Below are 57,671 nucleotides of genomic sequence, written 5' to 3'. Positions count from 1 at the left end.
TGATTGGCTGGAACATTGCACCGGGTTTACGCCGTACGTTCAACAGCGAGGGCTGGCCGCTCGTTCCTATGGAGCTTTGGGATAGAGCTCGCGAAGAGGCGTTTGATCTAGTTAAGGATGATATTCCACTGCAAATCACCGGATCTGATATTGATCCGAATGCGATTGAGATTGCAGAAGCTGCTGTGAAAAAAGCTGGTTTTGGCAAAGACATTAAACTACTCGTTCAGCCCGTTGCAAAAGTAAAGCCTGTAGGTGATTACGGGGTAATGATTACGAATCCACCTTATGGTGAGCGACTCGGAGATGATGCAGAGGCGGAAGCTGCGCTGCGTCAGTTTGGCTTGACTGCCCTTCATTACCCGACTTGGTCGTATTTTGCAATTACGCCTTCCACTACAATCGAGCATTATTTCGGCAAACCTGCCGATAAGAAGCGGAAGCTGTTTAATGGTCGAATCGAATGTAATTACTTCCAGTTCTTTGGAGCATTGCCGCCGCGCAATAAATAAAGTCCTTTCTGGGAAACTCTTTAAGAAAAAGTTAAAAGATTCTTCAGAAATTTAGTTTTCCATTATTAAATTGTTTATTTAATAATGAAATGGAAATGTTAGGTTATCTATAAAATGATTTCAAGTATTTCCAGGCATGTATTCAAGCTCTATCCGAGAAAGGAGTGACTATACAAGCGGCTTCTTAAGCAGAAGAGCAGCTAAGCCGCGATCAAAGGATCGTCTTCGATGATCTTATCTTTCATTCCACAGAATATACGGCTAAGTCAACCAATAGAGATAAAGTTGACGCCACTCCACGCGAATTCGCAATTCTAGATTAGAAAAGGATGTTATATTCATGATACCTGTCCAGCAAAATGTTTTAAGGCGCTGCTTGAGCTTCGTGTTAATTTGGCTTGAGCGGCTAAAGGCTGTCGACTTCCTGCTATTTACTTTCGCTATGATGCTCAAGCTTTATTTATTTAATAGACTTCTATCCGTTAAATATATGGACATGACCAAAATAGATGCAACGATCGAGCTCGGAGCGGTCCTGCTGGTTGCTTTCTGGACCGTTTGGTTCGCGGCACGCGGGAGAATCATTGCTCTTGTCATTCTAAATATGTTCCTATCCTTTGTTTTGTACGCAGATGTGATCTATTATCGCTATTTCCAAGATCTCATCTCTGTCCCCGTCCTGATGCAATTAAGCCAGGTGGGTGCATTAGGCGGAAGTATCGGCACCTTGATCAATGTTAAAGATTTCCTATTGTTTATCGATTGGATCATTATTGTTCCTTTTGCTGTATATGTAGCTTGGCGTGGGCGCGGAGATTTACGTCACGCTAACGCTCATCGCAAACCTGCGCCGTTATGGCGCAAAGCACTCATTCGCATCGTTGTCAGCGCTGCAATATTCATCCTAGGTTCGACGCTCGTTTTCTCTAATGTAAATGAGGCAAAACGCACTTGGGCAGCAAGCGTCTTTACCGGAAGCTGGTGGAATTTATCGATTTATAATGTTACTGGGGCACTTGGCTTTCATGGCTACGACATTTCTCGTTATGTTAAGCGTCACTGGCTCGATGCGGAGACGGTCTCCGCACAGGAGAAATCAGAAGCTAATGATTGGATGAAAGCGCGCGGCCAAGTACGAGGTCAGCTAGAGAAAGAAGATCCTCTATTTGGCGCTTACGCAGGCAGCAACGTTCTGATGGTTCAAACGGAAGCGTTGAACAACTTTATGATTGACAAATCGATTGGCGGCCAAGAAATTACGCCTAACTTAAACAAACTGATTAAAGAGAGCGCCTATTTCAGCCAGTTCTATCACCAGACCAATCAAGGAAGAACATCCGACGCCGATTCTAGCGCAAATTGCTCGGTGCATCCACTGACGAACGGCTCGCTATTCATCCAATATGCTTCAAATGAATTCGATTGTTTACCGACAACTTTGAAAACGCATGACTATTCAGCTACTGTATTCCATGCGTACGAAGGCGGCTTTTGGAATCGAAATTCGATGTATCATAATATGAAATACGATAAATTTTACAATCTAAAGGATTTTAAACTCGATGAAAAGGTTGGCTGGTCAGTTGGGGACAAGTCTTTCTTCAGACAGTCAATGGATGTTATCTCCAAAGAGAAGAAGCCTTTTTACTCCTTCCTCATTACATTAACGAGCCATCATCCATTTACTATGCCTGAGGCGGAGAAAAAGCTCAATGTAGGCGATTTAAACGGAACTATAATGGGAGATTATTTGCAATCCGTTCATTATGTCGATGCCGCGCTAGGCGAGCTAGTCGAGCGAATGAAAGCTGAAGGCCTATGGGACAATACAATATTCTTACTATATGGTGACCACGACAATTCGATAAAAGAATGGGAGTTATACGAAAAATTTCTAGGCAAGCCTCTTAACGCATTGGAACAGCAAATGATTCTGAAGCAGGTGCCGTTTATTGTTCACTTGCCGAATGATGATCAAGCGGGTACGTACACAAATGTTGGTGGTCAGCTTGATATAACACCGACTATCCTTCATTTGCTCGGTATCTCCTCTGCTGATCAGTATTTGTTCGGGACGCCTCTAGTGATGGAGAAGCCGCTCGAGGGGAAAATAGTTGCCCATAGGAATGGTTCATGGACGGACGGAACCGTCTTCTACATGCCTTCTGGTGATGGTATCGCCGAGAACGGAAAATGCTGGAATATTGCCGCTAACGAAATTGGCGATATTAATGCATGTAGTGGAAAAGTTGAAGAGGTGCGCAAGGAGTTGTTCATCTCCGATCAGATCGTGATGAATGATTTGATCAAAGACTTTAAAGAGCAAGCAGCTACCGAAGCTCGCGCGAACGTCCAAGACGGGGATGACAAGGAAGTAGCACTGAGTAGTAAGTAATAAGCATAACCGGCTTTTACCGTTCTTTAGCGGCGTAAGCTCGTCTCACGGAGATGTAAAAGGGGCTGTCCCTAAGGTCTAATTAGACCTTAGCGGACAGCCCCTTTTCGCTCTATAGTGTGATCACCGAACACTTACTGCTTTGCTAACCAACTCAAAATATCATCAATCGTATGCACAGGTACAATATTCAAATCAGGCGCGGCTCCCTGAGCAGCTTCCTCCAGCTCCGCTGGAACGAAGAACACATCGGCATCCGTACGGCTTATCGCATAAGCCTTCTGCTGAATTCCTCCGATGAGACCTACTGAGCCGTCTTCTTCGATAGTTCCCGTCCCTGCCACCTTTAAACCGTGAGTAACGCCACCTGGTGTTAATTGATCGATTAACGCTAATGTCAGCATCGCCCCATGTGATGGTCCGCCTATATGCGCCATATATCGGTTATAATCGATGCCGCGAGGAATATCTAGGTGTTGTGCCGTTTCTACTGAAATACCGAATACAGCCCGTTCTGGAGCCTCCTGAGACGCCCTTGTTGGCACTTCTACTCGAATACTCTCAGTCTGTCTCCGCAGCGTAACGTCGACTGACTCGCCAGGTGCTACTGATTTGTCCATATAGCCGATCATATCATCAATCGTTCTAACATTCTGGTCATTTAATTTTACAATGATATCTCCCGCTTGTAGAAGCTGTTCGGCTGGACTATCCTTCACGATTGCTATGACACGTATCCCCTCCGCTGTTATCCCGCTTCCGACACCAGCCTTCTTCATCGCAACGGCAGCCGCTACACTATTCGCATCTCTCTTCATCATGACGACCTGCGTGTATGATTCTGTGAGCGGAGGCTCATCCTCCGGAATTTTCTCGAATGTATAGAGCGGAAATATTTTTGCATAAAGCCAGTCAGCAGCTACAGCTGGTCTATCAAATACAAGTACGCCGTTCACTTCGCCGCTGCTGCCTCCTCCTTCGACATGCGCATAGCGATTCATATTCAGTGTCATTCCTGGATATGTAACGCGATAGCCTGTCGGATAAAGCAGTCCCAGCAGCAGTGCTGCAGTAACGAGCAGAATGCCTCCACTTCGTATAGGTAGGTGAAGCAGCCGTTTATGCCTCGCACCAGATCCAATCCTATGACCGATTAACTTCTGCTCTTCCTCTTTTCCCCTTTTGACCACTTCAATATCTCTCTGCTTTGTTGGATGTACCTTTCTCATTCGGTTACTAACCTCACGAGGCCAATTGAGAGCTTCGCTAAGCAGCATATCTGCAAGCATGAGCACAGCAGCAGCCCCAATTAATACGAGCAGTAGAAACAATCGCTCGGGAGCAAACAACACCAATGATGCCCCTGCAACGCTGAGCACAATAATGCCCAGACGTATCAGCTGCATCAACCCCAGCAGCAGCTTTGCCCCACGTGAATTCCACACCTTATCAACTTCGATTGCTCTCTCTCTTTCTTTTGGCATTGACTCGTTCAGCCGCTCGCTCTGCTGCTGGAGTGACCGACAGACTTGTTGTCCCCTCCATTGCTTCCAAAGCCCAAGCCCTGCGCCTAACGCCCAACATAACGGTACAAGTGCCAGCAGATAAAATAATCGATCAATCATCTCAATCCATTGCATGCCACTGCTTGTTCGAAGCGGAGCAGGCAGCCATATGAGTTCTGCAGCAATTATAAAGAAAAGAGCAATAGCTAAACCGATTGTATAATAGCGGATAGACAGGTTATATGATTGATAATGCTTGTCCAACTGAAGCTCCTCCGTTCCTATTTTGTTTTCTAGCAAGCAGCTAGTGTTTAAAATATTGCCTAACTGACCCTTTGCCGTCTGCTATTTCTATTTCAGCATATGCCCCATTTATAAATGTCATTTGTGGAGGCACATGGCCGCAATCTATATTGTAAGCAATGGGAATCTGAAGCTCCACAGAAAGCTCACTATACACATCTTCAATCGTGTAATTGTCAAATGGCTCATTAACTGCACTTCTTCCAAACATAATGCCTGAGCAATTGTTAAACCATCCCGCATATTTCATTTGAATCAATGACCTGCGAATATCCGCCGTATTCAGCTCACAATTTTCTAAATACCATACGATAGGCTCATTATTAATACATTGCTTTTGAAAATGCTCGAGATCACCATAAGGTGTTCCGATCAAATGTCTAATGACATCTATACATCCACCTAGCAATCGACCATTTAGTTCCATATCCTTTTTTGATACCGTATTCCAATATGTTGGCTCCGTTAAATGGAAAACGCTTGATGAGGAGTCATCGCGCTTCCATTCTTTTTGATAATTTAATGAGGATTGTTGAAGGATAGCGCCCCCTGCTGGAGTGGACAAGACAGATTGCCACATCGCGGTTGTCTCATCCACGAATTGTCCTCTTAAATCAATGAAACACATACCATGAGCAGTAGCCAGTCCTGTTTTTAAAGTAATTGCCAGCAGCAACACGCTGATATCCGAATAGCCGAGTACCCATTTACTCTTTATTTGATTAAAATCAATATACTCAACCATTTCAATCAACAATTCCCCGCCCCAAGGAGGAATGATTAGATCGACCTTATCATCACCCATCATCTTATTAAACTCCTCAGCGCGAGCTTTTGCAGAGGCAGACTTTGCTTTATCTTGTGTCCATACCGTATTACCGCAAATAACTTGAAACCCTCTTTCCTCCAAACGGCTGCATGCGAGCTGAACCAGGTCATGCCGGTCCGCCTTCACTCCGGATGATGGTGCTGTCACGCCTATTGTTGCTCCTACTTTTAATAACGGATATATAATCATTGATTACCCCCGATATATATTTGGTTTGCTTGCGATCTCTTTCAAAATAAACAAAAAATGACATCTCAAACCCTATCAGTTTGAATGTCATTTTTATCTTCGTTCATTACTTCGTTTGCAAATATTCACGTTCTTCTTCACCAATACCGCTATCTCTCAGTTCGCCTCGCTCGATAGTACGGATATGTTCCAGCCATTGAGATGGCGTAAACTCCTTGCGATTTGCCCGATCGAGAAGCTGGGCGTAATGAACACTATTGTCATAGCCGCCAAGCTTTCGCACGACCTCTATATACGATACAACCAGTTGCCTAGCCTCACCTGCTGTATAGCTATATTCAGCGGTGAGAGCCTCTACGATGCCCCGTTCATACAAGCTGAGTCTGACCTGCGTCTTGACTGTCATGATACATCCACCTGCCTCCCATATAGATATGATATCCTACAAGCCTGAGATGTGATTCCCATTGTTCTGAGCAAAAGACAACCTGATTGCCTAAGCGCAGCGGGTCAAGCTTTCTGCCCTTGCGAGATATCGTGATCTGTTCATAAAACCAACGTTCATCTTTATTTAATTGTACTGCTTTATGTACGATTTTTCCAGTATCATTGTCTGCCATCGGGCCTATTATAATATCCGGATGCACAGCGCACGGGTCTTCCCCCTTCACGCTCGCTTTGCGGTGACCATAAATAAATGTAGCCCACGCCTGAGAGTCGGAGAGAAATAATAAGGGCTCTACATAAGACGGTACAGATGCAAGCTCAACAACGAGTACACAAGGACGACCGCCATCCCATGACTCCTTCGCTGATTTGTGCGACCATTTACGCGCTTGAGCAATTGAGATTGTTGTATAGAAACCTTCTCCAAAGTCTTTGCCTGGTCGCCAATATGGCGCGTTCAGCAGCTTTTGCTGAAACGAATGTACCGTATTGCTAGTCGTGCCATGATACAGCAATTGCGGTGTCGTTATATCCATCCTACGCTCCTTCCAGGCCGTATACAAAAACCCAACGATTATTATAGTCGTTGGGTCATGCTGCGTCTGAATCTAATTATGCTGAAATGTATGTTTGCTTATTTCTTCACAAAAGGAAGAATTTTCTCGATTGCCTCGTCCTCGGATGTCGCCTTCACATAACGACCGTTAATAAATATAAATGCGTAACGGGCACAAGGACCGCAATAAGATTTGCATCCTACTTTCACATCAGTGTCAGGTGCCAGCTGCTGCAGCTTAGGCACTATCGTCTTCATCTTCATATGTTTGCATTTATCACAAACTCGAATATCGTTAGCCATTATTCATCTTCCTATTCAACAGGTTGCTAGTAGAGGTTAGTGGTCTCCGTGGTTGCCCCTGGATGGATTCGTTATTGCAAAGCCTTCTTCAGGCACATAAAAATAATCAATGCGAATGCCGTCCAAAAACTCATTTCCTTGCTCCAAAATAACATCGATTTCCTTATCTGTCGTTACAACGATGTCTTTCTCTGTAGCCTCGTCGATACCCATGCCGTAATGAGCATGATCACCATGTGAATGCGTCACGTATACACGCAGCTTCTTGCCTTCGTTTTCAGGCTTGTCCAGTTCTACTTTTAACATCTTAGCCGCGTTTTTGGAAATTTTGCAATTCATCATTTATCCAACTCCTCTTATCCATATGCCGTTTGGCAATTGTCATTATTTTATATTATACTTACTCTCCATTCTTCGAGCAAACCAAGTTGAAATGAACATCGTAACCGCAATATCATCTACCGGCAAAAAAGGCATCACATCGGGCAGAACCCAGTATAGAAAGACTGGCAGCGTAAACAGCAGCTTGTCCGCCAATGCTACATCCTTCGACCTCAACAAGCGAAACACACGGACAAACACTTGCTGCCAATAGCGCAACGACAGTAATTTACGCATGAGAAAGCTCCTCCTTTGCTGACCTTTGGCAGCATTATACCATAAGAAAACGTCAATCGCCTACTGTTGGCGATTGACGTTTGATCCTCAGAGACTCCAATAATAAGGGCTGCAGCTCCATATAAATCGCATCAAATTGACTCATTGGCAGTGGATTTTCACCATATCCCGCCTCTATTGTAAATCCCGGCCTCCTAAATTGCTTAATGAACCAATCCTTGTATCCGGCATCACTTCCCGTAAGCTTCACTGGTTTATAGCCGCTCAATTGCCCGAGCCTACCCGCCAGCCGCTCCGCTTCTGCCGGCTCATAATCACGGTAGTTCCAATAGATTTCCCTCCCTTGCGTATGCAGTGCTACGATGGCATCGAAGCCTATCGTCTCAGTGAGATGAGCCATTGCAAATGCTTCTGGCTCACTGAGTGGATAAGGTCCAGGATAGTCGCGCGGACCAGGCCCCTCTACGCCTCTGCGCTTACATTCCTCTTCCCAGTAAGCAGGAAACTGATCGTTCAAATCTACGCCTCTTATATTCGCCTTCCATCCGCTGAACTGCTCTGAAGCTCCATTCCATAGTTGCAATAAACTGTAGCACGGATGTCCTTGCTCCAATCCCCGCTGCACAAGCTCAACCCCATCGGGGTTGACCATTGGGACAGCCCACAGCGTTACCTCACTGCAAAGCTCATCCACCGATTGACCAGCCAATTGTTCACCGTTACTATAGGCAGCTGATAAATCCGCAACAAAGCGCATGAGTAAAGCGGAAGTGATCCACTCATTCGCGTGAAAGGACGCATTCATATGAATTTTACGCGAACCGGTGCCGCAGCGCAGCGCAAGTAATGGCTTACCCATTACACTCTCGCCAATAATATGTACGGCTACAAATGGATATCTGTCTGCTAGCTGTCTGCAGCCCTCCACCATATCATAGTAGCTGTATGTTTGTACCGAATACATGACGATCGCCTCCAACTGTCTGAGTTTGTTTCTAACATGCTATGCGGTACTTCGCTTGTACTATGAAGTAAAAAAAGAAGCCGATAACCTTGCGGTCGTCGTCTTCTTCTTCATAATGGATTAATGAATATTAGGCACTTGCCATACAACAGGAGTCAGATCAATCTGCTCATTCAGCCAACTTTGGGCAATAGACTTGAACATATGAGACTCACCGCTGCAGAAAAACTGATGCACGGGTACCTCATCACCCTTCGAGAGGTCTCGTTTATCTTGCAATATCGTACTGATCTCACGAGCTGTTTCATCCGCCGAGCTTATCAGTGTAACATTTAGCCCCATTACCTCTGAGATTGTATCCGCAAGAAATGGATAATGCGTGCATCCGAGTATTAATGTATCAATCGGATAGCTGCGCAGATGACCAATTGAATCTCTTACCGTGTTATACGTTTCCGTTGATTGGAAATTGCCACTCTCAACAAGCGGTACGAATTGCGGACACGCTTGACTAACAACCTGAACATGAGGGGTTAACTCTCGCAGCGCATTGGCATAAGCGCCGCTCTTAATCGTGCCCTCCGTACCAATTACACCAATACAGCCTGTCACCGTTCTACCAATCGCTGCACGAGCGCCGGGATTGATAACGCCGACAACCGGTACTGAAACTCTGGAACGAATATCATCAAGAGCAACGGCAGTCGCCGTGTTACATGCTATAACAATCATTTTCGGCCGAAACTGAATTAAATAATCTACAATTTCTCTTGTAAATCGCATCACTTCTTCAGATGAGCGCGGGCCATATGGCGTTCGAGCGGTATCTCCAAAGTAAATAATTTTCTCTCGCGGCAGTTGGCGCATGATTTCCTTGGCAACGGTAAGGCCACCCACGCCGGAGTCTAGTATCGCAATCGGTTGCTGCACAAACACACCGCTTTCTTAAACAAAGTATAGTAAATCAAGTCAGAATAGCATATGAATTTTCACATCCAAATGTACCTAATACATCTTAACGCAAATTTATGTATGCTTCAATATTGGGACTAGATGAAAAAGCCGCTGGTAATCACTAAATAATACCTCAAACTAAACCGGTTGATTAACCAATATAAGATATCGCAAAGTGGAATAATCGTTGTGTGGTGATAGGGTGTGTGGTAAGTTGCTGTGTGGTAAATGGCTTTACGGTAAATGGGTGTGTGGTAATTAGAAATGAGTGTACGCGAATATCCCTTACAGTGTGCACGAGTGTCCCTTTATTTGTTAATCTGAAATCTTCATAAATGACATCTAAATCTGGCGACTTGGAGGCAATATTAAATTAGTTCCAAATTGTGAAACTAGTGAGCGCCATTATCGAATTAGATATGCATTAGTTTCAGAATATTAAGTTAAATCACCGAAAAGGGGGGGGCGGACGGAGCTAACCCAGCAATTAAGTGCATCTCCTGAAACTAAATCGCAGCTCACCCTTTTACGTTCTCATTTAGTTGCAAAATTTGAACCTACGCGGGCATAGATAGCATATATGGCAGCGGATGATCATCTATGTTGAACGCTGAACACGTAAAAGAGCCGAGCGGCTTCAATAGCAGCACTCGGCTCTTTTTATTTTGAATACGCGCTTTTTTTATAGTGAATACTTGCTTTTTTATTGTTAATACTTGCTATTTTATAGTTAATACTTGCTATTTTATAGTGAATACGTGCTTTTTTTATAATGAATACGTGCTTTTTCTACAGTTCTTTCGTTGCTGCCGCTTCCGTTTCCCCAGCTTCAACTGCTTCTAGAGCATTGGCTTCCAGCTCACCATCAATGGTTGCTTCAGCAATTAACTCAGTTGATTCTGAAGTAACTTCTGCCGATTTATTCGCTTTACTGCCAAGGCTTCTAACACTGCTAACGACCGTTCCGGCTGCCTGCCTTGTTTTACCTGCAATTTGCACCGCTTGACCGCCAATTTGCTTGGCTATACGTCCTGTTGTGTCAGCCACCTGATCGGCAACTTTGACTGTCGACTCGCTAATCTTATGTGCTCCGACCGATATATCCTGACGCAGCTCCTTGCCTGCCTTCGGCGCTAAGAGCAACGCTGTTATCGAGCCGACGATACCTCCGGCTAATGCTCCGAGCAAAAATCCTTTTGTTTGCTTACCTTTTGACATGATAGTAGCTCCCTTCGTTCTTAGAGTGCCCTTCGTCTCTGCTCTTTGATTCGGATTGCGCTAGCGAAGAGAATTGCTTGCTACGCTTCCCCGCCATCCGGCTCCGCCTGTTTGCGACTGGACTGCCAAAGCTCCCAAGCAGCCATTCCAAGCTCAGCCCATTCCAGCGCATCTGTGGCTTGGCGCTTCGTGGCAGCGCGCTTCGCGTGATGCGCTGCGGATTCGGACAGTACAGATGTAATTTGCACGGCCGCAGACGTTGTATGCGCAATCGCATCCCCGATCTGCTCCGCCGCTTCAAACAATCGATTAGCCGATTGCAGCTGGCGATGGACAGTACGAATGGTCTCTTCTGTCGGCTGCACAAGTCCACCCAGCTCCAAAGCAAGCTTATGGATATCCTGCTGGATTTCCTCTGCTGATGATTGCACACGCTCTAGTTTGCTTAAAGCTGTTCGCAAGGCAATCAACATGCCCGCTGCCAATACGACAAAAGCAGCAGCGGCAACCGCAACGCTCCATATTACAACCATGTCCTAGTCCCTCCTCCGAATCAAATGCAGGGCAGCCAATATGCTCATCTAGACGAATGCCCACTTGCGTAATGACAGTATAAGCAACATGGGCTTGTCATGACACAAAAAAACACAAAAAGAGACTGCCGCAGGTTATATTCCAACCCTACAAGGCAGTCTCGCTTTTGATTTTATTTATTTATCCAATACGGTAGCTGCATTTGCCTCCGCCCTTGGCCAAGCACTCTGTACGCTCGACTGACACGTTAAGCAACTCCTGAAATAGTAACAGCTCACATTTGCAAGCTTGCTGATACCTTCCAGCCACTTGAGCAATAGGACAATTGTATTCATAAAGCATAAAGTTCCCATCGCTTTGACGCTCTACATCAACCATATAGCCGCCAGCATTCTGAATTGATGCAAGCTCGTTTATTTTCTGCTCTAAGCTTTTGCCAGCCATTCTTGGTTCATAGCGTTCGAGAAGCTTTTGTTTGCGCCCCTCAAACATCCGATCGATTAACGCAGCAGTAAGTGGGTCATCCGCAAGCTCATCAAGCAAATCGAGCGTAAGCGAATGATAGTTTTTAGGAAACAGCTCGTCCGCCTCAGCCGTAAGCTCGTAAGCATGTAGCGGTCTTCCCATCGCTTGGCGAACGGATACGATTTTAACGCTTCCTTCGCTCTCCAACGCATACATATGCCGTCTTATCGCCATCTCTGTCAATCCAAGCTCGTCCGACAGATCACTAGCATTCATTCTGCCGCCTGTCTTAAGCAGCATCAAAATACGCTCGCGTGTTGATATATCGCCCTGCGTTCCCGCATTAAACCCAGTAACGCGCAACGTTCCGCTTCGCTTCAACCCTTCACCACCTCTGCAGGCTTGATAGCGCCATTGTAACGTATTATGACGAATTCGTAAATCAACAAGCGCAAACAGCTGAAGTACGCTTCTCTTAATTTACACAAAAATACATACACTAATCTTTTATTTCAGCTCGCGCTCTATGTAAAGCTCAACCGCCTCTTTAAACGCAGGCAGCAGCTCTGACAGCACGGTAGAAAGCGGGTGAAGTTCACCTCTTGGCCAATCAAAATAATCCTGTACAATAGGCTTCCGCAGCCTTACGAGTTCCGTTAACGGCTCCAGCATATACGCTGGAAATGCGCCTTCTGCTCCTGTAATTTCAATGATATCCTCATAGCTGCTGGCATCCCGCATCAGAAAGCCGTCAATTAAAAAGCTGCCTACATCCGTTACTGTCTCAATAGCAAGATGAAGAGCTCTCTCTTGCGCCAAGCCTTCCATCATACTGCCCTGCCAATTGTCAGCGAGTTTTTTTAGTGCGAGCGCGATGTCAGGCATCGCTCCTAAACGCACAGCAATTTGTTCGCGATTCACATAATACATGGGTTAGTCGCCTGCTTTCAGCCTTGCTTCTTTTTTTTTGCCTTACGTTTAAGCCATGCCACCATAATAATGCTGCTGAATATAATGACCAGCAAATAAGTAAAAATTTCATAAACGTCTCTCATGAACCTTTACCGTTCCTCTCAGCTTACAAAATCGACGCTGATTGAAGCTTCGCGAACTTGCAGCATATGCTCGATTACTTTTTTATGAACAGGATGTACTTGGTATTCATCTAACGCTTCCATCGATTCGAATTTCGTAATGAGCGCAATATCGTAAGAACGTTCCGAATGTAGAACATCAACGCCAACCTCGATCGATTTCAGTACTTCAATTTTACCTTCCATATCTTTTAGCACCTGGGCTGTTTGTGCCACATTCTCCGCGCTTCCATCCTTCAGCTTAAAACAAACGATATGAGTAATCATTAAAATTTCCTCCTCTGATTTTATCGCATGACTTTTATCCTATTGTCACATAATAACCTAAGCAATCTCCATACAGCAACCCTCGATGATGAGGGAAACTACTGCGTTACACCATCGTATTACGTTAGTAATTTCAACAAAAAGGAGCCTCTCGGCTCCTTTCTCATTTCACAAAGCTTAGCATTATTACTAAGTTACGCCGCTTCAACAACTAGCTTTGCTTTCATTGTAGTATGTCCTTGACCACATGGAACCGAGCAATAGATCTCATACTCGCCAGGCTTGTCGAATTCTAAATTCGTTTCAGGATTGTCGTTAGTAAGTGCAACTTGAAGCTCATCAATATTAGCTCCATGAATGCCCAGCTTATTCTCAAGCTTCATTATTACTTTCTCTCCAACCTTAACTTTGTACACATCTTCATTAAACTTAAAGTCAGTTGAAGATGCAACGAGCTTAACCATTACAGTGCCTTCTGGCAACGCGGCAGACTCGTCAACTGGCTTAGGAGGCAGGCCGAATGTGAGCAGATATACGCCCAGAAGCGAAGCCGCTGTAAATAAAACAAACATAATCCATTTGTGCATTGCTACATGCTCCCCTTTACGATCATAATGTCTACCTCTTATATTACCTAAGATCGTCCGAAGTTCTCAACCTTAAACTTCAGAAAAAGGAAAAATTTTTTTGTTAATTTGACAAAACCATGAACAATTATGCTTTTAGCTGGACAAATACTTTTTAAGCACTCGTTCAGACTCAGCTTTCACAAACCCCCACAGCATAAAAAAACGATGATGGTAGCCGCGGCATACATATTGTGCGTGCAAACCATCCGGCTCCCGCTTCTCTTCATACACTTTAATGCCGGTCTCACGAAACTGTCGTCTAATGGCTGCCAGATCCAACAGTACGCGATCCTGAATACCGCGAAGCATCGATTCATATAAACGCGGAAGCTTAATTGATGTCGTACCTATAACACGTATATCATGATCCAAAATACGCATCACAATACCTAGAAGCACATAACGTTTTACAAGCTCCAGCTCATCCTCTGTCTGAATCGGCGGATGCTTAGCCGTCCTTACTCCTCCGCGAACTTCTTCCTCCTTAGCGGCCATAGCCACCCCTCCAATAAGAACATCTGTTCTTATTATAGCCAGAAGCCGTACTTTCATGCAAGTAAAATAACAACTATCTGTTGTTAACCCTTTATTTTTTGTCCTTGAGCACCTCAATTATTTTACGAATCCCTTTCCTTCCTTTAGAGAAGCAGTGATTCCTGAAATATAATCAATGTCCAACCCAAAATAATGACAATGCTCGCCACATCGCATATTTCTATTAAACGGGCTGCGAAGAAGTCTATAATTTAAAAATTTAAGACGAACAAAAAAAATGGTCTTATCACAATCAAATCAGGCTTGTATTCCCTGTTTGAATGAGATAAGACCATAAATCTTAACCTTCTATAACCATGCGCATATCTAATCCCTAATGCCGATATGTTTAAAGCTTATGCGACTGAATTCGCCTCGTCAGAAAACTGACTATTATACAGATCCGCATAAAAACCGCCTTTAGCGAGCAACTCCTCGTGGCTACCCTTTTCAATCACATCGCCATGGTTCATCACGAGAATGATATCAGCATCTTTTATCGTTGATAACCGATGCGCGATAACAAAGCTCGTTCTTCCTTCCATGAGCTTTGCCATCGCCTTCTGAATTTGCAGCTCTGTACGTGTATCGACACTACTTGTCGCTTCATCAAGAATAAGTATCGCGGGATCCGCAAGAATCGCGCGCGCAATCGTCAGCAGTTGCTTTTGCCCTTGCGAGATGTTCGATGCTTCCTCGTTCAGAACGGTTTCGTAGCCCTCTGGCAAAGTCCGTATAAAATGATCTGCATGCGCGGCTTGCGCCGCTTCGATTATTTCAGCTTCCGTCGCACCTTCGCGTCCATATGCTATATTTTCACGAATCGTTCCATTAAACAGCCACGTATCCTGAAGCACCATTCCAAATAGCATACGCAGGTCGCCCCTAGGCAATCGCGTAATATTAACTCCATCAATTGTAATGCTTCCCTCTTGTATTTCATAGAAGCGCATTAGCAGATTAATGAGCGTCGTTTTGCCAGCACCGGTCGGACCTACGATAGCAACCATCTGACCTTTCTTCACGTCAATGCTCATATCTCCAATAAGAGCAACATCCTCTTTGTAGCCGAACTTAACGTGATCGAAGCGGACGTTTCCTTGCGGCGAAGCAAGGGTTACTGCCTCCTGTCCGCTAGCATCTGCTGACTCTTCATGCTCATCAAGCAGCTCGAACACCCGCTCAGCTGATGCGATTGTGGACTGTATAATGTTCGCAATATTTGCCGTTTGCGTCAGCGGCTGCGAAAATTGCCGCGCATATTGGATGAAGGCTTGGATATCACCGATCTTGATTGCTTGACGTGTAACTAGAATACCGCCCACGACACTAATAAGCACATAGCCGATGTTGTTGATGAACGACATTAACGGCATCATAACACCAGAAATAAACTGAGCTTTTCGTCCCGAATGATACAGCCTTTCATTAATCTCGTCAAACGCATCGATTGATTTACGCTCATGCCCAAACGCTTTAATAATTTTATGTCCCGTGTACATCTCTTCAACATGGCCGTTCAGCTTTCCAAGCTCCGCCTGCTGCCCTTTGAAATAACCTTGTGACCGCGAAGCAATTGCCTTGATCACGAAGAAGCTTAATGGCAGAGTTAATAGCAAAATTAAGGTTAAAAGCGGACTAATCGTCAGCATCATAATGATCACGCCTATAAGTGTAACAACTGACGTAATAAGCTGCGTTAAGCTTTGCTGCAGCGTATTGCTAATATTATCGACATCATTAACCGTTCTGCTCAATATTTCTCCATGCGTGCGAGAATCAAAGAACGATAAGGGCAGCCGTTCCAGCTTCTCGTTTACATCGTTGCGCAGTACATAAACGGTTTTCTGAGCTACTCCTGCCATCACATACTGCTGAACGTAGGAAAATAGCGAGCTAAGCAAATACAGACCGATCAAAATAAGTACAATCCGCATAATAGCGTCAAAATTGACGCCGCTGCCCAAAATGCCTTCAAATATTTCAGTCGTTGCGTTACCCATAAGCTTAGGGCTAACAATGGAAAATACCGTACTTAGAACAGCCATTAATATGACAACAATCAGCTTTGTACGCTGCGGCTTTAAATAAGTCAGCAAACGACGCAGCGTTCCCTTAAAATCCTTCGCCTTCTGAACAGGCATGCCCAGTGCGCCCATCGGCCCCGCTCCGGGCCCCATTGGGCCTCTGCCAGGATGTCCGGGACGAGACCCGCCGCCCATTCCCTGCGGATTTTTGTCCTGTGAACGTTCACTCATGCGATTTCCTCCTCTGACAGCTGCGACGATACGATTTCACGGTAAACCTCGCAGGTTTGCATCAGCTCGCTATGCGTGCCAATACCTGCAACGACACCCTCATCGAGCACTATTATTTTATCGGCATGAATGACCGTGCTTACTCGCTGAGCTACTATGAGAACCGCGGCGTTCAGCGTTTCTTCCTTTAATGCTGCTCGCAGGAGAGCATCGGTTTTGAAGTCCAGAGCTGAGAAGCTGTCGTCAAAAATATAAATGTCCGGTTTACGCACAAGCGCGCGCGCGATGGAAAGACGCTGCTTCTGTCCGCCCGAAACATTTGTACCTCCTTGAGCAATAATAGAATCAAAGCCATCGGGCATTTCTGCAATAAATGCTGAAGCTTGTGCGATTTCCGCCGCATGACGCACCTCTTCTTCAGATGCATCCTCTTTGCCGTATTTGATATTATCGCTGATCGTTCCCGTAAATAAGACCGATTGCTGCGGAACGTAACCAATCTTTGACCTGAGAGCTTGCTGCGTGTGGCTTCGTACATCCAGACCATCAATCAACACTTTCCCGGATTGAATATCGTAGAAGCGGGGGATAAGATTGACAAGCGTAGACTTGCCAGACCCTGTCCCGCCAATAATCGCTGTCGTCTCTCCCGACAAGGCAGTGAACGAAATCGCTGATAACGCCGGCTTCTCCGCACCTGGATAGCTGAATGTCACATCACGGAATTCTACCGCTCCTCCGCTTCTGCTTGGATGAACCGCATCCTTTAAGTCTTGAATATCAGGTTTCATATCAAGCACTTCATTAATACGGACGGCGGACACCGATGCCCGGGGCACCATAATAAACATCATCGCCACCATCATAAGCGAGAACAAAATTTGCATTGCATATTGGAGAAAAGCCATTAAATCACCAATTTGCATATCGTTATTGCTAATGCGAATTGATCCGAACCAAAGAATCGCAACGCTCGAAAAATTCAGAATAAGCATCATAACGGGCATCATGAAAGCCATTATTTTATTTACTTTTATAGCGGTGTCTGTCAAATCTTTATTCGCGCTACGAAATCGACGCTGCTCAAAGCCTGTTCGATTAAATGATCGAATCACTCGGATGCCTGTTAGTCCTTCACGGAGCACTAAATTAAGCTTGTCGATCTTAATTTGCATCGCTTTGAACAGCACTACCCCTTTAGAAGCAATCAAAATAATGGTTCCTGCCAACACCGGAATAACGACAACAAAGATGAGTGACAAAGTAGCATCCTTATTGACCGCCATAATAATTCCGCCAATACACATCATCGGGGCCATGACCATCATCCGCAGCATCATAATAAGCACCTGCTGCACCTGAGTCACATCGTTAGTCGTTCGTGTAATCAGCGACGCTGTCCCAATTTTGTCAAACTCGTGTAGAGAGAAGTGTTCCACATGAGCAAACAATTTGCTGCGGATGCGTTTGCCGAAGCCTGCCGCAATCGTTGACGAATAATAGCTGGCAGCAATAGAAAATACTACTCCCGCAGCTGTAACAAGCAGCATGAGCCCGCCAATCCGTAAAATATAGGCGTTGTCTTCTCCAATAATGCCTTTGTTCACGATGTCGGCCATCAATGTTGGCAAGTAAAGCTCGGATAGCGATTGTAGGAAAACGAGAATCAAGACAAACGCAATCATTAGCCAGTAAGGCTTTAGGATTCGAAAAAGCTTTAACAGGATGCATCAGCTCCGATCATTGTTAATGTGATTTAATATTTTGTAATGAGTTACTTATTTAGTGTAACATAGTGGATTTAAGAAATTCAAAAGCGACGCGTATACTGAGATTAAGGTGATAGTAAAACCTATATTTTTAAGGCATATAAAAACAAAAAGGAATCATCGCTATAGTTGGCGTGACTCCTTTTATGCTTGCTATTTAGTTTCGCTTGTTTCTCCTTCAATGTAGGGGTGCATCTTATGGATGGGTTGATCCCCTGCCAGCTTCCTCTTAATGCCTCGGGTGACATCCGGCCTTGCTGCGACAGCTTCTGCCTTGCCTTCTTCGCTTTACTTATGGACATAGTTGATTCCTCCTAAAAAAATGATTCCCCTTCATTATATGCGGTATGACTGGTATAGGAAAGGGGCGGCTTGCCAACTTACATCATTTGCATCTCTTGCATCTCTTACATTTCTTGCATTACTTGCATTATTACCTCGATCACATCAACACACTTAAACACTCCCCCCTCACTCTCTTTACTTCGAGCATCTTTAACTGGTTGGTAAGGACCTATAAGCTTAGTTTGCGATGATACAAAATTTCCGAAACCCGTCTATACCGACCCTCTCATTCTATAAGCACGTTTTTCACGCTTACAGCTTCATTTCTCGCCACTTTTTGGTCTGTAAGCTCGATTTTCGATCTTACAAACCAGCCTCATCTCGAAAAAATCGAAAAACTGTGGCTGTAAGCTCGTTTTTTACGCTTACAGCTTCATTTCTCGTCATTTTTTGGACTGTAAGCTCGATTTTCGATCTTAAAGACCATTCTCAACTCGAAAAAATCGAAAAACTGCAGCTGTACGTTCGTTTTCACGCTAACAGCTTCTTTTGTGACACTTTTTTGGTCTGTTTCCTCGCTTTTGGGCCTGACTGATCATCGGGAACCCGTCAAGACTGACCCACTGATTCTATTAGCTCGGTTTTGAACATACAGCTTTAAGGGGGACTAGTTTAGAACCTTGTCCGGGCTTGTTCGGCTTGTTCGGCTTGTTTGGCTCGTCCGGTTTTCCCGGTTTGCACTTTTCCAGCCCTTTCGCCAGGTTAGTTTGCGATTGATCCGGATAAGCTCAAAAAAAAATTTTCTCACTCCCCGCGACAAACTGTAACTTTGAACGGTATTTATACGTTATGAGGCTAAGCAAGGAATCGAAGCCAAAAAGCGTAAGCTTCTGCTGCTCATAACTATTAGGGAGGGATTCACCATCCGAAGGTATCTGATCGTAATGTTGACTGTTTTTTTGCTGTTTGGCAGCCTGCCGCTTGCAGTCGCGCAAGCCAGCAGCCTCAGCACGCAAGAGAAGTACAATTTTTTAGTTAAGCAAGGTATTTTCACCGGATTCGCAGATGGAAGCTCACAGCTAAATTCATCCATGACACGTGAGCAATTCGCGACCGTATTGTTCAGGCTATGGGAATTGAAGAAGGAAAAGGCCACTCCCTCCTACAACGACGTACTTAAGACAAGATGGTCGTACGGCGAAATCCAAGCTGTAACGAAGGCAGGACTAATGAATGGAACAGGTAACGGTAAATTCGCTCCTTCCTCCAACGTTACTGTCGAACAGCTTGCCGTTGTCCTTGTTAGGGCTTATGGCGCAGCTGGGTCCGCTTCAAAAACGGTATACGGAAAAGTATCCTCCTGGGCAAAGCCAAGTGTCGGAGTAGCGTTGAATAAAGGTTGGATTAATGAACAATCTGATTACCAAAAAAACGCGCTGCGATCACAGCTGGTTCATGCCGCTTACTCTGTTTTCATTGACATGAATCCAACCGAAAATCCAGAGCGGCCGAAGCTGGACATTCTTTCTGTAAATGCCACCTCGAATTACACCGTGCAGATTGACCTCCGCACAGCCATCAATTCGGTGTCCACAGATTTATTTAGTGTAGAAACCGAGAAAGGAAAAGCAGTCGGCGTCTTATATGCTCTGCTTAGTCAAGATGGTAAACGAGTGACAATTACAACCGAGATGCAAACGGATGGCGGCATATATCGGTTAAAAGTTGACGGTAATACATGGGTGTATAGAGTAGCCTTGCGAGATACGGTTAAGCCATTTATAACGTCAAGCTTGATCGGTGCAGACGCCAAAATCATGCTAGTATTCAGCGAAGCAGTAGACAAAGGCTCGGCTGAAAACAAAGCTAATTACAAATTTAATAAAGACTTAAGTATTAGCGCCATATCCCTCTCGTCTGACAACAGAACGGTTATCATTACAACGGGCAAGCAGACCGTCGCTACCGTTTACACGCTTACAGTAAAAAATGTAAAAGACCAGACTGGAAATGTGATGGATCCAAGAAGCGACCTTTATTTCGGATCAGTTGTCGACAATTCGGTTCCGGTGATCTCCCAAATGGTAATAGGTCCAAACAAAATTGTCCTCTCCTACAACGAAGCTTTGAATAAAAGCAACGCTGAGAAGAGACAAAATTACGTATTTGACGGTGGATTGGGAAATCCATCAAGGGCTGTATACAATGACAACGACAAAACCGTAACGCTAATGACAGCAGAACAAACAGCTGGGAAAGTATATACGTTGACCGTAAATGGCATTACCGATAGAGATGGCAATGCTATCGCCGCGGGAACGAAATACTCATTCGCAGGAGAGAGCACTAAAGCAATCGTCCCCCTCATTCTACAATCCATTAGCGCAATAAGTGAGAATGAGGCGATTCTCTATTTCAACCGCAGCTTAGCGGGAGTCAGTCTCTCCGAGCTTAGACTTGACATCATTTCAGACAATGGCTCTTCCGTCTCAATGTCTGGTTTGCGTTATTACACATCAGCGGTACAAGGCGATGATCGCGCGCTTCGTATTCAATTCTCGAGGACAGATAATACAACCTCGACTATATTCACGCAGGGGCATGTTTACGAGGCTATGCTTACGGGCTTGGCAGGGTTAAAAACATCAAACGATGATAACAGAAGACGCTTTGCCGGTATGGACCAATCGAATAGCAATCCTTATGTAACCAAAATTGTGGCCGTCAATAGTACAGCGGTAACCGTTTATTTTAGTGAGCCGGTCAAAAATGTCAGCTTTACTTCATTTTTACTGTCGGACGATCAAGAGCGTACAGTGAGAATCCTATCAGATCAATTAAATGACAAAAATAAAGTCGTCACACAAGTAACACTTAATTTAGATACTGCACTAGAAGCCGGCAAAACATACCGAATGAGCTTTTATGGCGGCATTACGGATGCGGCTGGCTGGAACGGATTAAAAACGACAGATAGCTCAGATGCTTACCGGGTTTCGTTCCAAGGAAGCAATCTGAACAATGAGGCTCCTAGAATTAAATCGGTTGTCTCCAAAGATCGCTACACTTTCGAAATCGAATTTACTGAGCCTGTAGCGGAAGCCGATCAAGATGTTTACCAGCTCTACAACGAAACGGATCGCACAAATGTGAACCTGGCAAAAGGCATTTACTCCAGCTCCTATGTATCAGAGGACCACATGAAAGTAGTGGTGCGACTGCATCCTGCTGCTACAGCGCCTCTTCGTTCCGATAAGGTCTATAAATTAACCTATAACGAAGACAGTGGTCGCATTACGGACCTTCAAGGGAAGCAGCTCGATATTTCTTCTGGCCGCGGAACAGTCCAGTTCAGAGGTGTGGATCTTGATAATGCCCGTCCATTCATTTCATCAATTGAAGCATGGTCCAACCTACTCTTCATCACTTTAAGCGAGGATGTCACTGGCACCCCTGTGAATGCTTTTGATGTATTTGTGAATGGTAACAAGTTAACTCAGACATCCGCAACCCAGCAAGGCAATATCATTACATTACGTCTATACGGCCTAGATGCGGGCAAGCAAGCTAGCGTTAAGCTCTCCGCTCTTGGTGCGGAAATCTACCAGGATCTCAACAAGCAAAAGCCAATTGCGGATAATATTTCGTTCATTGTTCATTAATTTTCAAAATTTCAAACCATAACAACAAACAGCCATAATCTCCATTGGGATTATGGCTGTTTGTATTTGTAGATTACAGGTCTTTCTCGCCATAACAGACGGTCGTCCGATTTCTACCCTCTGCCTTGGATTGATAAAGAGCTTTGTCGGCCCGTTCAATAATCTCCTTGACGCCAGATCCTCGACCATCGTAGTGAGAAACTCCAATTGATACATAGATAGGCTTCCCTATAGGGCTTATCGTGTGGGCAATCTCTTTTCTCAACCGTTCCGCCGTCCTAGCTGCAGCCTGTATGTCTCCAAACCTTATTAGAACACCAAATTCCTCTCCACCATATCGGAAGCATAAATCTTCATCACTTGAGAAGGCGCGTAATTGCTCTGCTGTATACTTCAGAACTTCATCTCCAACCACATGCCCGAACTCGTCATTAATCTTTTTGAAATGGTCGATATCCAGAAGTATAAGCGAGAATGTTAAATCGTCCTCCAACCATTCATTTATGGTTAGGTCAAACGATTTCCGATTAGCAAGTCCAGTTAGCCCATCCAATTGAATCTCTTTTTTCAGCAGACTGAGATGATTATCAATGTTATGTGTAAGTTGTCTTACCTCATAAATAAGAGAGCTTGTCTTCGGAATTTTGGAACGAACAGCTTTGTTTGACAGAATGGCTTCTTCCGAAAATTTGGCTAATACGTAGAGGGGTTTCGATATTATATAAGATACATAGCCTGCCGCAAGCAAGATAATGATAAATAAAGGTAATGACTGTATCAAAATATTTTTGATTAGCTTCTTTAAAGGCTCGTCCAAAATCGAGGTAGGTGTCTGCGCTACGATACCCCAGCCGCTTATAGTCTCGTAAGCATACCCCGCAAAAAAAGAATCTCCTCTTGAATTAATGATCTTCTGCGATCCGCTATGGCCGGAAACAGCTCGATTAATCACTTCATTACCCGTAATAATCTCTCGTAGACGCTCCTTGTCCGGATGAAAGATAAGGTGACCATGCTTATCTGCAACATATACATATGATCCATTACCATAAAAATGCTCAATTAAATGCCTGCTTAACACATTGCTCTCTTCCAAATAAATAGTGCCGCCCACATAACCGAGGTAATCCCCTTTTACGTTCAGGATCGGCGAAGAAACTTGAATAATGAGTCTACCTGTTGCTCCTATGTAGGGCTCAGAGATCAGATGTCTTCTAAGCTCTACTGCCTGATGTGAAGCCTCAGACTTTAGCTGAGTACCAATAGTAACGCCTTTAACGTTAGAGCTGACGGCCTGTACTTTTCTAGCGGCATCGACGATAAAGATCGAGTTAAAATATTGCTCATTTGCTTCATACCAGATGTCTAGCTCCTTTTGAGAAAGCTGTTTATCTCCAGCCATTTCTGCAATAAAGTCTATATTGTTACGCATAATTTTCAGTAATTCGCTTGTATTGGAGGACAGTTTTTTAGCATATTGATAATTGCTTTCGAGGTAACCTGCGGTTAAGGAATCTTTATTCGTTTTCCATGCAAAATAACCGCTTACAAACGCTGTTAATAGGACGGAAACAAATACTAGTAAGCCTAGCACCTCCCGAAGCTTAAATCCTTTGCGTTTTCTCATGGAAGCTCCTTCTCTTGTTGCAAAACTTTAGTATATATTAGCCGAATAAGCAGATAAAATATATAACTTTTTTAAATGACTACCCTTTTATAACCTGTATAATTATCCCTAATAATCACATAAACCATTCTTATCGATGCATCTTTTATTTACCTCTCCATTGCTCGTAGTGTATGTTAAATATAAAATTATCTGATAAACGATTCATTTAATTCAGAATAAATGGAAAGGGTTGTAAAAAAAATATGAGTGAAACACTTCTATACATTGAAGACGATCAAGAAATTGGAAGCTTTGTTTGTCAGCATTTGACGGAGAAGGGCTTTGAAGTAAAATGGCTGCGCAGCGGCGAACGAGCGCTTGAAGAGGCAATCGGCTGCAATCTTGTCATTCTTGATGTCATGCTGCCGGGTCTGGATGGCTTTACTGTAGGGCAGCGTTTGAAAAAAACAGATTCCAGCCTCCCCATCCTCATGCTGTCAGCCCGTACATCAATCGACGATAAGCTTCAGGGCTTGCAGTTCGCGGATGATTATTTGACGAAGCCGTTTCATCCCGACGAGCTTACTGCTCGAATCGAGGTGCTGCTGCGCCGTTTCCCCGCGTATACATCCGAGCCAACAGCTATCAAGCATCTGCTTGTTTTCGAGAAGGAGAATCGAATTGAAAACAGCGAAACAGGGGTGGAAATAGCTTTGACTGGCAAGCAATTTCAAATATTCACTTACCTGCTGCGCCATCTCGGACAAATTTTAACAAAGGAACAAATCTATGAAGCCGTTTGGAAGGAGCCTTACCTAGAGGGCGACAAAACATTAATGGTTCATATTCGTTATTTGCGAGAGAAAATTGAGCGCGATCCCGCAGCTCCAGAAGTGATCGAAACCGTACGCGGAATCGGTTACAGGGTACGAGCATGAAGAAGAAGCTGTTTAAGAGAAGCACCAAGTTTCATCATTCCTTAATGTCGCGTTACCTGCTGATCATTTTGTTTGCCTTTCTGTTTATACCGGTTATTTTCCCGCTAGCAAGCGTGTTGTATTTGATTACAGGGACTGCCATTCAAAAGGAAGAGCCTATCGGTCTAAAGTATGGAAACTCCAATCAAATAGAAATATCGTGGCATCAAGAAGCCGCATTGCTCGGTGACGCTGCTCCGGATCAAGTCGATCAAAAGCTGAATGAGCTCGCGAAGAAGTATCCTGAAGCGTCCGTTTTCTGGGTAAATGCTGCTGGAAATACACAGCTGCAGCTTCCTCCGCAAGCGGGACTCCCAGCTCATTGGACGCACGTCGAGGCTATTCAATTTATGAAGGAGAACGTCGATAACGACCCTTTTACGGTGCTTGCTTTTATCGGAGAAAATAATAGCGGCCCTAGCTTCATGGTGCTTCAAATGCCACGGTCGCTGATCCAAATGCAAGGGCCGCTTGGGACGGGTACGCCCTTTTACCTTGCTTTTATATTTGTAATGTTTGCTATCTTCATTATCATCTCTCTGTTATTTTTCAGGCAGATACGAAAACGTCTTATGAGGCTGCAATCGGCTATGACGCTGCATGGCTTAAATGGCCTTCCGATGCCGATTATGCAGAAGAAGCAAGATGAGATTGGACAGCTTGAGGCAGCGTTTAACGAGATGGTTGATCAGTTAAGGGAAAGTCAACAGCGGGAGCGTGAGGAGGAACAACTTCGCAAGCGTCTGATTTCTAATTTGTCGCATGACTTGCGTACTCCGCTAACCGTATTGAACAGCCACCTCTATTCCTTGCGGAAGGAAGAAATAAGTGATCTCGGACAGCAATCTATTGTACAAATGGAAAATAAAATCGTCAATTTGGACCGCTTAATTGAAAATCTGCTCTCCTACACACTGATGACGAGCGGACGGTATCCGCTTAAGCTCGAACAGCAGGATGTGCTGCGGCTTGTAAGAGAAAGCGCAGCCGAGTGGTTTCCCGTGTGGGAAAAGGAAGGCATTGAAGTAGATGTAGATATACGGGAGCAGCCATTGGTATGGACCGTGGATAAGCAAGGCTTTCGCCGCATTCTTGACAACCTGTTTCAAAATGTCGTACGGCATGCTCGTAACGGGAAATATATAGGCATAGCCTTGGAGCAGTGTAATGAAAACACCGCTCTTGTCATTATCGATCACGGTGACGGACTTGATTCATCCCTCGCTGAAAGAGGAGCTGGCATCGGGCTAGCTATCGTAGAGCATTTAATTCGTGAGATGGGACTCGAATGGCGAACGGAATCCTCTGAGCATGGAACTCGCATCTTTATTAACCCAAAGTCTGTTGAATCTGATTTTTTAAACAAAATTTAAACAAGCCGCCCTTTTGTTTTAACCTTCGAGCGCTATTGTTGTTATCGAGGTGATTAACGTGAATGATTGGATTATCGAAACGAAAGGGCTTAGCAAATCATACAAAGGACGCTTTGCCGTTTCCAATCTGAATTTAAAAATAGCAAAAGGAGATATTTATGGCTTTCTAGGACCGAACGGCGCTGGTAAAACAACGACGATACGTATGCTGCTTGGTTTAATTAAGCCGTCGAAAGGAACGGTTAACCTTTTTGGCAAATCGCTGAAAAAGGAGAAGCTTGCCATATTACGCAAGGTAGGCTCGCTCGTTGAATATCCTTCCTATTACGGCCATCTGACAGCCGTAGATAATTTGGAAGCTATCCGCAAAATCATTGATGCCCCGAAGCAAAAAATGGCTGAGGTGCTTGAAATAGTCGGGTTGACAAAGGAAGCTCGCCGTCCGGTTAAAGGCTATTCCCTTGGTATGAAGCAGCGGCTTGGCATTGCAAGTGCTCTGCTAGGAAGCCCTGAGCTGCTCATACTGGATGAACCAACGAACGGACTCGATCCTTCCGGTATTTTAGAAATTCGCGAGTTAATTAAAAGCATGCCGAAGCAGCATGGTATAACCATTCTTATCTCTAGTCATTTGCTCAGCGAGGTAGAGCAGATGGCAGGAACAGTCGGCATTATTCGTCAAGGCGAGATGGTGTTTCAGGATACAATTTCTAACTTGCATCAACAAGCAAAAGGAACGATTTCACTTCAAGTGTCTGAACCGCTTCGGGCAGTTGGTGCTTTGCGTGAGCAAGGAGTAGGTGCCGCTCTTACGGAATCGGCCATTATATTAGAGCATACAGATGATGCGACAGTGGCTCGCATTGTGAAAAACTTGGTGGAACACAATCATTCTATCTATCGTGTCGAAGAAAAGAGAAAGTCGCTTGAGGATCTCTTCCTCCAAATTGTCGAGGAGGGAAAACGGCTATGATGGGAAGAGCGCTAGCCGCCGATTTTGTGAAAATACGCGGGAAAGGAATATGGTTTCTTGTCATCCTGGGACCAGTCGGACTGCTTGCCATGCAGGCTCTCAATTTCGGGATTCGCTATGATTATATGACGACTAAATACGCGGACGATTTATGGGGAGTATTGCTTGAAAATATTTTTATGTTCGTTCCGATTTCACTGTTTCTAGGGATCACACTTGTTTGTTCGCTGCTTGCTAATGTAGAGCATCATACCAGCTCATGGAAGCAGCTGCTTGCGCTGCCTATCTCGAGAACCGCTGTATTTGGCGCCAAATTTGCGCTTAGCGTCCTTTTGCTCACCTTTTCCTGCGTTCTTCTGGCCGTTGGCACATTGGCGCTTGGACTTTTATTGAAGTTCGGAACAGATTTTCCGCTTGGCGATCTTTTGCGACTCAGCTTTTATCCATTTGCCGCTTCCTTGCCGGTGCTAGCCTTGTCATTGTGGCTCTGTATGACCTTTAAGAATCAAGCCCTCCCTATTACACTAGGCGTTGTTATCTCACTTACCTCTATGTTCTCACTATCATTGACGGAATGGATTCCCATTAGTTGGCCTGCTTTGGCCTACCTCGGATCTGACCCGAAGTGGTTCATCGGAGGCGGTCTACTGTTCGGAGCCGTCATTCTGCTGCTTGGTGCGCTTCACTTCGAGCGAAAGGATGTGAGCTAAGATGGGAACATTTTTTAGAGTACTTGCCTCAGAACAGCTGAAGCTTTCCAAATCATTCATCTGGCTGCTCGTCCCGATCAGTCCTTTGCTGGCGATGCTGCTCGGTATGATGATTTCCTTTCAGCCTGGACAAGAGGATATACAATATCTCATTTTGCTATCTTCGATGGGTTCCTTTCATGCCATGCTGTTCCTGCCTATATTAACCGGTATTTTCTCAGCATTCATATGCCGCTATGAACATAGCGGAGGAGGCTGGAAGCAGTTGCTTACGCTGCCTATCTCTCGAACGGCGTTGTATTTAGCCAAATTCACATGGGTTGCCATGCTGCTTGCGGTCACGCAGCTATTATTCGTTGGAGCTGTATTGCTAGCTTCCGCCTATCAAGGGATAACAGAGGTATCATGGGAAACTCTGCTTACTAGCGCTATCGGCGGCTGGATCGCATGCTTGCCGCTCGCTGCCCTGCAATTGTGGGTATCCATCAGCTGGAGCAGCTTCGCGGCACCGCTTGCGATCAATGTCATGCTGACCGTTCCAAATATGCTGGTCATCAATTCTGCGACATATGGTCCCTTTTATCCGTGGGCTCAACCGAGTTTAGTCATGCTTGCATTCAGTACAGAGAAGTTTGGCGCGCTCACACTGCCGCTTGAGAGCTTATTTATTACGATAGTAGGAAGCTTTATCGTATTTTTTGCAGGCGGACTTATCTATTTCAATAAAAAAGAAATCTAATTAGTCAGATGCTTCATCGCCTCTTTCCTGCTAAGAGGCGATAGAGCGGTTTCCGCTACAAATTGCCGCACAACGGTTGAATCGGTTTTGGCATACTCTCTAAGCGACCAGCCTATCGCTTTGCGAATAAAAAAATCAGGATCATCTTTTAAACGACTAATGAATTCAAACAATCGAACCGTGTCGGTGCTTTGTTTATACTTGAGCTGATACAAAATAGCAGAACGACGAAGCCACAGATTATCTGAATGGACCCAGCGTTCCGTATAGACAGGAATAAGCGCTGGGTATTTGGAGAAATGATACCCGATTAGATGAGGCGCCAAAAAATCGACCGTATCCCACCAAGAGTTAGACGTAACCATTCCTTCCAGCACATCAATATAGGCAGGCTCGGCGTGCTTCTTATATTTCTCAAGCAGAGCCATGGCCGCGTAGTGAAATTCACGTTCCGGCAGTTCCCACAGCTGTGCAGCAGTTAGAAGCAGCTCGTCGCCCTTCGGCACTTCGTTCTGCTTCCAGAACTCACGCAAAAGCTGCGTTCGCTCAGGCGACTTTATTCCTAAAAAGTCAAATTGATTGCGCAGGTATGCTTTCATCGGCTCAGCCTTTGCTGGATCTGCATGCTGCCTTAACCAAGCTTCCAGCTTTTGCGCGCTGGCTGTCATTTGGTTCATTTGGTTCATTTGGGCACCTCCGATTTATGAATGAGAGTGAGAACGAACTTCTTTAATCGTCTGGGACATACCTCTATTCCACAAAACCTTTACTCCTTATTTGAAAACGGCTGACTCTCGCCTAAATCTAATTTAGTTTCAGTTTCTGAAATTAATTTAGACTTCAACTCAATAAACCTTGTATTAGTTTCAGTTCTTGAGACTAGATAGCTTCTTTCTGAGGAAACCATGCAAAAAAACTCATTTAGGTTCACAAATTGAAATTATCGGCTCGACTACGAGTAGCGTTAAGCAACTAGTTTCAATATATCACACTAAGCAAATATAACCGTATATCTGCTGCACATATCAGAAAAAAACAGCCCAAACCATCTGTTCATGGTTGGGCTGTTCTAGTTAGGTTGTTCTGGTTATGGTTGTTCTAGTTAGTCTGTTCTAGTTAGTCTGTTCTAGTTAGGCTGTTCTGGTTATGTTGTTCTGGTTACACTATTCACTTAAGCTATTATTCTCTTAAGCTCTCTTAGGCTATTATTCTCTTAAACGATTATCTACTTAACCAATCATTTACTTAGACTCACCATGCAAATATCTGAAGAAAGGCTTATCCACCCAAAATTGTGTTGGCGTAATCGTAACATCAGGGTCGATGGCTTTCAATCCTGCTACCACTTTGGCAGAATCCTCGTTGAGTGAGAAAGGATTTACTGTATAAGGGCTGTCTTCATCGGAAATAAAGTTGTTTGTAATAATTTCATAACCCTTTAATTCCGTTGAAGAATAATAGAGCGGCTGCCACCATGAGCTAGCGATCAGACCAGCTTGACCATCCTCGTTTTTCTTTGCATAGCTTTCGATAACGCTGTCGAAAGCAGCTTTATCTGCAGCTGTCTTAAATTCAAATTCTAGATCGTATTCTTTCGCGTAAGCGATATAGTTACCGTTAGCGATTTGTACAACGTTCGGACCTGGATCTCCCCACTCTGCCAAATGCACGAAAGCGGATGTTTTAGGCTCGAATTGTACTTTCGCATTTAGCCCTTCACTTCTCAGCAATCCAATTAGCTGTACAGCATGCTTATAATCGGAATGTCCGTAAACAAGCGAAAGTGATGGAATAAAGTTAGGCTCAAAGCGGGAATCCTTCAAGCTGTAGCCGGTAATCAGCTGCTGCTCCAATGCCGTATTAACAAGCTTTTGCAGATTTGGCGCATCAATAATATCGGAATTTTCGTAAGCGCTTTTCAGCTTTGAATAAATATCAGCATCGTTAACGTAGCCGATGTATTGCTTGTAAAGACCTTTTGTAATAAGAACTTTACCTAGAAGCGTGTTGATCAACTGCTCGCTCGCAATGTCCTTTGGTTTGAAGTTCGTATAAAATTCTGCTGGCAAAAGACCCGTATCAACGGCAAGCGCCAACTCCTGAGCCACCTTAGTACCTAGTGTGCTTCCGTTTACATGAAGTGCGCTAAGCGCTTTATTAACCTTTGCAGTAGGATAAGTGTAAGCCAGCTCTTTAAGATCAGCCGCTCTTACTGCAATAGAAATGGCAACCACATTCGTTAGTTGTCCGTCTCCCTGTATAGCAGGTCCTGATAGAATACCATTCTCATATAGAGCAGCAGCAGCTGGAAACAATGCGTCGCTCCCCTTCACATCAGTAAAAGCAACCTCTTTACCTGTAGGCTCGTAACCAAGTATGTCAGCTACAGCATCTATAAACTGGCCTTTCGTAATCGTTCCTGTAAGATTAACGCCATGCTTCTCTTGCAAAAATTGCTTATACTGCGCTACCCCATCTTCTTGCGATTCAGCAATAGTTGCTGCAACAGGTGCTGGAGAAGCCGCGTAAGCAGCCGATTGCGCAAATACGATAGAAAAGGATAAGAGGAGTGCTGTTAGAAGCTTGGTATACGTAGCAACTGATTTTGACATGAACAATACCTCCATCAAATTTATTCCGACGGTTTTAATCGGATTTATGTAATTTGGATTATTATAACAACTCAAAATCCTTTGTGTCAACAATAATATTTTCACAAAATTATTTTCATAGATTCGAATTAAAACATCAAGAAAATACGACTCTCCCTCTCTCATATTCCCGGTTGTTGCTGACTACTCCATCTCATGGAAACCCTCATCATCAGCAATGCTTTGAATGTCCTCCGAGCTAATATTGATATATAGATAACCGTCCGCTTGCTGCTTCTTCAATGCCTTTTCTTTAAAAAAACGTGGACTGCCTTCGCCCGCATCTTCATCATAAACGAGAACAATCCCATCGGTTTTGCGAAATAACAACTCGTCCCTGGCGGTGAACTGCCAAACCCCATCATACGGCTGCTTGCTTACGGCAGCGTAATAATCGACCCCTTTTAAAATTTGCTGATAAAATTCCTTTTTATCGTCCTTCCATTTCTCGTCAGGGTTGCTGTATGCAGATAAAATCGACAGCCTCAACTGCGGATACGATTTCTTGAGCTCGATAACGACCTCACAAGCCCACAAATCCACCCCATATTGACCGGGTGTAATAACCCATTCCAAGCCCTCTTCTATTAATGGAATCAGCTTGCTGGTGAGCGCTTTTTTGATATATACAATGCCTTTATGCTTCTCATTAAAAATATTAAGCTCATGGGCACGATAGCCGGTAACGAGCAGATTTTTCATCTATTTCAACGCCTTCTCAAATAATTATGATTTACATATCTCCAGTGTATGCTATAGTATTGAAAAAACAAATCAAATATCTTCTATTTATTTCACTAGGGGAGTCTAACGACTGAGATGGAGCATCCGCTCTGGACCCTTGGAACCTGATCTGGATCATTCCAGCGGAGGGAAGTGGAACAAGACTTTCATTCATCGGCGTTAGCCTGACTGAATTTTTTGACCCACTCGTTTCCTTCGGAAATGGGTGGGTTTTTATTTGTTTACATACCTGCTTACGAAGTGAATCTGCTTCGCGAGCTTTGAAGGAGGTTTGTTTATTACTGCCCTATTATCGCTGAGAAAACTGACTTTCTCTTTTTCGCCCGCTTACGAACATCCTTTATTGTCCGGGATTTCCATGGACGTTCGCATGGGTGAATTCGTTTCTGTTATTGGAGCAAGCGGCTCTGGCAAAAGTACATTATTCAAGATGCTGGCAGGGTTACTAGAGCCTACGCATGGGGAAATTCTTTTTAACGGACAACGAATCTCCAACCGTCTCGGTAAAATCGCCTACATGCCTCAAAAGGATTTATTGCTGCCGTGGAGGACCGTCCTTGAAAACTGTTTGCTTCCCTTAGAGATCGCAAAGGTCAACAAACAAGAAAAGACCGCAGAAATTCGAGCAACGCTGGAACGCTTTGGCTTAGCTGGCTGCGAGCAGCTCTATCCCGATCAATTGTCAGGGGGAATGCGGCAGCGTGTCGCATTTCTAAGGACGCTAATTACCGGTCAAGAGCTGATGCTGCTCGATGAGCCCTTTGGTGCGTTAGATGCGATGACCAAGCGAGAGATGCATAAATGGCTGTTAGCTCTTTGGGGAGACATGAAGAAAACCGTTTTGTTCATTACACATGATCTGGAAGAAGCCATTCTACTTAGCGATCGTATTTATATGCTGTCAAATGAAGCTGAGCAAGGCGTTCAAGAAATTCAAGTCAATTTGCCCAGACCCAGACACTTTGAGATTAACTACGAACCGCAGTTTATACAGCTGAGACAAGATTTGGAGCGAAGGCTATATGCGCAAACAACAATCTAATACATGGCTAGGTAACTACGGACTATTTATAGCGCTATCGTTTTTCTTCTTGTTAGCTTGGGAATTGATCGTTCGACTTGGCTGGGTCCCGTCCTTTATTATACCCGCTCCTTTATCCATTGGGCGTGCGCTAATTGAGGATCGCGAACTTTTGCTGGGCAAACATTTGCTCGTTACGCTTAGAGAGGTTGCTTTTGGCTTTTTTTTATCTGTTATCGGTGGTGTGGCTCTTGCTGTGGGCATGCAAACTTTCCGAACGCTTGAGAAGGCGCTTTACCCTTTGATCGTCATTAGTCAAACGATCCCGCTTATTGCGATTTCACCCATCTTCATTATGTGGTTCGGCTATACCATCTGGAGTAAAGTCGCTGTTGTGTTTCTGACCGCCTTCTTCCCCATTGTAGTCAGCACATATGATGGGCTATGCCACGGAGATAAGGATTACAGGGAGCTACTATTGACGATAGGGGCGAATCGGTGGGATATTTTTCGCAAAATCCAGGTCCCTATCGCACTGCCCTCCTTCTTCTCCGGTCTTAAGCTGTCTATCGTCTATTGCGTGGTAGGCGCTACTATCGGCGAATGGCTTGGAGGAAGCGCAGGCTTAGGCTACTACAGTCGCCGCATGTCCAGCAATCTGAATACCGATTCGATGTTCGCATCCGTTTTCTTGCTGTCATTGATGGGTGTCATCCTGTTTCTAAGTATGGTACTACTAGAAAAAATACTATTTATGAGAAGAGGCAATCGGAAATGAAAAAGCAATTAAATATGGTGAAAATGCAATTAAGAATGAAATCAAGAGTCCATTTACATATAAAATCCGGAAGCAAATCGAATATTAAAAAGCTATTACCATTGCTGCTTGCGGCCTTAATGCTTCTAATAAGTGGCTGTGGCGGTTTGAATACGAATAATTCGGGCAATAAACAAGCAGCCGCATCTACCGCTCCCACAGTGGAGCAGCCGTTGCAAAAGCTGAGCATTATGCTGGACTGGTATCCGAACGCTGTGCATTCCTTCCTATACGCTGCGCAAAAAAACGGGTATTTCGCGAAGCAAGGCTTAGAGGTCGACATACAAATGCCTGCGGATACCAACGATGCTTTGAAGCTTGTAGCCGCAGGTAAAATCGACCTGGCGCTAAGCTATCAGCCTCAAATACTTATGGCACGCGGCGAAAATATACCTGTAAAATCGATTGCTGCAATCGTTAGACATCCGCTCAATCATTTGATGGTACCGCAAGACGGAGCAATTAAATCACCTAAAGATTTAACAGGCAAAAAAGTTGGCTACTCCTCCATTCCCCTGTATGAAGCGATGATGAGAACAATGATTAAGCATGATGGCGGGGACGCTGACAATGTCCATATGATAGACGTAGGCTTTGGCTTCATCCCAGCTATTTCAACTAAGAATGTAGATGCAATCATAGGCGGATTTATTAATCACGAGCAATTGCTTCTTGAAAAAGAAGGTTATCCGATGACAGCTTTGAGCCCTACTGACTATGGCGTGCCAGATTATTACGAGCTCGTGCTCGTTGCTAGTGATCAAGGGGTGAAGGATAAACAGGCTATATTTGAAAAGTTCATCCAAGCCATCACCGAGGGACAGCAATATGTTCAACAAAATAAGGAGCAGGCATTGACTATTTTGTTCGAGCATGAAGATCAGACGTCGCCGCTCGATAAGGAAATCGAAACGAAGAGCCTAGACATTTTACTGCCGCTGATGGATGCAGAAGATCAACCTTTTGGTCATCAGGATGCTGCTTCATGGGAAAAAGTACGAGAGTGGCTGGTTGCTAACGAATTGCTACCTGCGGATATTAAGGCTGAGGATGCATTTATCAACTAGGGAAAAATACTAGGGAGGATTACTAAGGAGGAGAATAAACGATGAACGTATACAAAGCATTGACGATAGCCGGCTCAGACAGCGGCGGCGGCGCGGGCATTCAGGCAGATTTGAAAACCTTCCAGGAGCTTGGTACATACGGCATGTCTGTTATAACAGCGGTCACCGCACAGAATACATTGGGCGTACAAGGAGTGTATCCGCTTGAATATGAAGCAATTAGCGAGCAGCTTGACTCCATCGGCTCGGATTTACAGCCTGACGCAGTAAAGACCGGCATGTTATTTAACGGAGAAATCATTCGAATCGTCGCCGCCAAAGTAGATCAGTACGGCTGGACTAATCTGATTATAGACCCGGTCATGGTAGCCAAAGGAGGCTCTTCCCTACTGCAGCAGGAAGCACTGCAAGCTCTCGTTCAGCAACTGATGCCACTCGCACTCGTAACTACGCCCAATATTCCAGAGGCGGAACTGCTTGCAAGGATGGCGATCCGTACGTTTAGAGACCGAGAAGAAGCAGCCAAACGTATGATCCAAATGGGCTCACGTTATGTCATTATAAAGGGTGGCCACGCTGCGGAGTCAGAACCAATCGTCGATCTAATCTACGATGGAGTAAACTTCAGTTATATCGAGAGCAAACGAATCGCAACTAGACATACTCATGGCACGGGATGCACCTACTCCGCCGCCATCACCGCCGAGCTTGCTCGCGGCAGAACCGTCATGGAGGCAATACAGACTGCCAAACTCTTCATCCAAGCGGCGATCGAGGATCAGCTCGGAATCGGCGCCGGGCACGGCCCGACAAATCATTTTGCTTATCAGCGGAGATTAAGAAGCAGGAGTGAGTGAGATGGGTTGTGGGGTTGGTCCATGTAAAGTTTGACTTGACATGTTCACAAAACATAACCGATGATCACTCCTTATTGGACGTATTAGTGTATTTAAATTTCATATCCGATCTTACTAGCATCACAAACTGATCATTTAATCATCAGTCCCCCATAATTATACAAAAACCTTCTTACTGTGAGGAGAAACTCAATAATTGTGAGGTTAGATTCACTAATTTCTATGCAGCTATTTTTCGGCTTTACACATAGTGAGGCAAACCTCACTCGTGATGAAGTTAGCTTCATGGGGAGTGAGGTTTACCTCATTCTACCGAACATTGTATCCCGAACCCTTGATATTAGTGAGATTATCCTCATTAAATAGTGAGTTACCTTCAGTAAAGGTCGAAGACTCAATTAGCTGCCACTCCTTCCACTGTTCCCAACACTAAGCTGCTACGAACAAGCCTTCGACATCATATGAATCCGATAATAAATTCCGGTAGGTTGGGCTTACTCCTTTATACTCAGCATCAATCTTTTGTATCAGCTAATCCTCAATCTTTTGTATCTGCTAATCCTCAATCTTTTGTATCTGCTAATCAATTCAAATTATATCCATCAAAAAACAGACCGCCTATCCAAAGAAGGCGGTCTGCACATGCTGCTATATACTTGCCCTATTTCTATTCCCGCATTATTCCTGCTGTAATCCTTCTGTATTCCTGTGGTATTCATGCTATGTTCCTTCTATAAACTAACCCTAATCTTGACCCATATCCTGCCCTACTACCTATACCCCAACTAACGATTATCAACCTTCTCCGGATACAAGTCATGGTTCATGAGGCGATGCTCCGCCATCTGCTCATATTTGGTGCCCGGTCGCCCCCAATTGCAGTAAGGGTCGATCGAAATGCCGCCACGCGGAGTGAATTTTCCCCATACTTCAATATAACGAGGGTCCATCAATTCGATGAGGTCGTTCATGATGATATTCATGCAGTCCTCATGGAAATCGCCATGATTGCGGAAGCTGAACAAATATAGTTTGAGCGACTTACTCTCTACCATTTTACAATCTGGGATATAAGAAATGTATATCGTCGCAAAATCGGGCTGACCCGTAATTGGACATAGGCTTGTAAACTCTGGACAATTAAATTTTACAAAATAATCACGGTTCGGATGTTTGTTATCGAATGACTCCAAAATGTCAGGCGAGTAGTTAAAAAGATACTCCACCCCTTGATTGCCGAGCAGCGTTACGCCGTCTAGTTGTTCCTTACTTCTTCCATTCATGTTGGTTTCCGCCCTTCCTATTACACGCACTCTCATACACCCTTCTTATTGCCCCAAACCCATGTATGAAGTTGAGGCAATACATGAACCCGCTTCAAGTCAGGGTCTGGCATAACTTTATCTATTAACCATTCATAGCGCTCCACTAAATAAGGGAGCATATGCTTTGGCTCCGCTTCCTGAAGATTGCCGTTCCCCGCCTGCAAATAAAACGGGATCTGCGGATAACGTAAATGTACGAAAGTGGCATATTCCAAGTCTAATTCATCAAACACGACAACTTTCATACAAAAGCTGCGTGATTTCTGCATTAATTTGCTGACAATATCGTCGAGCACTTCCCAATTGGTCGTCATGCCAGAGCTTGGAGGCTTTGGAGACAACGTTAATTCATCAATGTTCCAAAACCATTTTTGCCAGCGGCTGCCCTGTGTCTCCAGCGCAACGCTAATGTTTTGCTTATGCAATTCATTAATTAACTCACTCAATTGTAGCAGCAGCGCTGGGTTTCCGCCGGAAATGGTTACATGCTCGAACGTATTGCCACCAATTTGTTTCAATTGTTCTATAATTTCAAGCGCCGTCAGTTGGCGAATATCTTCTTTGCCGCTTCCGTCCCAAGTAAACGCGGAATCGCACCAAGAGCAGCTATAATCACAGCCAGCTGTCCGCACGAACATCGTCTTCCGTCCTATTACCATGCCTTCCCCTTGCACTGTAGGTCCGAATATTTCCATGACGGGAATTTTTCTAGCGCTCATCATGCAGGCCCACCTTTGGTTTAGGTCGGTAGATACAATAGCTCGTCGGCGTTTCACGCAAGTAAACCTGAACACATTGCGGATGATTGATCGTACCATCCAGATGCTTCTGAATAATCTCACAAATCGTACGGGCAACTACTTCTGTTGTCGGAAAACGGTCTGCATCCAGGTCGCTAAAGCTCTCGGCATCATCATTAAGAACCGTATGGTCAAATCGATCATGAATGAGCTGCTTAATAATAGCGAAATTCACCAAGAACCCCGCAGAATCCAGTTCATCTCCGGCTACTGTAACGTTCGCATAGTACGTATGACCATGCATCTGCTTGCACTTGCCCGCTTCTTCGGCTGGAACGTAGTGAGCAGCAGCGAAGTGAAAATCCTTGTTAAGCTCATATTGGAACGAGTGATTAGCTGCGGGATACATTTGCTGCATCATCATATAATCGCACTCCGTACACGTCGTTCAGCTAAATATTCATCCAGCCCTTTTTTCCGAAGCAAACAGGCAGGGCAATCGCCGCAGCCATCCGCAATAATTCCGTTATAGCAAGTCAAAGTCCGTTCCCGAACAAAATCAAATGCTCCAAGCTTATCTGCGAGCTCCCATGTCTCCGCTTTGTTAAGCCACATCAGTGGAGTGTCGATAACAAACGGATAGTCCATCGATAAATTCAACGTAACATTTAACGATTTCACAAAAACATCCCTGCAGTCCGGGTATCCGCTGAAATCCGTCTCGCAAACTCCCGTTACGATATGCTTCGCTCCAATTTGCTTGGCGAGCACTGCGGCAAAAGTAAGAAACAGCTGATTCCGACCGTCTACGACCGTCGATGGAAGCTCCCCTTCCTTCTGCTCTATGGCGATATCATCCCTTGTAAGAGCGTTTGGAGCTAATTGATTAAGCAAGGACATATCTAAAATGTGATGCTTAACATTCAACTCTTTCGCTATATCTGCTGCACACTCAAGCTCCAGCTTATGACGCTGTCCATAGTTGAAGGTTACAGCCTCAACCTCCTCGAAGCGCTCCCTTGCCCAATAGAGACAGGTCGTGCTGTCTTGACCGCCGCTGAAAACAACGACTGCTTTGTCTTTCTTCATGCTGCATCTCCCTCTCTTATGTTCCGAGAAGACAGAGATCACCCGAATTCCTTCATCTTGCGTTAAAAAAACCAAAGAAACGGCGCGAAGCGGTGTGCCCGCTTCGCGCCGAACGCAAAAACGACGATGCCTCCTGACGGGCCATCGTTTTTACATAGTTTTTTATAGAGGGAGTTCGCGAACCTCTCCCGGCAGCCGTGTTCATCTCACGATGAGGCACCGGACTTTCTTCTTCAGTTGTTCTTCCGTACTATAGCATAACCGAGACACTTAATCCATTATTTCATTTAATTCTTGAAGTGTTTGAAGCATATGTTCAACTAGCTCCTCGATGTCGTCCATCTGATCCTCACTGATTTTACGGTTAAAGCTTAGCTCTATCGTATTTAAATAGACTGGACTTTCAGCACCGTATACGTGGCTTATCGTTTGGATTGGTGGAAGCTCGGGACTCCATATACGCATCATTATTCGTTCGACTTTCTCACACTGCACAGCCACATTGACTAGCTGCATAGAGAAGCGCAACCCCAATGAACAGGCAGGCTTCTCTCCTGGCTGCTCTAATATTTCCATAGCCAGATCCTTCAATGAAGCTGTTAGCAAAACCTCAGCAAACACCTCTTTACGGTCAGGAAGCTTAAATTGAAGCACAAACTCTCGAGACATAACAGCCATTTCGAGCCTATCTATTCGGTTTGTAACATCCAGCCTACGATCCAAGTTATCCAAATCATAAATCTGATTTTCTAAAGCTACTTTAAAGTTGTCAAACACTGTTGGATCAAACATTCCTATTCCCTCACTTATCAGCTCTGTTGTTCTAGTTATTGTTAGCAACCAACCAATTTAAATACTTTTAAAATATAGGTTGGGCGGTGTTAACCCCAGCTCGCACAGTCGTTTCGAAGCTGTAGTCGTCCACTTAAACCGCTCTCTTGCATTTTTCTACTAACTGCTTGTAAGAATCAAATTACGCTCATTATGAAAGCCTATATAACATCTATTTTGCACAAAAATCAGACACTCTAAATATATAACACAAAGAACCCCCATACTAGGGGATTCTTCATCACACTATTAGAGTCACTACACAGGAATTGGATACCTGTTCGATTAACGTAGCTTATAATGAGCAATTCATTGTGAGCGTTTACTAGATATGAAATTGTAAATTTGCGTTAGTCGCAGAATTCCGTATACTAATAGATAGGAATCATTCAGGAGCTACTTACTAATCGAGGTGACATGGTGGACGAATTGAAACAAGCCTATGAGACTATGGGGTTGCAGGAGTTTGCAGCGAAAGAAGAAGTAGAAAAACGTTATACGCTATTAATGCGTCAAGCGCGCACCAAAACGAAGCCGCAAGACTCAGAAGAAGCAGTGGACTCTTTTGGGGAAATCACGAAAGCCTATCGACTTATTTTAGAGTATGAGGATCGAAAGCTGACCGATGCGTTTAACGAACAAGAATACGGAAAATACAAGAAGATGGCTGGACAAGCACAGAAGATGGATCATTTTTGGCGTTATTACAAGTTTCATACAATTGGCGCCATTGCAGCAGTAGCACTCATTATTTATGGAATTATTAGCTTCGTCGATTACCGGGAAGAACAGGCGCGACTTGCTAGCTTGCCTCCTATCGATCTAAATGTGTCGCTTATGGGTAATTACATGTTGGAGGAAGGCACTCCTGAAGATGAGCCTATTGAAAAGGCCCTTTTGGCAGCGTTTCCCGAATGGAAAAGATTTGCATCAACGTTAACATTTGTTCCACCGGATGAGCAGTCTCAATTTGCTTATTTGCAAAAAGCAGTCCTTATTTTAGCCACAGAGCATCCAGATGTGTATATTATGGACCGCGATATTTTCAAATGGATCGGTGTGCAGGGCGTTCTAACAAGTATGGATGAAGCGGTTGAAGGTGAATTAAAGCCTTTGCTGAAGGACGAGCTTTTGATGAAGCTTAAGACGGAAGAGGATACAACTGAGCATGTTTATGGTATTGATTTAAGTACGAGTAGGCTTGTCGATGATCTTCCTCTATATAAGACGGACATGATTATCGGTATTCGCGGAGATGCCAAAAACCCTGAAAATGCGATCGCCTTCATAAAGAAATATTTAGAGACAATCGAGAAATAAATATTTGAAAAGGTCTGCACTAACGGTCATTATATGACCTTGTGCAGACCTATTTTTGTTGCCTGAATTGTAGATGTGTACGACTTACGCTACTTCATGCTTTAACCGCCGGAAGCGGTCTTCCCTCAACCACATGCAAAACGCCATCTTGACATACTCCATACGATTCCCACGGGCAGGTCGCACATAAATGGCTAATATCAGCTGGTACGATCTTGTCTGCTATTTCGCTGCATATCTCTTGCCAGCTGCCGCGAGCACCAGCCTTTAGTCCCAGCCTCACCAAAACCGCATCATCCACATGATGAACGGTTCCGTTGCAGTGATTCGTTTTATCTGTTGGATACTTCACACAAATGTCATCCGGCCCAGCAACGATTTCCACCTCGGTCTCCGGCATCGTCCTAAGCGTTTCATAGATAAGCGTCATATTGGCACAAAATTCAGCTGAGTATCCCATACCCCTATAACCTAGCAAGCATAGTAAATGATGGCCTCGCAATCGGATTGTCATGTTCAAAATGTCTCCTTACCTGTAAATCAACTCATATGTCAACCATTCTATCACAAAAATAAGTTAACATATATAGTTGAGTAGTTCCTACCATTCTTCTCATTCCAAAAAGTGAATCAACTCATCTCCGGTAAGGAATATCGGGCCCAACTTCTTCATGTAGAGTCAACGAGCCCCGAGTCAAATCATAACTCAACCGTTGTTCACCCGTTTCCTCCCCTTTTCGCCAACGCTCGATAAAATGAACCAGATAACGCTCCTTATAATCGGTTAGTTCAATCGCGGTTTCCCTCTCGACTTGATAGCCTTCTACTTCAAGCTGGATTTTTCCAATTCCATCAGGAAATAAATCGGTGACCGTGCCATCTCTCGCAGTAGCAAATTGCAAAGCATCCTCAGCGGTAAAGGGCGGTTTTGGCGGTGCGTTTACTTGTATCGAAATAATAAGTACAGTAAATAGCAGTAGGGGCATTCCGATGAAGGTAATAACCTTTCCTTTACTCATTCGGGGCCCTATCCAGAGGAACAAGCGATCTAACAAGAAGAAGAGAATAGCCGCTGTGCCACCCATAATACTAAATAGAGAGGCTTGAAGGACGATACCGAAGAAAACACCGAAGAAAACATGTAGAAATCCCGATAGCAGCCATTCTGTCGGTCCTGAAATCTTCAGCCTAATCGCTGCCTTCTCAAGAAGTAAAGATACAAGAATACCATAAATAAAAGTACTCGGAACAACATACATCGAGATGACAAACGTCCAGCTTGCAAAGTCTGAAGCCGCATGCCAATTCACTTCTTCCCCCGGTGCAGGGTAGGAAACAAATGAAAAGCTAGTCATAAATATCATGATCCACGAAGTAAAATAAGCACTCAAAAACTTTCTTATGAGCAACTTTAGCCCCCCCTAGTTCCGAACAATTCTGAACGACTTTTTGTTATCCCCATCGTAGCTAATCCTCCTAAGTGACAACAGTTCTAACTTTTATAGTACCTTCATTACTCAAGAACTATATTCATAAAGCAAACCAAAATGATATATTATACGCGAATTGAATAACTATTAAAAATATCAAAATAAGGAATATGGAGGTATTTATGAAAAAAAATCGCTCGACCATACCGTTTTTCATCTTTTTTGGATTGCTAGTTTTGATTTCATTGCCACTTACTGCTCACGCACAAGAAGAAATCCCTAGTTCAACAGCATTAACAAACCATATGGAAATTACCCTTTCCTATCTGGAAGACAGGACAATAGTTGGTGACCAGATGTACTTAGGTGTTCACGTCTCCTTTACGAGGTACCCTATCGCAAAAGTTACCGCGCAGGTTGAACAACTCACCTTAAATCTCGATTCATGCAGTATGAGCACAACATGCTGGAAAGGAAACATGAATCTTGAATCCTTGCCCATAGGAGAAAAAGATGTTATCATCACCGCTTTCGATACAGTGGGAAATTCAGTCACTATAAGTGTTCACGTCATATTGAAAGCAGATATTACACCGCCAATCATCTCAAATGTATACCCTGCAGATGGCCATCTTATTTCAGAGACAAAGACACGCATATCCGCGGGTATTAGGGATGACGGATTAGGACTTAGCTCATACGAATTTTTGATTGATGACCGTCCACTTGAAGTAAATTATATGCACGGATCCGTTTTTACTTATATTTATGATTTGAAGAACGGTCCCCACTCTTATAAAATCCGCGCCACGGACAAAGCCGGCAACCTATCAGAATATTCAGGGACCTTCTACGTTAAAACATCCTTGTGGCCAGACGGTAGCCGTATAACCGCATCAAATATTAAGTGGAATTCGCTTACTTTATCGTGGTCTCCTGCGGAAGGAAGCAAGAGCTATCGGATATATGCCGACCAGAGGCTAATAGGTACGGTGGATGGAAATGTAAACTCGTATCATGTAACAGAGCTGAACCCTGCTACCACTTACGGCTTTCAAGTGCAAGCTGAGTTCCCTGATGGCGGTTGGACGACAGATGGACCCTATGAATTTATTGAAACGCCTTTGCGGATCGACCCTCCGGTTATTTCGGACGTATATCCGAGCAGCTTAGAAATACTGACGTCAGACCAGCTGATTATCTCGGCCAAAATAACGGATAGACCTTTTGGATTTTTCTATGGCGTAATTACAGTTAAAGTCGATGGTCAAAAGGTTCAGAACAGCTACAACAGGCAAACGGAGACGATGACCGCAGCAACCCTGGAATTACAGGACGGTTATCATTCTCTTGAAATCATTGCCACGAATTTATACGGAGGTTCAAGTGAATACTCAAGCAGCTTCACAATCCAGAAACCCGTATGGCCAGAAGGAAGTCTCTTAGAGGCAGAGAATATCAAACGAAACTCTCTTACGCTATCCTGGCCATCAGCAGAAGGTAGCTTAGGTTACCGGATATATAGTAACGGAGACGCAATAGATTCAGTGAGCAATACCACCCACACTTATGAAGTAACGAATCTACAAACGGATACCTTATATACGTTTAAAATAGAAGCGCAGCTCCCTAACGGCAATTGGACATCTGATGGTCCATCTACAACGATTAGGACGTCTAGTCAGTATTTGGAACGGCTTAACAAGCTTTATGCTGCATTTAGGTCTAGCGATTCGGAGGATAAACAGAATGTAAGTAAGCTGCGTGAAGAAGTCATGAAGCTGAACTACTCGAACGACCATACACTGCTTGATCCAGTATGGGATAAAATTAGCGTAAAGCTGCCTGAATCTGCTGATCAAGTGCTGCTAAAGGGCAGTCTGTTTCATATTTTCAAGGCAATCGGTTCATTCGAATACGATCCACAAGCCTCTCAATTGGAGGAGTTACGAACGAATCCACAATTACTGATGATGCTGAAGGAATTTGGAGAAGCGGGTGGTGTGGAGAACATTACGACCGATGATCTCTTATTATTTCTATTCGGGGACGGCGAGAGTCACAAAGGCATCGAGGGCACGGTAACAGATATTCTCTCAAAAAAATCTCCAAGAGAGTTTATCCAACTGCTTGGGAACAAACAGAAGACAAAACTTATATTGTTCGAAGCTTTGAATCAAATGCTTGTTAAAACAGATGAGTATAAATTCAGCTTATTATTAAACAAACTAAACATTACACCTAAAGACCTAATGGCAACGGCACAAAACATTCAACAAAAGCTATTGTATGACGAACCCGCCATTAACGCATTTATTGTCGCATATGCCCGTTCTGAAGCAACAGCAGAGGTAAAAATAACGGCCAATGGCAAGAAGCATAAATACTCACTCAAACTTTTCGGCGTCGAGATTCCTTCTTTTGCTTTGAACTGGTCGAAAGTATCTGGCGACGATCATGTCATAGTGAAAAAAAATGGAACCATAGAAATCTCGAATGCAATAGCAAGTGGAACGGCTGTTATCCAAGCATCGATTGTTAATCCATATGGAGGGAATACCAAGGTTATTTTCAATAAAGAAGTGACGTTGGTTAACGGGGGCCAGTAATAAAACCTTTATGTATAACCCTGCCGCTGACGACGATAGGCTGCAGGTGTCACTCCTTTCTCCTTTCGGAAAAGACGGATAAAGTAATTTAATTCATCAATGCCGACAGCAGACCCGACTTGGAGCGCAAATTGAGGCCGCTCATGAAATTGGCGTTAAGACACCGGTTTATATATCCGCAGGTCTTGATGAGAAGCTTGCCCGCCTTCATCCAGAATGGCTTTTAAGAAGAGCAAATGAATCAACCACTTGGGCGCCCGATTTCATGTCCGCTGGTTATCATCAGTTTTGCTTTAATTCACCGTATTTGGACTTGCTTGTTGCCCAAACAGAGCAAGTCGTTCAACAGTATGACGCTGACGGCATCTTCTTTGATATCGTAGGTGTGTCTGAATGCTATTGTCAGAACTGTATTAGGTCGGCCCAGGAACAAGGGATTAACCCAATGGATAAATCGGAGATGTATACGCTGTGGGAACAGACGTATGCACCTTATACAGATCGAACCAACGCGGCTGTCCAACGATTTAAACCAGATATTACCATATTCCATAATGGAGGCTACCTCGTCCAAGGAAGACGAGATCTAGCATTCAGAAATCCTACCTGTTCGAAGACTACGCCCAAAAAGGTAGTCTGATGCTGCTCGACATCGTACTATATGCGCTGGATAGATTGCTTGCAGACCTTAAGACGCTAATTACAACACTTCCAGCTCAAGGGGTGACAACCCTTCAAAGTCAAGATGGTCAAAACCGCCTCGTGCATCATTTGCTGTATGCCTCACCTGTATGTCGTGGCGAGTCCGTTGAGATTATTGAAGACATCATCCCGCTCTACGACATCCGCAATGAAGTACGCACAGATAAGGAAGTTAGCAATGTGTATTTAGCTCCACAGCTTGAGCAGCTGCCATTCGTTTATAAAGATGGAGTCGTCTCTTATTCGTTGCCAAAGCTGCTAAGTCATCAGATGATCGTTATTCAATTCTGATTGGTGATGGAGTCACGAAGATAGAGAGAATGTTGCAATCATAGGTCATTCAAAAAAAGCCTGGTCGTTCCGTTCGTTATGGAACGAACCAGTTTTTTTGCATGGATTTTTGAAATCGACAATTTGCGATCGTAACCCACACCTAGCTTATCGGTAATCGCTTAAACCCCTTAAATCTTGTTCCTTGAAAGGTTAACTCTCCCTGATCACCGACAACTATTATACCAAAATGATTCGTGTTCACAGGTAGCTCCACCCGTGAATGATCCGCAAATTCAAACGTTATATAGTAATTGGTAGAAGTACTTGAATCGCCAGATCCGCCCCATACCTCGGTTCTCTTATCAACAACCTTACAGTTCTGAGTTTGCAACGATGCTGCATTGTTAGAAGTCCAAGTGCTTAAACCCTTTATAATGACATACAGAAAAACTCCTATAACAAGCGTTACAACAAACCCTCCGAATATTTTGAAAAAGATGGGCATTTCCCTTAGGAACCCTCCAAATCCGCTCGGCTCATCAAAGTTATACACTAATAAACTCCTCCTCTATAAGGATCTCATTCTCCCAACCTCAGTCCTATGAAAAATCCCAGATCCAATATAATGGAACTGGGAAAGTAGAAGATGGGAATAGGATCAGTTATTTTGCATGACAAAAAACACGATCACTGCAGCTGCAATGAGACAGGACAGCACGAAAAATGAAATTTTCCAAGGGCTGCGAGGAACAGCTCCAGATACAAGCCCCGTCTGACCGTTCACCATGTAGCGATAGGGCTTGTTGCGATACGAATAATTGGCGTTCCATAAGGGCAGTAAAATATGCTTATAGGTGTTATTGTCATACTGTGTGCGAATATGAAGCGCCCTCACCTCATCCCCGCCAATCTTGCGAATAATGTCACTGCGAACCGCTTCATCGATTTTCTGGCCAGCTGACCGCCAGCCGTCCTTGCGAGAGATCGAATATCTCTCCGCAGCAAAACCGCTCAAATATTCCGGTTTATATTCTTTAAGCTGCTTTAGATTGAAATTACCTAGCTTCTCGAGCATATCTTCATCATATCGGGCAGACGCTGGAATCAGAATATCATCAAAGAAACGATCATGTCCGCCGCCTACGTTATGCCATACCGTATACCTAACCTGCGTTGTATAGGTTTCAGTTTTTCCATTGACGACACGAGTTCTCGTTTCCGTTCGATAATGATAATCCCCTCTTTGCGCCGTATACACTGAAGCCGTCTGAGAATCAAATGTCCAATAGGGAATGTATACACCCGTTAGACGAGATACGATATTTCCTTTTTTGAATGCATTGGGAACGAACCAGCGCTTCTTCTTCCAGAGCTTAAAGGAATTAACCGCCTGTTCCATCGTGATAAGAAATGGAATAATTGTTTCTGGTCGAATGCTCGCCTTATCCTCTTGTCTAAGCACCTTTGGCGATCCGCAAAAAGCACACAACGTTGACGTTTCCAGTTCAGGAATAAAACTCTCCCCGCCACAGTTCTCGCAGTGGATCGTCTGCTTGCGAAAGCCCCAATCGGTCATTGTCCCCAGATTAGTATCAGAATCGGACAAATCAAGATTATACTCAATCGGACGCTGCTTGGAATCCTCGATTAATTCCTCTTTGCCGCAATATTGGCATTTCAGGTTCTGTCCCTCGGAATGAAAAAACATTTGACCGCCACAACCCGAGCAAGGGAATGTAATAGGCGTCTTTGGCGCGGATGCTTCCATCGTCATCTCCTATACCTTAGTGCCGCAGCTTGAGCAGAACTTTGCATTTTCCGCTAGAGGCACGCCGCATTCTGAGCAAAAACGTTTTCCAGCGTTTGAATTCGCTCCCCTATCATTCGCACGGTCTCCGCTTCCCGCTTGTGACTCGGCAGGCTTATTCATCATTTGGCTCATCATCTGTCCCATTGCCATGCCAGCGCCCAGACCTACACCTGTGCCAGCATCACCGGACCCTTGATTATTCGCCGCTTCACGGATTGCCTCCGCAGTCTGAAATTTCATATACTGATCCAAATTACCGGCAATGTTCATAGATGACTTTCGGTCAATCATCTGCTCCACCTCAGGTGGCAGCGACAGATTCTCAATCATCAGGGACGTCAAGGAAAGTCCCATCCCCTGTAAATGAGACTGCAGACGTTCTCTAGCACTGGCGCTTAATTCCTCGTAGGAGGAAGCTAGGTCCATCACAGGAATTTTGGATTCACCGATGAGATCGCTAATACCGGTAACGATAATGGATTTTAACTGATCCGAAATTTGATCTGCCTTAAATTCGCTGCGTGTACCAAATAACTCTTTAAGGAACAAATCAGGCTGCCCCACTCGGATCGAATAGGTACCGAAGCCCTTTAGTCGAACTACTCCAAATTCAGCGTCACGCAACAGGAATGGGTTAGTCGTTCCCCATCTTAAATTTGTAAAGTTTGTCATACTGACAAAGTAAACATCCGCCTTAAAAGGGGAGTTAAACGCATGCGGCCAAGCTTTCAGCGCTGTTAGAAGCGGCATGTTTTGCGTACTTAATGTAAAGGTTCCGGGTCCATATATATCAGCAATCTTGCCCTCATTTACGAATATCGCTACTTGCGATTCACGCACAATTAGTTTGGCGCCCATCTTGATCGCATTATCATAAACTGGAAAACGATAAACCATAGAGCCTGTATCGTCCAGCCATTCGATGACCTCAATAAATTGACCTTTTAGAAAAGAAAATAAACCCATTTGTCAGCCTCCAATTATAAGCCTCTAATAATCAATTATTCATTTATTATACTAAAATTCAGAGATGTCGGGTACCCATTGGAAAAATATTGGAATTAGCTCCCCCGACGCATTGCCATACTCGCATTCGTATACTTCACTTGCTTCCTCTTCAACACACTCGCATTCGCATACTTCACTTGCTTCCTCTTCAACACACTCGCATTCGCATACTTCACTTGCTTCCTCTTCAACACACTCGCATTCGCATACTTCGCTTGCTTCCTCTTCAACACACTCGCATTCGCATACTTCGCTTGCTTCCTCTTCAACACACTCGCATACGCATACTTCGCTTGCTTCCTCTTCAACACACTCGCTTTCGCATACTTCGCTTGCTTCCTCTTCAACACACTCGCATTCGCATACTTCGCTTGCTTCCTCTTCAACACACTCGCATTCGCATAATTCGCTTGCTTCCTCTTCAACACACTCGCATTCGCATACTTCGCTTGCTTCCTCATCAAAACACACTCGCAGTCGCATACTTCACTTGCTTCCTCTTCAACACACTCGCATTCGCATACTTCGCTTGCTTCCTCATGGTCATACACACACATCTATTATATAAACGTATCCTTATCACTTAGCTTTGTGAGGTAATCCTCTATAATAGTGAGTCTATCCTCACTGTTTCACTGGTTGAGTAAGTAACAATTAAACAAACAATGAAGTAAACCTCATTCCCCATGAACAAAAGCTCATGGGGAATGAGGTTTACTTCACTATCACATTGATGCAGCCGTTATACCATCAATTTAATGAGATTTACCTCACTAATTAGTGAGCCACTTCAGTAACTTCGACATCTCCCAGCTTTTCAGCTTTATCAGTAACTTCAAAACTTCTCAGTTATAGATTTTAAGTTTTATCAGTATCTTCGATCCTCAGATTTGAAGCTCTATTAGTATCTTCTACCTCCATTAGTTATGCAAGCTCTAGCATGTCTTCATGACAAAAAAATGATAATCCCTTCGAAGTGGCAGTGCTAGATAAATGGGCAGTTAAACAACAATTAAAAAAGACAGCGATATTCGCTGTCTTTTTTGGTAAATAACAAGTCTGCTACCCCTTTTAGAATCATAAGGAGGGGACATTTTCTCACTTATATACTGCCTATATGTTTCCTTACAATAGACTCAATATGCTGCAAATGATGTTTCATTCGTTCGGCCGCCAGCGGTTCATCCTGTTGTTCTATCGCATCAAAAATTGCGGAATGCTCCTCATACAGCCGTTCAGCGACCGATGTGTTTGCATACAGCTCAACCTTCCGAATATCGTGAATGGCCGTTTCGATATGATTCATAATGGATTCGAACAATCGGACCATAATCGTATTATGTGTCGACTTAGCCAGCGTCAAATGAAACAGAAGATCAGTCCGTTCTCCTTCGGCATCATTTCCAACGGAGTTCTTCATTTCTTCAATTAAGCGGCGCAGGACAATTAAATCTTCATCCGTTCGCTTCATAGCGGCGATTGCCGCATTAGAAACCTCGAGTGATTCCCTCGCCTCAAGCAGTTCAAATACGGTGTCGCGGTTCATTCGGAGTGACTGAAGCTCGGGTAGCTCAACTTCGACTGGAGCACTTCGGATGACACGACAACCGCCGCCTTGACGAATTTCAATCATACCCATCGCTTTTAGTGCGCTTAGCGCTTCACGGGTGGTAGAGCGTCCGACCCCAAACTGTTCCGACATCTCTTTGGTCGAAGGCAGCTTATCGCCAACCTTCAGCTTTCCATCTATGATGAGCTGCTTCACCTGTTCCGTAATTACCTCGTAATGATTGCGTTTTGACAGCTTCACTACATCAAGTAATGACATTTGCTTCACCCCCAAAGCTTGCGAATGCAAACCTACTTCCTAAGCATAATCCTAAAGTTTGCATATGCAATCTTACTTCATAAGCATAATCCCTAAGTTTACAAAAGCAAACCTACTTCCTAAGCATAATCCCCAAGCTTGCAGATGCAAACTCACTTCGTAAGCATACCCCCAAGTTTGCAGAGGCAAACTTACTCCTTAAACTAATCCTCATCCAACAAGCAGCGCATACACGATTCCCGGACCGTGAACGCCGATTGTTAAGTCATTCTCGATGTCGGAGGAGCGGCTCGGTCCTGTAATAAAATGAATGCCGGCTGGCAGCTGCTCGCGACCCGCTTCGTCGAACGTCACAAGCACCTCGCCCAGTCTGGTTTTCATCCGTTCAACCGGAATAATAATAAATAGTACGGTTGGCAGCAAGCTGACAGAACGACCTTTATTACTAGCTGATAAAACAGTAACTGATCCCGTGTAGGCAACCGCATGATCGGCTATGACTATACCGAAATCTGCTTCTGCCGCGCGTGCCCGCCAGTATTGCTCAGGATCACTGTTCCATACCGACACTTTGGAATCAGCTAACGCTCCTTCCAAATCAAGCGCGTCCAGCTCGGGCTGATCTTGACGAATCACATATTTCGCACTCATTTCCTCCGCTTTCTGGACAATAAACTGCTTAGCTTGCTCCATTGACTCAAGACGCGATACATGACCGCCTACGGATACGAAGTTAGCTGTGAACTGATCTATTCTCTCCTGCATTGGCCATTCGAGGGCATTCCAGAAATCAGGCGCGCCACGGAACGGATGCTGTGGTTTCTTAACCATTCTCGGATGTTTCAGCTTGGAAGCAATATCATTCATAAAATGCTCCTGCTTCTTGCGAGAATCCGCCTCAAGCTTATCTAGCCACTGCTTATGTGTGTCAGCCATGTCCATGCCCTCCTTTACCCTGCTTCTCATCTTCCTTGCGCTTTCGAACGAGCTCTTCCATCCGATTTTGCATAGATGGCTCCATTTGCTTCAATCCCTGCTTTAGCTCCTGATCCAAAGTATCCCAACGGTCACGGAACGATTCTTTCGGTAAACTAGGTGTTACCCGGTACGTATTCCAGCCTTTGAGCGGTCCAAGCTTTGTCTTGATGACTCCGCTTCGGACAACGAGCTTCTGACCAAGCTTGCCTAATCTAAGCACCCCTCCAAAACGAGACGAGTTGCCCATAATTGTGGAAAAGCCCTGCATGCCGATCGATTCCAGCTTGCTTCCGTTACCGCTCTCCACCTTGCGGCGACGTAGGTAAACGAGCATGTCATGCAGTGGTATTTTGACCGGGCAGGCCTCATAACAAGCACCACATAGGCTGGATGCATTGGCGACATCGTCCCATTCGGCTATATTTTTGTTCAAAGATGGTGTTAGAACGGCCCCAATAGGACCGCTGTAAGTGCTGCCGTATGCGTGACCGCCGATATGACGATAAACCGGACAAGCATTCAAGCAAGCACCGCAGCGAATGCAGTTGAGCAGCTCTTGGAATTCAGGATCGCCAAGCTGCAACGAACGGCCGTTATCAACAATAATAATATGCATTTCATCTGGACCATCCGCATCCTCAGAACGACGCGGACCGGTTATCCCCGACATATACATCGTCAGCTTCTGTCCGGTAGCCGAGCGAGGAAGCAGAGTAGCCATTACTTCAAGATCGGACCAGGAAGGAATAATACGCTCCATTCCCATCAATGTAATTTGTGTTTTTGGTACGGTGCTGACCATACGAGCATTGCCTTCATTTTCGAATAATACAATTGAGCCAGTCTCTGCAATCGCAAAGTTGCAGCCCGTCATTCCGATCTCTGCATCCAAAAATTTCTCCCGCAGCTTCTTCCGAACGAAGCCTGCAAGCGCAGTCGTATCCGGCGGCAAAGTATAACCCGCTTCCTTGGACAAAAGGTCAGCGATCTGATACCTGTTTTTGTGTATAGCAGGAATTACGATATGAGACGGCATTTCTCCAGCTAACTGAATAATGTATTCGCCTAAGTCTGTTTCCACTGCTTCAACGCCGATAGACTCTAGAGCATGGTTAAGATGAAGCTCCTCCGTAACCATCGACTTTGATTTCACAACCGACTTCGCTTTCGCATGCTCTGCGATATCCAGTGTAAGCGCTACGGCTTCCTCACCCGTATTTGCAAAATGGATGTGTACGCCGTTCGCACGAGCATTATCGACAAACAAATTCAAATAATAATCAAGATGAGCAATGGTATGAAGCCGAATTTGCTTGCCCCTCTCACGCCAATCATCCCAGTTGCCATGTTCCTCCGTCGCTTTTTTCTTCCCATTACGAAGACGTTCCGTTGTGAACCGTACTGCTTTGCGCAGAAATTCATCATTAAGCGCTAGATCTGCTCTTGCCTTTACCGTAGCTTTGCCCTTTGCTTTCTGTCCCGTACTCATGCTTACTTCACCCCTTCGTAGAGCAGTTCCGCTAGATGCATGACGCGAACTGGCTCATTCCGATAGTGCAAGTTGCCAGCAATATTAAGAAGGCATGCCATATCGAGTCCAACAAGCACCTCGGCTTCCGTCTCCAGCACATGATCCACCTTTTCTGTAACCATAGCCCCGGAGATATCCGCCATTTTCACAGCAAAGGTACCGCCAAAGCCGCAGCAATCCTCAGCGAAAGGCAAAGGAACGAGCTCTAGCCCTTTCACATTTTGTAAAAGCGCTAACGGCTCATCCTTAACCCCTAATATCCGGCTGCCATGACAGGATGGATGATAGGTAACCTTATGCGAAAACGATGCGCCAACATCGGTTACTCCAAGAACTTGAACAAGAAATTGCGTAAATTCATACGACTTGTTCTGAAGACTAATCGCCTTCTTCAACATAACTGGATCGTCCTCAAATAATTTAGGATAATGATGAATCATTCCGGTGCAGGAGCCAGATGGGGAAATAACGAAGTCGCAATCCTCAAAAGCATCCAATATCGTTTTAGCTGATTCTCTAGCATCCTTCCAATAACCGCTGTTGAACGCTGGCTGACCGCAGCAGGTTTGTACAGTCGGAAATTGCAGTGATACACCATACTTCGCGAGTAATCGCACCATAGCTTCGCCAACACGCGGAAACAGCGCATCACTCAAACAGGTAATAAATAAAGAAACTTTCATTTCGGCACCCCTCTCAGCCTTTTTTACCCCATTTTATCAGGTTGTCAGACAAGTTTAAACAAAAAAAAATATAGAACAGCTCATATTAATCTAAATATAGCTTACTTATAAAGATGGTGCTGTAATGCTAACTGCCGCTAAAACAAACACCATCTATATCTATATCACGATTTCCATCCCTATCTGTAATTCTTATTAAACCGTAGTCACCGTAATTTGCCGTTCTTGCAGCTGTGAATGAAGCTCACTTTGCAAGTAAGAGTCGGTAATGATGTGATCGATAGCACTCAAATCGGCAACATGTGTAAAGGCTTGTAAGCCAAACTTACTGGAATCCGCAAGTAAGATAACTTCATCGGCCATACCGACCATTTTATGCTTAATTCGTGCCTGCAGTTCATTCGATTCACTTATGCCTCGTTCAAGATGCACGCCCTTACAAGAGAAAAATGCTTTATCCACGTGATAAGCATCAAGTGAGCGTTCAGCCAGAGGACCCACATAAGAAAGTGATCGTGCAGCAAGTATCCCACCGGTTGAAATAACCTCGATCTTCTCCTTGCTGCTGAGCTCCATAGCAACTTTTATTGAATTAGTGAGCACGGTTAAAGGAATGTCAGGCATACTGGCAGCCATATACCAAGCTGTAGTACTTGCATCCAGTAGGATACGATCCTTCGGCTGGATCAGCTTTATAGCAGCCTGAGCAATCCGCTTCTTCTCATCTGCACGAGTTATTTCGCGCTCGAAGTACGGAATTTCCGGCTGCTGATCCTTTACGCTTACTGCACCGCCATGCGAGCGTCGCAAACGACCGGCTTGCTCTAGGCGATCAAGGTCACGCCGAATCGTTTCCTCCGTAACCTGGCAGAGCTCACTGAGCTCTGTCACTCGGATACTCCCTCTCTCATTAACCAGCTGTACAATTTTGTCATAACGTTCCGCTGCCAGCATACCTTACCTCTTCCTAACCTTTATTTGAATTCGCAGCTTATGCGATTCCTGTCTTTGCTTTAAAAGATTTGTACGCGATCTCCCATGCCTCTTGATCCTCTGGCTCATATACCTCAACAGGGAATGATTCGCGAATAACTTTACGTGCTTCCCATATATCAGACAACTCGCCTGACGCAATCCATTGGACAACCATATTGCCGATCGCGCTTCCCTCTACCGGTCCTGCCCATACTGGTTTGCCAATCGCATTTGAAGTCCATTGACATAGCAACGTATTCTGGATGCCGCCGCCTACCATATGCAGCCCATTGAACGAGTTGCTGGACAACTGCTCAGTAAGCTCCAGCACATATCGATATTTGAGCGCAAGGCTTTCCAGCACACAACGAACGATTGCTCCAACATCCCCAGGTACTTCTTGCCCTGTACGAAAGCAGTACTCACCAACGCGTTCAGGCATACCTCCCGGATGCAGAAATAATGGATCATCTGGATCAATGAATGCAGCAAATGGCTTAGCCTCATCGGCCAACTTAACTAATTCGGGGAAAGAGTATGAAATTCCTTCTCGCTCCCATGAACGTCTACACTCCTGTAAAATCCATAGACCCATTATATTTTTAAGCAAACGATACGTACCGTACGCACCGCCCTCATTTGTGAAGTTTAACTGCTGCGCTAGCTCACTAATGACAGGCTCATTTACCTCTGTTCCCATAAGTGACCACGTACCGCAGCTTAAATAGGCAAATGACCGATCAAGTGCAGGTACAGCAACAACTGCTGAACCCGTGTCATGCTCAGCTACCGCATATACAGGAACACTGTCAATGCCAAGCTCCTCACATAAAGAAACGCGCAATTGACCGACACTTGCACCTGGCTGAACAATTTGTCCAAATAAGTCTGGCGACAGACCGATCGCCTGAATCAGCTTGTCATCCCAAGTTCCTTTGATCGGGTTGAACAACTGCGTTGTCGTCGCATTTGAAAATTCATTATGCATTTCCCCTGTTAAAAAGTAACGCAGCAAATCAGGTATCATCAGAAAGTGCTTCGCTTCCCGTAATAACGGTGAATCAGCCTGCTTTAATGCAGCAAGCTGATAAATAGTATTAAACGGTAAAAATTGAATGCCCGTTCGACCAAATATTTCGTTAGCAGATAACTCCTCTATGACGCTATCCATGACACCATTCGTATGCTGGTCGCGGTAATGGTAAGGATTGCCCAGCAGCTCACCATTTCTTCCAATAATACCAAAATCAACGGCCCAAGAATCAATCGCAAGACTCTTCAGTTTAATATCCTGGTGCTTTGCCTTTAGCAATCCTTGCTTTAGCTCATGAAACAGCCTTAAGATGTCCCACTGAAGCTGATTGCCGACCTGTACAGGATCATTGGAAAAACGATGCAGCTCCTCAACCTCAATCTTACCGTCTACAAGCCGGCCGAGCAGCGCTCTTCCGCTGCTCGCCCCCAGATCGTAAGCAAGAATGGTCACCAGCTGGCACCGCCCTTGCCTCTCACTAATATGCCTTTGCCATAACTGCTATTCAAATAAGCTTTCATCGGATCAAGCGGAAGGCCTTGCTCTTCACGGATTGCATGAAGAAGTGGTGTTACATCAAATTCGAAGGCACGGCGAACCGCATCCTCAGCGCCGAGCACATCATTGCGCCCTGCTGCATCGGCTACCTCGGCATGGTTAATGAGGAGCGCTTTAGCAAATTGCGTTTGTACGTTTAGTACGGAACGCAGCATCGCTGGAATTTTTTGTTCGATGTTATGTGATTGGTCAATCATATATGTGATATCAGCAACGTTTTTACGGATGGCAGCATCCGCATCGCCCGCTGCGCTCAAGATTTGATAGAAAATCAAAAATAGCTCATAAGGATTAACAGAACCGACAATCAGATCATCATCCGCATATTTACGGCTATTGAAATGGAAACCGCCAAGACGTTTCTCATCGATTAAATAAGCAACGATATGCTCGATATTTGCACCCGGTAAATGGTGTCCCGTATCAACAAGCACTTCTGCCTGTGGTCCGAGCTTCTGAGCCAAGTTGAAAGCCATACCCCAATCCGCTAGATCAGTATGATAGAATGCTGGCTCAAAGCATTTGTATTCAATAAGCATACGCATTTCTGGAGTCATTGCATTATACATTTCAGCAAGCGCTTCATTCATCCAAGCTTTACGTTTGCGAATATCACCTTGGCCTGGATAGTTCGTACCGTCAGCAAACCATAAGCTAAATTCACGTGATCCAGTTTCCTTCGCAATGTCTACACACTCTAGCAGGTGATCCGTTGCTTTGCGGCGAATGGCAGCATCTGCATTTGTAACGCTTCCAAGCATATAGTCTTCATCTTGAAAAAGGTTTGGATTAACGGCACCAATGGTCAGTCCGAGACCTTCCGCATGGCTTTTCAGTTTGCCATAATCGTCAACCTTATCCCAAGGAATGTGGATGGCAACGGAAGGAGCAATACCTGTCAGATTATGAACCTGTGCGGCATCCTCAAATTTCTCAAACGGGTTGCGAGGCACGCCTTCCTTCTGGAACACTTTAAAGCGCGTGCCGGAATCACCGTAACCCCATGATGGAGTTTCTATTTTTAATGATTTCAGACTTTCCTTAACCTCATTGATATTAATACCTCTAGCTTGCTGCTGCTCTTCGAAAAAAGCATATGCGCGGTCAGTCATCGTGAACA

58 protein-coding genes and 2 riboswitches (1 of these 60 only partly in view) are annotated in these 57,671 nt (G+C 44.6%); of the genes, 16 read left to right on the top strand and 42 right to left on the bottom strand.

The features are described from left to right. Positions 1–512, top strand: the 3' end of a protein-coding gene (locus tag AC0YN7_RS08125; protein ID WP_475809449.1) for a THUMP domain-containing class I SAM-dependent RNA methyltransferase. The gene continues 628 nt to the left of window position 1, outside the view; the window shows 512 of its 1,140 coding nt (coding positions 629–1,140); its start codon lies beyond the left edge, outside the window; its stop codon occupies positions 510–512. A gap of 340 nt (positions 513–852) precedes the next feature. Next, positions 853–2,907, top strand: coding sequence for an LTA synthase family protein (locus AC0YN7_RS08120; protein WP_475809448.1), 2,055 nt, complete (start codon positions 853–855; stop codon positions 2,905–2,907). Between the two features lie 134 nt (positions 2,908–3,041). On the opposite strand, the gene AC0YN7_RS08115 is transcribed toward AC0YN7_RS08120, so the two are convergent. The 19 genes from AC0YN7_RS08115 to AC0YN7_RS08025 all read right to left on the bottom strand — a co-directional run bounded on the left by AC0YN7_RS08115 (position 3,042) and on the right by AC0YN7_RS08025 (position 18,645). Beyond that, positions 3,042–4,676 (bottom strand): PDZ domain-containing protein, encoded by a 1,635-nt coding sequence (locus AC0YN7_RS08115; protein ID WP_475809447.1) that lies wholly within the window; start codon positions 4,674–4,676, stop codon positions 3,042–3,044. 40 nt (positions 4,677–4,716) lie between these two features. Continuing rightward, a complete protein-coding gene (locus AC0YN7_RS08110) occupies positions 4,717–5,733 on the bottom strand; it encodes a S66 family peptidase (RefSeq protein WP_475809446.1) in 1,017 nt (338 codons plus the stop codon). 106 nt (positions 5,734–5,839) lie between these two features. After that, positions 5,840–6,139, bottom strand: a complete 300-nt coding sequence (locus AC0YN7_RS08105; protein WP_475809445.1) for a hypothetical protein — start codon at positions 6,137–6,139, stop codon at positions 5,840–5,842. Further along, positions 6,102–6,716 carry a DUF3990 domain-containing protein gene (locus AC0YN7_RS08100; protein WP_475809444.1) on the bottom strand — a complete coding sequence of 205 codons (615 nt, stop codon included), beginning with the start codon at positions 6,714–6,716 and terminating at the stop codon, positions 6,102–6,104. Before AC0YN7_RS08100 ends, AC0YN7_RS08105 begins: the two co-directional genes overlap by 38 nt. Positions 6,717–6,814: 98 nt before the next feature. Continuing rightward, the gene (locus AC0YN7_RS08095) at positions 6,815–7,039 is read right to left on the bottom strand and encodes a YuzB family protein (protein WP_475809443.1); all 225 of its coding nucleotides are present in this window, start codon (positions 7,037–7,039) and stop codon (positions 6,815–6,817) included. Positions 7,040–7,075: 36 nt separating this feature from the next. Then, positions 7,076–7,378, bottom strand: coding sequence for an iron-sulfur cluster assembly accessory protein (locus AC0YN7_RS08090; protein WP_475809513.1), 303 nt, complete (start codon positions 7,376–7,378; stop codon positions 7,076–7,078). A 45-nt stretch (positions 7,379–7,423) separates the two neighbouring features. Beyond that, a complete protein-coding gene (locus AC0YN7_RS08085) occupies positions 7,424–7,657 on the bottom strand; it encodes a hypothetical protein (RefSeq protein WP_475809442.1) in 234 nt (77 codons plus the stop codon). A 52-nt stretch (positions 7,658–7,709) separates the two neighbouring features. Further along, a complete protein-coding gene (locus tag AC0YN7_RS08080; RefSeq protein WP_475809441.1) occupies positions 7,710–8,621 on the bottom strand; it encodes a M14 family metallopeptidase in 912 nt (303 codons plus the stop codon). Between the two features lie 120 nt (positions 8,622–8,741). Next, positions 8,742–9,551 carry a glutamate racemase gene (gene racE, locus AC0YN7_RS08075; RefSeq protein WP_475809440.1) on the bottom strand — a complete coding sequence of 270 codons (810 nt, stop codon included), beginning with the start codon at positions 9,549–9,551 and terminating at the stop codon, positions 8,742–8,744. An 813-nt stretch (positions 9,552–10,364) separates the two neighbouring features. Next, positions 10,365–10,793 (bottom strand): YtxH domain-containing protein, encoded by a 429-nt coding sequence (locus tag AC0YN7_RS08070; protein ID WP_475809439.1) that lies wholly within the window; start codon positions 10,791–10,793, stop codon positions 10,365–10,367. 80 nt (positions 10,794–10,873) lie between these two features. After that, positions 10,874–11,326 carry a DUF948 domain-containing protein gene (locus tag AC0YN7_RS08065; protein ID WP_475809438.1) on the bottom strand — a complete coding sequence of 151 codons (453 nt, stop codon included), beginning with the start codon at positions 11,324–11,326 and terminating at the stop codon, positions 10,874–10,876. A 181-nt stretch (positions 11,327–11,507) separates the two neighbouring features. Continuing rightward, positions 11,508–12,173 carry a helix-turn-helix transcriptional regulator gene (locus AC0YN7_RS08060; protein ID WP_475809437.1) on the bottom strand — a complete coding sequence of 222 codons (666 nt, stop codon included), beginning with the start codon at positions 12,171–12,173 and terminating at the stop codon, positions 11,508–11,510. Between the two features lie 126 nt (positions 12,174–12,299). Continuing rightward, on the bottom strand, positions 12,300–12,722 hold the full coding sequence (locus AC0YN7_RS08055; protein ID WP_475809436.1) for a DUF86 domain-containing protein: 423 nt from the start codon (positions 12,720–12,722) through the stop codon (positions 12,300–12,302). A 143-nt stretch (positions 12,723–12,865) separates the two neighbouring features. Continuing rightward, positions 12,866–13,153: a Dabb family protein gene (locus AC0YN7_RS08050; protein ID WP_475809435.1), complete on the bottom strand. Its 288-nt coding sequence runs from the start codon at positions 13,151–13,153 to the stop codon at positions 12,866–12,868. A 194-nt stretch (positions 13,154–13,347) separates the two neighbouring features. Continuing rightward, positions 13,348–13,740, bottom strand: coding sequence for a cupredoxin domain-containing protein (locus tag AC0YN7_RS08045; RefSeq protein ID WP_475809434.1), 393 nt, complete (start codon positions 13,738–13,740; stop codon positions 13,348–13,350). Between the two features lie 135 nt (positions 13,741–13,875). Beyond that, on the bottom strand, positions 13,876–14,277 hold the full coding sequence (locus AC0YN7_RS08040; protein WP_475809433.1) for a YhjD family protein: 402 nt from the start codon (positions 14,275–14,277) through the stop codon (positions 13,876–13,878). 395 nt (positions 14,278–14,672) lie between these two features. Beyond that, entirely contained in the window at positions 14,673–16,574 is a 1,902-nt protein-coding gene (locus AC0YN7_RS08035; RefSeq protein WP_475809432.1) for an ABC transporter ATP-binding protein, read from the bottom strand. After that, positions 16,571–18,298, bottom strand: coding sequence for an ABC transporter ATP-binding protein (locus AC0YN7_RS08030; RefSeq protein WP_475809512.1), 1,728 nt, complete (start codon positions 18,296–18,298; stop codon positions 16,571–16,573). Before AC0YN7_RS08030 ends, AC0YN7_RS08035 begins: the two co-directional genes overlap by 4 nt. Before the next feature lie 128 nt (positions 18,299–18,426). Then, entirely contained in the window at positions 18,427–18,645 is a 219-nt protein-coding gene (locus tag AC0YN7_RS08025) for a hypothetical protein (protein ID WP_475809431.1), read from the bottom strand. Positions 18,646–19,572: 927 nt separating this feature from the next. On the opposite strand from AC0YN7_RS08025, the gene AC0YN7_RS08020 reads away from it, so the two are divergent. Next, a complete protein-coding gene (locus tag AC0YN7_RS08020; protein ID WP_475809430.1) occupies positions 19,573–22,290 on the top strand; it encodes an Ig-like domain-containing protein in 2,718 nt (905 codons plus the stop codon). Between the two features lie 73 nt (positions 22,291–22,363). Here AC0YN7_RS08020 and AC0YN7_RS08015 read toward each other — a convergent pair whose 3' ends face one another. Further along, positions 22,364–23,917: a sensor domain-containing diguanylate cyclase gene (locus AC0YN7_RS08015; protein WP_475809429.1), complete on the bottom strand. Its 1,554-nt coding sequence runs from the start codon at positions 23,915–23,917 to the stop codon at positions 22,364–22,366. A 245-nt stretch (positions 23,918–24,162) separates the two neighbouring features. Between AC0YN7_RS08015 and AC0YN7_RS08010 the strand changes: the two genes are divergently transcribed. The 5 genes from AC0YN7_RS08010 to AC0YN7_RS07990 are packed head-to-tail and all read left to right on the top strand — an operon-like array spanning position 24,163 to position 28,671. After that, a complete protein-coding gene (locus AC0YN7_RS08010) occupies positions 24,163–24,837 on the top strand; it encodes a response regulator transcription factor (RefSeq protein ID WP_475809428.1) in 675 nt (224 codons plus the stop codon). Continuing rightward, positions 24,834–26,249, top strand: a complete 1,416-nt coding sequence (locus AC0YN7_RS08005) for a sensor histidine kinase (RefSeq protein WP_475809427.1) — start codon at positions 24,834–24,836, stop codon at positions 26,247–26,249. The genes AC0YN7_RS08010 and AC0YN7_RS08005 overlap by 4 nt, the downstream gene beginning before the upstream one ends. Before the next feature lie 58 nt (positions 26,250–26,307). Next, positions 26,308–27,222 (top strand): ABC transporter ATP-binding protein, encoded by a 915-nt coding sequence (locus AC0YN7_RS08000; protein ID WP_475809426.1) that lies wholly within the window; start codon positions 26,308–26,310, stop codon positions 27,220–27,222. Then, a complete protein-coding gene (locus tag AC0YN7_RS07995) occupies positions 27,219–27,932 on the top strand; it encodes an ABC transporter permease (RefSeq protein ID WP_475809425.1) in 714 nt (237 codons plus the stop codon). The genes AC0YN7_RS08000 and AC0YN7_RS07995 overlap by 4 nt, the downstream gene beginning before the upstream one ends. Position 27,933: 1 nt before the next feature. Next, positions 27,934–28,671 (top strand): ABC transporter permease, encoded by a 738-nt coding sequence (locus tag AC0YN7_RS07990; protein WP_475809424.1) that lies wholly within the window; start codon positions 27,934–27,936, stop codon positions 28,669–28,671. Here the strand turns inward: AC0YN7_RS07990 and AC0YN7_RS07985 are convergent. The 3 genes from AC0YN7_RS07985 to AC0YN7_RS07975 all read right to left on the bottom strand — a co-directional run bounded on the left by AC0YN7_RS07985 (position 28,668) and on the right by AC0YN7_RS07975 (position 32,024). Beyond that, complete coding sequence (locus AC0YN7_RS07985) at positions 28,668–29,357, bottom strand: DNA alkylation repair protein (RefSeq protein ID WP_475809423.1); 690 nt, start codon at positions 29,355–29,357, stop codon at positions 28,668–28,670. The two genes, AC0YN7_RS07990 and AC0YN7_RS07985, sit on opposite strands and share 4 nt — an antisense overlap. A gap of 555 nt (positions 29,358–29,912) precedes the next feature. Further along, complete coding sequence (locus AC0YN7_RS07980) at positions 29,913–31,283, bottom strand: S-layer homology domain-containing protein (RefSeq protein WP_475809422.1); 1,371 nt, start codon at positions 31,281–31,283, stop codon at positions 29,913–29,915. A gap of 183 nt (positions 31,284–31,466) precedes the next feature. Next, the gene (locus tag AC0YN7_RS07975; protein WP_475809421.1) at positions 31,467–32,024 is read right to left on the bottom strand and encodes an SLOG family protein; all 558 of its coding nucleotides are present in this window, start codon (positions 32,022–32,024) and stop codon (positions 31,467–31,469) included. 87 nt (positions 32,025–32,111) lie between these two features. Continuing rightward, a riboswitch (TPP riboswitch) is annotated at positions 32,112–32,214 on the top strand. A gap of 123 nt (positions 32,215–32,337) precedes the next feature. Between AC0YN7_RS07975 and AC0YN7_RS07970 the strand changes: the two genes are divergently transcribed. The 4 genes from AC0YN7_RS07970 (at position 32,338) to thiD (ending at position 35,828) form a co-directional block, all read left to right on the top strand. Further along, positions 32,338–33,108: an ABC transporter ATP-binding protein gene (locus AC0YN7_RS07970; protein WP_475809420.1), complete on the top strand. Its 771-nt coding sequence runs from the start codon at positions 32,338–32,340 to the stop codon at positions 33,106–33,108. Further along, positions 33,089–33,865, top strand: coding sequence for an ABC transporter permease (locus AC0YN7_RS07965; RefSeq protein WP_475809419.1), 777 nt, complete (start codon positions 33,089–33,091; stop codon positions 33,863–33,865). The genes AC0YN7_RS07970 and AC0YN7_RS07965 overlap by 20 nt, the downstream gene beginning before the upstream one ends. A gap of 119 nt (positions 33,866–33,984) precedes the next feature. Next, positions 33,985–34,971, top strand: a complete 987-nt coding sequence (locus AC0YN7_RS07960; RefSeq protein ID WP_475809511.1) for an ABC transporter substrate-binding protein — start codon at positions 33,985–33,987, stop codon at positions 34,969–34,971. Positions 34,972–35,012: 41 nt separating this feature from the next. Then, a complete protein-coding gene (thiD, locus tag AC0YN7_RS07955; protein WP_475809418.1) occupies positions 35,013–35,828 on the top strand; it encodes a bifunctional hydroxymethylpyrimidine kinase/phosphomethylpyrimidine kinase in 816 nt (271 codons plus the stop codon). Between the two features lie 785 nt (positions 35,829–36,613). Here thiD and queF read toward each other — a convergent pair. From queF to AC0YN7_RS07930, 5 genes are all read right to left on the bottom strand, one after another. After that, the gene (gene queF, locus AC0YN7_RS07950) at positions 36,614–37,111 is read right to left on the bottom strand and encodes a preQ(1) synthase (RefSeq protein WP_475809417.1); all 498 of its coding nucleotides are present in this window, start codon (positions 37,109–37,111) and stop codon (positions 36,614–36,616) included. 32 nt (positions 37,112–37,143) lie between these two features. Further along, positions 37,144–37,872, bottom strand: coding sequence for a 7-carboxy-7-deazaguanine synthase QueE (gene queE, locus AC0YN7_RS07945; protein WP_475809510.1), 729 nt, complete (start codon positions 37,870–37,872; stop codon positions 37,144–37,146). Next, complete coding sequence (queD, locus tag AC0YN7_RS07940; protein ID WP_475809509.1) at positions 37,862–38,314, bottom strand: 6-carboxytetrahydropterin synthase QueD; 453 nt, start codon at positions 38,312–38,314, stop codon at positions 37,862–37,864. Before queD ends, queE begins: the two co-directional genes overlap by 11 nt. Further along, positions 38,314–38,982, bottom strand: coding sequence for a 7-cyano-7-deazaguanine synthase QueC (gene queC / locus AC0YN7_RS07935; protein WP_475809416.1), 669 nt, complete (start codon positions 38,980–38,982; stop codon positions 38,314–38,316). The genes queD and queC overlap by 1 nt, the downstream gene beginning before the upstream one ends. Before the next feature lie 148 nt (positions 38,983–39,130). After that, a riboswitch (PreQ1 riboswitch) is annotated at positions 39,131–39,174 on the bottom strand. A gap of 78 nt (positions 39,175–39,252) precedes the next feature. After that, on the bottom strand, positions 39,253–39,774 hold the full coding sequence (locus AC0YN7_RS07930) for a hypothetical protein (protein WP_475809415.1): 522 nt from the start codon (positions 39,772–39,774) through the stop codon (positions 39,253–39,255). Between the two features lie 456 nt (positions 39,775–40,230). Here AC0YN7_RS07930 and AC0YN7_RS07925 point away from each other — a divergent pair, with 456 nt between their 5' ends. Continuing rightward, positions 40,231–41,133: a J domain-containing protein gene (locus AC0YN7_RS07925; protein ID WP_475809414.1), complete on the top strand. Its 903-nt coding sequence runs from the start codon at positions 40,231–40,233 to the stop codon at positions 41,131–41,133. A gap of 94 nt (positions 41,134–41,227) precedes the next feature. On the opposite strand, the gene AC0YN7_RS07920 is transcribed toward AC0YN7_RS07925, so the two are convergent. Together AC0YN7_RS07920 and AC0YN7_RS07915 are read right to left on the bottom strand one after the other, a co-directional pair. Further along, positions 41,228–41,647 (bottom strand): DUF1284 domain-containing protein, encoded by a 420-nt coding sequence (locus AC0YN7_RS07920; protein ID WP_475809413.1) that lies wholly within the window; start codon positions 41,645–41,647, stop codon positions 41,228–41,230. Between the two features lie 121 nt (positions 41,648–41,768). Then, positions 41,769–42,542, bottom strand: a complete 774-nt coding sequence (locus AC0YN7_RS07915) for a hypothetical protein (protein WP_475809412.1) — start codon at positions 42,540–42,542, stop codon at positions 41,769–41,771. 203 nt (positions 42,543–42,745) lie between these two features. Between AC0YN7_RS07915 and AC0YN7_RS07910 the strand changes: the two genes are divergently transcribed. Next, positions 42,746–45,172 (top strand): fibronectin type III domain-containing protein, encoded by a 2,427-nt coding sequence (locus tag AC0YN7_RS07910; protein ID WP_475809411.1) that lies wholly within the window; start codon positions 42,746–42,748, stop codon positions 45,170–45,172. A gap of 8 nt (positions 45,173–45,180) precedes the next feature. Here AC0YN7_RS07910 and AC0YN7_RS07905 read toward each other — a convergent pair whose 3' ends face one another. Beyond that, positions 45,181–45,252 carry a hypothetical protein gene (locus tag AC0YN7_RS07905; protein ID WP_475809508.1) on the bottom strand — a complete coding sequence of 24 codons (72 nt, stop codon included), beginning with the start codon at positions 45,250–45,252 and terminating at the stop codon, positions 45,181–45,183. 11 nt (positions 45,253–45,263) lie between these two features. Between AC0YN7_RS07905 and AC0YN7_RS07900 the strand changes: the two genes are divergently transcribed. Continuing rightward, the gene (locus tag AC0YN7_RS07900; RefSeq protein ID WP_475809507.1) at positions 45,264–45,812 is read left to right on the top strand and encodes an alpha-amylase family protein; all 549 of its coding nucleotides are present in this window, start codon (positions 45,264–45,266) and stop codon (positions 45,810–45,812) included. Continuing rightward, on the top strand, positions 45,812–46,165 hold the full coding sequence (locus AC0YN7_RS07895) for a hypothetical protein (RefSeq protein WP_475809410.1): 354 nt from the start codon (positions 45,812–45,814) through the stop codon (positions 46,163–46,165). The genes AC0YN7_RS07900 and AC0YN7_RS07895 overlap by 1 nt, the downstream gene beginning before the upstream one ends. Before the next feature lie 142 nt (positions 46,166–46,307). On the opposite strand, the gene AC0YN7_RS07890 is transcribed toward AC0YN7_RS07895, so the two are convergent. From AC0YN7_RS07890 to rhaI, 11 genes are all read right to left on the bottom strand, one after another. Then, positions 46,308–46,700: a DUF2500 domain-containing protein gene (locus tag AC0YN7_RS07890; RefSeq protein ID WP_475809409.1), complete on the bottom strand. Its 393-nt coding sequence runs from the start codon at positions 46,698–46,700 to the stop codon at positions 46,308–46,310. Positions 46,701–46,805: 105 nt separating this feature from the next. Further along, a complete protein-coding gene (locus AC0YN7_RS07885) occupies positions 46,806–47,915 on the bottom strand; it encodes a TFIIB-type zinc ribbon-containing protein (protein WP_475809408.1) in 1,110 nt (369 codons plus the stop codon). Between the two features lie 9 nt (positions 47,916–47,924). After that, a complete protein-coding gene (locus AC0YN7_RS07880; protein WP_475809407.1) occupies positions 47,925–48,923 on the bottom strand; it encodes an SPFH domain-containing protein in 999 nt (332 codons plus the stop codon). 95 nt (positions 48,924–49,018) lie between these two features. Beyond that, a complete protein-coding gene (locus AC0YN7_RS07875) occupies positions 49,019–49,426 on the bottom strand; it encodes a hypothetical protein (RefSeq protein ID WP_475809406.1) in 408 nt (135 codons plus the stop codon). Positions 49,427–50,067: 641 nt separating this feature from the next. Continuing rightward, positions 50,068–50,793 (bottom strand): FadR/GntR family transcriptional regulator, encoded by a 726-nt coding sequence (locus AC0YN7_RS07870; RefSeq protein ID WP_475809405.1) that lies wholly within the window; start codon positions 50,791–50,793, stop codon positions 50,068–50,070. A gap of 210 nt (positions 50,794–51,003) precedes the next feature. After that, a complete protein-coding gene (locus AC0YN7_RS07865; protein ID WP_475809404.1) occupies positions 51,004–51,729 on the bottom strand; it encodes a LutC/YkgG family protein in 726 nt (241 codons plus the stop codon). Beyond that, positions 51,722–53,260 (bottom strand): LutB/LldF family L-lactate oxidation iron-sulfur protein, encoded by a 1,539-nt coding sequence (locus tag AC0YN7_RS07860; RefSeq protein ID WP_475809403.1) that lies wholly within the window; start codon positions 53,258–53,260, stop codon positions 51,722–51,724. Before AC0YN7_RS07860 ends, AC0YN7_RS07865 begins: the two co-directional genes overlap by 8 nt. A 2-nt stretch (positions 53,261–53,262) precedes the next feature. Then, positions 53,263–53,985: a (Fe-S)-binding protein gene (locus AC0YN7_RS07855; RefSeq protein ID WP_475809402.1), complete on the bottom strand. Its 723-nt coding sequence runs from the start codon at positions 53,983–53,985 to the stop codon at positions 53,263–53,265. A gap of 195 nt (positions 53,986–54,180) precedes the next feature. After that, positions 54,181–54,939 (bottom strand): DeoR/GlpR family DNA-binding transcription regulator, encoded by a 759-nt coding sequence (locus AC0YN7_RS07850; RefSeq protein WP_475809401.1) that lies wholly within the window; start codon positions 54,937–54,939, stop codon positions 54,181–54,183. 37 nt (positions 54,940–54,976) lie between these two features. Next, entirely contained in the window at positions 54,977–56,446 is a 1,470-nt protein-coding gene (locus tag AC0YN7_RS07845) for a rhamnulokinase (protein ID WP_475809400.1), read from the bottom strand. Further along, on the bottom strand, positions 56,443–57,663 hold the full coding sequence (rhaI, locus tag AC0YN7_RS07840) for an L-rhamnose isomerase (RefSeq protein WP_475809399.1): 1,221 nt from the start codon (positions 57,661–57,663) through the stop codon (positions 56,443–56,445). The genes AC0YN7_RS07845 and rhaI overlap by 4 nt, the downstream gene beginning before the upstream one ends. Positions 57,664–57,671 lie beyond the last annotated feature (8 nt).

The sequence above is a fragment of the Paenibacillus sp. J31R122 genome (genome assembly GCF_056269185.1).
The sequence above is the reverse complement of the archived record's forward strand: the minus strand, read 5'-3'. Positions and strand labels throughout refer to the sequence as shown.

Excerpts from the sequence above, each read along its gene's own strand:
- AC0YN7_RS08120 (WP_475809448.1), top strand. The coding sequence starts at position 853 with ATGATACCTGTCCAGCAAAATGTTTTAAGGCGCTGCTTGAGCTTCGTG.
- AC0YN7_RS08110 (WP_475809446.1), bottom strand. The coding sequence starts at position 5,733 with ATGATTATATATCCGTTATTAAAAGTAGGAGCAACAATAGGCGTGACA.
- AC0YN7_RS08105 (WP_475809445.1), bottom strand. The coding sequence starts at position 6,139 with ATGACAGTCAAGACGCAGGTCAGACTCAGCTTGTATGAACGGGGCATC.
- AC0YN7_RS08100 (WP_475809444.1), bottom strand. The coding sequence starts at position 6,716 with ATGGATATAACGACACCGCAATTGCTGTATCATGGCACGACTAGCAAT.
- AC0YN7_RS08095 (WP_475809443.1), bottom strand. The coding sequence starts at position 7,039 with ATGGCTAACGATATTCGAGTTTGTGATAAATGCAAACATATGAAGATG.
- AC0YN7_RS08090 (WP_475809513.1), bottom strand. The coding sequence starts at position 7,378 with ATGAATTGCAAAATTTCCAAAAACGCGGCTAAGATGTTAAAAGTAGAA.
- AC0YN7_RS08085 (WP_475809442.1), bottom strand. The coding sequence starts at position 7,657 with ATGCGTAAATTACTGTCGTTGCGCTATTGGCAGCAAGTGTTTGTCCGT.
- AC0YN7_RS08080 (WP_475809441.1), bottom strand. The coding sequence starts at position 8,621 with ATGTATTCGGTACAAACATACAGCTACTATGATATGGTGGAGGGCTGC.
- AC0YN7_RS08070 (WP_475809439.1), bottom strand. The coding sequence starts at position 10,793 with ATGTCAAAAGGTAAGCAAACAAAAGGATTTTTGCTCGGAGCATTAGCC.
- AC0YN7_RS08065 (WP_475809438.1), bottom strand. The coding sequence starts at position 11,326 with ATGGTTGTAATATGGAGCGTTGCGGTTGCCGCTGCTGCTTTTGTCGTA.
- AC0YN7_RS08055 (WP_475809436.1), bottom strand. The coding sequence starts at position 12,722 with ATGTATTATGTGAATCGCGAACAAATTGCTGTGCGTTTAGGAGCGATG.
- AC0YN7_RS08050 (WP_475809435.1), bottom strand. The coding sequence starts at position 13,153 with ATGATTACTCATATCGTTTGTTTTAAGCTGAAGGATGGAAGCGCGGAG.
- AC0YN7_RS08045 (WP_475809434.1), bottom strand. The coding sequence starts at position 13,740 with ATGCACAAATGGATTATGTTTGTTTTATTTACAGCGGCTTCGCTTCTG.
- AC0YN7_RS08040 (WP_475809433.1), bottom strand. The coding sequence starts at position 14,277 with ATGGCCGCTAAGGAGGAAGAAGTTCGCGGAGGAGTAAGGACGGCTAAG.
- AC0YN7_RS08035 (WP_475809432.1), bottom strand. The coding sequence starts at position 16,574 with ATGAGTGAACGTTCACAGGACAAAAATCCGCAGGGAATGGGCGGCGGG.
- AC0YN7_RS08025 (WP_475809431.1), bottom strand. The coding sequence starts at position 18,645 with ATGTCCATAAGTAAAGCGAAGAAGGCAAGGCAGAAGCTGTCGCAGCAA.
- AC0YN7_RS08020 (WP_475809430.1), top strand. The coding sequence starts at position 19,573 with ATGTTGACTGTTTTTTTGCTGTTTGGCAGCCTGCCGCTTGCAGTCGCG.
- AC0YN7_RS08015 (WP_475809429.1), bottom strand. The coding sequence starts at position 23,917 with ATGAGAAAACGCAAAGGATTTAAGCTTCGGGAGGTGCTAGGCTTACTA.
- AC0YN7_RS08010 (WP_475809428.1), top strand. The coding sequence starts at position 24,163 with ATGAGTGAAACACTTCTATACATTGAAGACGATCAAGAAATTGGAAGC.
- AC0YN7_RS08005 (WP_475809427.1), top strand. The coding sequence starts at position 24,834 with ATGAAGAAGAAGCTGTTTAAGAGAAGCACCAAGTTTCATCATTCCTTA.
- AC0YN7_RS07995 (WP_475809425.1), top strand. The coding sequence starts at position 27,219 with ATGATGGGAAGAGCGCTAGCCGCCGATTTTGTGAAAATACGCGGGAAA.
- AC0YN7_RS07990 (WP_475809424.1), top strand. The coding sequence starts at position 27,934 with ATGGGAACATTTTTTAGAGTACTTGCCTCAGAACAGCTGAAGCTTTCC.
- AC0YN7_RS07985 (WP_475809423.1), bottom strand. The coding sequence starts at position 29,357 with ATGAACCAAATGAACCAAATGACAGCCAGCGCGCAAAAGCTGGAAGCT.
- AC0YN7_RS07980 (WP_475809422.1), bottom strand. The coding sequence starts at position 31,283 with ATGTCAAAATCAGTTGCTACGTATACCAAGCTTCTAACAGCACTCCTC.
- AC0YN7_RS07975 (WP_475809421.1), bottom strand. The coding sequence starts at position 32,024 with ATGAAAAATCTGCTCGTTACCGGCTATCGTGCCCATGAGCTTAATATT.
- AC0YN7_RS07965 (WP_475809419.1), top strand. The coding sequence starts at position 33,089 with ATGCGCAAACAACAATCTAATACATGGCTAGGTAACTACGGACTATTT.
- AC0YN7_RS07960 (WP_475809511.1), top strand. The coding sequence starts at position 33,985 with ATGCTTCTAATAAGTGGCTGTGGCGGTTTGAATACGAATAATTCGGGC.
- thiD (WP_475809418.1), top strand. The coding sequence starts at position 35,013 with ATGAACGTATACAAAGCATTGACGATAGCCGGCTCAGACAGCGGCGGC.
- queF (WP_475809417.1), bottom strand. The coding sequence starts at position 37,111 with ATGAATGGAAGAAGTAAGGAACAACTAGACGGCGTAACGCTGCTCGGC.
- queE (WP_475809510.1), bottom strand. The coding sequence starts at position 37,872 with ATGAGCGCTAGAAAAATTCCCGTCATGGAAATATTCGGACCTACAGTG.
- queD (WP_475809509.1), bottom strand. The coding sequence starts at position 38,314 with ATGATGCAGCAAATGTATCCCGCAGCTAATCACTCGTTCCAATATGAG.
- queC (WP_475809416.1), bottom strand. The coding sequence starts at position 38,982 with ATGAAGAAAGACAAAGCAGTCGTTGTTTTCAGCGGCGGTCAAGACAGC.
- AC0YN7_RS07930 (WP_475809415.1), bottom strand. The coding sequence starts at position 39,774 with ATGTTTGATCCAACAGTGTTTGACAACTTTAAAGTAGCTTTAGAAAAT.
- AC0YN7_RS07925 (WP_475809414.1), top strand. The coding sequence starts at position 40,231 with ATGGTGGACGAATTGAAACAAGCCTATGAGACTATGGGGTTGCAGGAG.
- AC0YN7_RS07920 (WP_475809413.1), bottom strand. The coding sequence starts at position 41,647 with ATGACAATCCGATTGCGAGGCCATCATTTACTATGCTTGCTAGGTTAT.
- AC0YN7_RS07910 (WP_475809411.1), top strand. The coding sequence starts at position 42,746 with ATGAAAAAAAATCGCTCGACCATACCGTTTTTCATCTTTTTTGGATTG.
- AC0YN7_RS07895 (WP_475809410.1), top strand. The coding sequence starts at position 45,812 with ATGCTGCTCGACATCGTACTATATGCGCTGGATAGATTGCTTGCAGAC.
- AC0YN7_RS07885 (WP_475809408.1), bottom strand. The coding sequence starts at position 47,915 with ATGGAAGCATCCGCGCCAAAGACGCCTATTACATTCCCTTGCTCGGGT.
- AC0YN7_RS07880 (WP_475809407.1), bottom strand. The coding sequence starts at position 48,923 with ATGGGTTTATTTTCTTTTCTAAAAGGTCAATTTATTGAGGTCATCGAA.
- AC0YN7_RS07875 (WP_475809406.1), bottom strand. The coding sequence starts at position 49,426 with ATGAGGAAGCAAGCGAAGTATGCGAATGCGAGTGTGTTGAAGAGGAAG.
- AC0YN7_RS07870 (WP_475809405.1), bottom strand. The coding sequence starts at position 50,793 with ATGTCATTACTTGATGTAGTGAAGCTGTCAAAACGCAATCATTACGAG.
- AC0YN7_RS07865 (WP_475809404.1), bottom strand. The coding sequence starts at position 51,729 with ATGGCTGACACACATAAGCAGTGGCTAGATAAGCTTGAGGCGGATTCT.
- AC0YN7_RS07860 (WP_475809403.1), bottom strand. The coding sequence starts at position 53,260 with ATGAGTACGGGACAGAAAGCAAAGGGCAAAGCTACGGTAAAGGCAAGA.
- AC0YN7_RS07855 (WP_475809402.1), bottom strand. The coding sequence starts at position 53,985 with ATGAAAGTTTCTTTATTTATTACCTGTTTGAGTGATGCGCTGTTTCCG.
- AC0YN7_RS07850 (WP_475809401.1), bottom strand. The coding sequence starts at position 54,939 with ATGCTGGCAGCGGAACGTTATGACAAAATTGTACAGCTGGTTAATGAG.
- rhaI (WP_475809399.1), bottom strand. The coding sequence starts at position 57,663 with ATGACTGACCGCGCATATGCTTTTTTCGAAGAGCAGCAGCAAGCTAGA.